Below are 57,671 nucleotides of genomic sequence, written 5' to 3'. Positions count from 1 at the left end.
ACGAAAGTTTAGAAAAGAGGACGTTCGAGCATTTGGTACTCAATTTGAAGAGTATTTAAATAAAACTTCTCATAAGTCTGTGAGTTCAATGAAAACTAATAAAGGGTTCCACTGATAAAAAAGCAATATGAGTTCTTTTCGCCCCATAAAGAAGCACTGCCCTAATAAACGGACAGTGCTTCTTTTGATATTCTCGAAATCGCTTAACAAAGTGCCTAAAAAACTCGCTACCAAATCACCATTTTGATAATGATCGTTGACTCACATTCCCAGGAACACTTACTCCAATCTTAGAGCACCTTAACAGTGTATACCATTCTCAATTTACCGTTACCGCCGTAAATCTCAACTCTTGCGGTTGTTGCAGTGGTGGTTGTTACCACGCCAGAAGCGGAGACTGTCACATTTCCACTTGCCACTTTATAAGTATCCCCCGGGTAATTTGACAGCGCATAGGAATAATTTCGTGGTAACGTAGCAGTTCTGTAGTATACTCCGTTAACTTCTACAGTAGGCGTAATTATCGGTGAAGGACCTACTGCTGCGGACGCACTAGGGACGATGATACTACCAATGAGCCCTAAAGACATGACCGTCGATAATAATATTTTCTTAGTATTCATAAAAAATTCCTCCTGATGTATGATGTGAGCTCCTAAAATATACCATGTAAAATTGTTGATTTCGCTTCATTCGACAAATGTTGTCAAAATTCTACAACTAAATAATACAAAAGCCCTAATAGTTACAAAAAATTAAAATATATGAATTAAAGAATACACTATTTAGCTTGAATCAATAAGACGTATAACCCTGCGCTCATGATAACATAAGGATACAACAGATGTTGTTTAAACGACTCTCAAGTCATCCAATGGAAACATCAACCAGTGAAATTAAAAAACGGACGTCGGACTGATTAGCCCCAAGTCCGTTTTTTCGTGCATGTATTTGCTGCTTCTTGAGTTCAGTTGACAAGGTGATGAATGAGTCTCTCACCGCTGTGTTGATTCGTTCCTTCCATGCGCATGAGCTGCTTTAAGGCGTGCAATTCCGTACATTTGCTAATTGCCTCAGCGACCAACTTGGCGATCTGACGCGCTCCTTCATCAGAAAAATGAGTATTATCTGTTACGCCAGCGGGGTAATTCGGATGTGCTTTTCCAGGCAAATGCATAAATAGCAGCTTGGACCTTTCTTCTCCCATGGCCCGATAAAGCTGCTGAGAAGCTTTAAAAATATCGAGCAGCGGTGTTCGGGTTTCCTCCGCTACTCGTCTCATCGCTGCGGGATAAGCTCCCACAGCAAGCGGATCAGGTTCTCCGTCTGCGGTAAAGCGGCGGCGGCTTACAGAGGTCAATAGCACTGGAATTCCACCACGCTCCCGAGCAGACTCGATACATTGAATTAGGTTTTGACGGTAGTCCCCGTCAGGATCGGTATAGCGGGTGGGATCTTCTTTCTTCTCATCGTTGTGTCCAAATTGAATAAACAGATAATCGCCGGCTCGAAAATCCTTTTCAATATGAGTCAATCGACCTTCCGCTATAAAAGATTTAGTGCTTCGTCCATTAACCGCACGATTGTTCACTTGAACAGACGGGTCAAAATAACTCTGCAAGTGTTCGCCCCAGCCTGTCATCGGTTTTTCGGTAGCTCCTTTTTGGGCAGCCGTGGAATCACCAGCGATAAACAGCCTGGATGTGATCCGCTGTCCTTCCGTAACATAGCTATGTTTTTGGAGCCACTTTTCCGCAAGAGCGAGCCATTGCTGGCACTCGCGGTTATCCTCAGCCAGCCCCAAGCCGTGTCGCCCTTCCTCAAATACATGCAGCTCAAATGAAATGCCTTCTCTGGATAATGCAGAAGCCAGCAACAAGCTGTTTTCGACCGGAACAGTGGCGTCATTGGCTGTTGTCCAAATAAAAGTTGGAGGGGTCTGTGAAGTCACTTGTCGATCGGATGAAAAGGCGTGAAGCTGGTCCTGTGTCGGCTGTTCACCTAAAAAATGAGTGCGGCTTCCGATATGTGTATAAGCATCATGAAACGTAATCACAGGGTATCCCAATAGCAGAAGATCGGGTTTTTCTGCTCCTTTGGTGGCGACGATGGAGGCCAAGTGCCCGCCTGCTGAAAATCCAATCAGTCCGACTTGCTCCGGAATTACTTGCCAGTCTTTGGGTGTTTGGCGAATCCACTTTAAGGCAAATTCTACATCCTCCAACAAGGAATCGACCTCAAAATCCCCTACTTGATAATGTAGCACCCCTGCATGAATGCCTAGATCATTCAACCACCGGGCGATTGGTTCTCCTTCATGTTGTGCCAGGTGCTCGTAGCCACCGCCGGGCAGTACCAATATAAAAGGGCGAGCTTCGTGGGCCGCTGCTGGATAGAGGGAGAGAAAGGAAGTGTCTACTGGAAATTCTTCTTTTACAATCTGTTCTTTATAACTAATAACGTGTAACATAAGTGACCTCCAAATTCCTTTTTTTGAATTCTGCAAGCTAATCCAGATGAACATAAAACGGGATGGGACGGATGTAATGGTATTTAACATTTCTGCTTAAAGAGTGGGCTCAAGTTCAGGTTTGTTTTTTAAATAAATGCACACGTGAAAAAAAGATTTAAACCTTGTTATGAAAGCGCTATAATTTTGGTATGATGCAAAGAACCAAAGGGGGAGCGCAATGAAAAAAGGCAGGATGTTCTACACCATTTTTATTACGATTCTGGTTTTGGGAATAGGGTTGGTGGCCAGCTTCGGCAGCTACATCTATTTTACAACAATTAGCTCAGTCATGGAAAGGGTTTCCAACAGTAAACAAAGCTACATGACACAGATCAAAAACAGTCTGGAGCAGAAAATCCAAACTATTGAATATGCTTTTAATACGTATAGTACGACCAGTTCATTTGATGAAGTCGTAAAACATCCCATTACAGAAAAAGATTTTGTAGCGTATCGGAATGTGAATTCGCAACTCAATTATATTGCTACGATGGGATTAGAAGGAACGGAATACTCACTGATTAGCCTGGATCAGAATTGGAAAATATCCAATGGAAGCTTGTCCTATTTGACGAAAACAGAACGGGAGAAGCTATTTAAAACCTATATCGACCATCAGGATAAGGGGCTATTCTGGATTAAAACAGACAAGGGAATCCGCTTTGTAAATACTTTGCCTGTATTCTCCAAAAAGAAGCAAGCCATTGCGCTGTCGGATATTTCGTTGAAAACGTTAAATCGTACAATTCAAGCAGAGGATCACACGGCCGTTTTTATTCTGAATAAACAAGGCGATTTAATGTACGAAACAGAGCCTGTCGACCAATTATTGACCACCCGGCAGCTTCAGCACATTTCAGAGGCTACGGCTACACCCGACAATTCAGGCATGTTGACACTGGAAAAAACGAAGCATCAGCCTGCTCAGCAGGTCATTTATGCCAAGTCTGCTTATAACAACTGGACGTATTTAACGATATTAGATAAAAAGGAGATTTCGAATGCATTCCAAACGACCAAATTCGGGATCATCACGATGGTACTTGTACTTACGTTCTTGATTGTGGTGGTGGCGTATATCATAGCCGTCTATTTTACAAAGCCATTCCAGCAAATTAAACGCAGCCTGCCTAAAAATCCTAATTTTTCGTTCAAAAATGAGCCTTCCAAAAATGAAATTGACTGGATTATTGATTCCATTGACAGCATTGTAACGGAAAAGGAAAGCCTGGAAAGCCTCATTCAGTCCGAAATGCCACAGCTTGAAACCCAATTGATCCTTAACCTGTTTCGCAGGCGTATTTCAACAGAGGAATTGGCACGAAAAATGCCACGTTTGGGCTATCCGCAACTGGAGAACCAAATGTATATTACCCTGTTGATTCAACTGGATAATCTGGGAGATCGGGAGCCCTCGGATAAGGACGTTTTACTGCTGGCTATTAACAAAATCGTAGAAGAAACCATTCCAGAGCAGCAGCGAATGCTTCCCATCATTTTGAACGATGACATCCAGGCGACCATTTTAATGTTTACAGGAAAGAATGAACAGGAAATAAACAAGCAAGTGCTGGATGATGCCACCCTTTTGATTCGAACCGTAAAAGAGTATTTGAATGTGTCCATCAGTATCGGCATTAGTAAATCGTATGACAATTTGATAGAAAGCAAGGAAGCCTGTGAGATGAGTAAGCAAGCCTTGCACCACCGTTTAAATTTAGGCAAAGAATCCATTATATTTTATGAAGACATTTCCACAGTCATTTCAGGCCCGGTGCTGCTTCATTATCCGACGGAAATGGAATCGCAGCTGTTTGACGCCATTAGAATAGGAGATGAAGAGCAAGTACGACTTACCGTACATTCCTTATTGACTGAAATAATGACAAAGAACAATCATTCCATGAACTTTGAGGTGCTGTTGGTGCGGTTTGTGAATAACCTCATTCAATTGGAGCAGCTGCTAGGGATTGAAGTGCTGCTGACGCAGAACAATCATGCGTTGTACCATCGTCTGCTGGACATTCGTAATCCAGAAGAGATCGAGCGTATGCTGGTGGAGCAAGTCATTTCCCCTATGGTAAAAAGTATGAAGGAGAAGACGAACCAGCAATTCCGCTGTCTCTCCGAGAAAATTGCCGCCATTATCCGGGCTGAATATGACCAGGAATTGTCACTGGAGCTTATTGGGGACCGTCTTCATTACAATCCCAATTATTTAAGCAGTATTTTCAAAAAAGAATACGGTACGACGTTCAGCGAATATCTGATGGGCTACCGGCTGCAAATGGGCAAAAAGTGGCTCATTGAGACGGATATGACGATTAAAGAAATCGCCGAGCGATTGCAATATCATAATCCGCAGAACTTTATCCGCTCGTTTCGGAAGAAGGAGCAGGTCACGCCCGGAGCATACCGTAAGATGAAGCAAGCGAATTAAAATGAACTTCACTAGCAATCGAGGGGCAGTTTATCCTTTTACCGCCCCTAGTAATGCTCCTTTGACAAAGTGTTTTTGCACAAATGGATACACGATTAGCATAGGAACGGTTGCCACCACAATGACCGCCATCTTAATCGTCTGCGCAGGTGGGATGACATCCACAGAAGTTCCTTCTGCCTGCATACCACTGGAAACGATTACAATTTGGCGAAGCAAGACCTGAATAGGCCATTTGGCGGAATCATTAATATAGAGAATGGCATGCATATACGTATTCCAGTAGGCTACCGCGTAGAAAAGTGAAATGGTTGCAATAGAGGGCATCGCTAACGGCAGCATAATTTTAAAGAAGATGCCAAAATCGTTGCACCCGTCCATCTTGGCCGATTCCTCTAGATCATCCGGCAACGCCTGAAAAAAGTTACGCATAATAATCAGGTTAAACGCATTAATGGCCACGGGAAGAATAAGGGACCAATACGAATTGATAAGCCCAATGCTTTTTACAACCAGGAAAGTTGGAATCATACCCCCGCTAAACAACATGGAAAACACTACAATGAAGTTAATCGTATTTCGGCCAAGCAGATATCTTCGGGATAATCCGTACGCCATAAAAGCAGTAAAGATCATACTCACCACGGTACCGACGACAGTCACTCCGATCGAAACCCCTAGTCCTCTGAAAATCGTTGGGGTCGACAGGATATACCGATATGCATCCAGGGAAAAAGTGACAGGGAACAAAATGAATTTTTTAGCTACCACTTCTTGGGTTGAAGCAAAAGAGCTGGCAATGATATTCAGAAAAGGCAAGAGACAAGTGAGGGCAATGAGAATTAATAAAGTACTGTTTACGATGGTAAAAATACGACTGCCCAGCGATTCTTTTTTTAGTGATTTTTGTGCCAAGTGATTGACCTCCTCGTAATCGTTTACATGTAAACTGTACCAAGAGGGTGGAATTCCGTATATAATCAAATCTTGAGGTGTTCTCCTAAGCATGGAAAAAAGAGGGTAATCATTAGGTTGTGTAGTAATCATTAGGTAAGGTGAAAAGCCGGAAAATAGGCGGTATATAAGGTTTTGTAAACGCTATCATTTGATGATTATATGCGTAATGCCAAAAATAACGTACTCTTGAAAACGTATACATAAACGTTTGAAGGAGGTCGAGCTAATGAAAGTTTCAAGTGTCCCGTCACCGAACATGAAACCGAATATGAATATGAAAATGAAAAAGAACAACAGAACGACGGAAAATCTTTTACGTATGCAAAAACATAAGTTGCTGTACCTAATGGTTTTACCCGGGCTAGTGTACTTCATTATTTTTAAATATTTCCCTATGGGCGGCTTGGTCATTGCGTTTCAGGATTATCAAGCCTTTCTGGGAATCACGGGCAGCCCGTGGGTAGGAATGAAGCATTTCATTCGTTTATTTACCGAGCCCACGTTTTTCATGCTATTACGTAACACCCTGGTTTTGTTTGCGCTCAACATTGTGATTTTCTTTCCATTACCGATCATTTTGGCATTGATGCTGAATGAGGTCAGGAAGCGTGTGTTTAAAAATATCATCCAAACGATTATCTACATCCCGCACTTTATGTCATGGGTCATCATTGTTTCGATTTCTTATGTATTTTTAACCGTAGACGGCGGGGTGCTAAATGAAATGATTGCTGCGCTAGGCGGTGAGAAGATCAGCTTCTTAACTTCCCCGGAATGGTTGCGTACCGTTTATATGGGGCAAGTGATCTGGAAGGAACTTGGCTGGTCTACCATCATTTATCTGTCGGCGATTACGGTCGTGGATACGCAACTGTATGAGGCAGCAGAAATGGACGGTGCCGGACGTCTCCGAAAAACATGGCATGTTACCTTGCCTGCAATTCGCCCAGTCATTATTACGTTGTTAATTTTGAAAATTGGTAGCACGCTGGATTTGGGCTTTGAGCATATGTATCTGCTATTGAACTCACTAAACCGCGAGGTTGCTGAAATCTTTGATACCTACATTTATACAGCGGGCTTAAAGAATGGACAATTAAGCTTCAGTACGACGGTAGGACTTTTTAAAGGCGTGGTAGGATTAATCCTGATCATGGGCTCCAATCGACTGGCCAAGAAATTTGGTGAAGACGGCGTTTACTAATGACGACGGGAAGGATGCGGAATGGTACGGTTTGTAGAAAACATGAACAAATGGTGCATGCGCCTGCTCCGGCTGGTTTACCTTAATTTGCTGTGGACGGTTGCGACGATCCTGGGCTTGGGCTTTATAGGCGTGGGACCTGCAACTGTAGCTATGCTCAGCATTTTAAGGCAATGGATTCGAGGGAATGAGGAGGTCGCCATTTTCTCCACGTTTGTACGTTACTTTAGAGAAAGCTTTAAAGAAGCCGCGATCATTGGAGCAATTTACAGCCTCGTGGGCTACGTGCTCTACGTGGATATCGTCAATGTCTCGTCCTGGTATGTTCGCGTAGTGACGCTTATTGGAGCCTTTTTGTATCTCATCTCCTTGGCGTACATTTTCCCGTTACTGGCTCATTATGATTGGAAAGGGATCAAGTTGAAAATCAGAATGTCCGTGGTGATTGGGTTTTCGTATTTACAATATACACTTGTTCTTTTTGTTGCGATTGTCGCGCTTTTTACATTGATTCTAGGCTTGTACCCAGGAATTCTGACTTTTGCCGGAGCCAGTATCATCGGTTATCTCGTGATGTGGATGACGCATCAGGTGTTTAGCAAAATAGAGCGAGAGGTTCTGGTAAAAGAAGAAGATATGGCATGAATATACGATCAGAAAAGGAGCAAACACGATGAAAAAAGGAATCACGATGAAAAAGGGAGTATCGGGCCTTCTTGCCGTACTTATGGTCATGAGTGTTTTTTTAGCTGCTTGCAGTGACAAGGGGGCAGAGGATCAAGGCAGCCAAACCTATGATCCGAATTCAAAGCTGGAATTAACCTGGTTAAATGTATTGCATACAGCCTCTCCACCTACAGACACGATTAAGAACAAAATTGAAAAATACACCAATTCCAAGATTACGTTCAACTGGGTTCCTGATGCGTCCAAAGAAGAGAGAATCACTACAGCGCTGGCGTCCGGTGAATTGGCGGATATCGTGACTCTTACGATGATGACAAATTCTTCAGTTCGAAGTTCATTGAAATCAGGTCTATTCTGGGATGTAGGGAGCTATTTGGACGATTATGATAATTTAAAAAAGATACCTCCCGAAGTTAGAAATGCAGCTTCCATCGAGGGAGTTCTGTATGGAGTTCCATTCCAGAAAAATTTGGCACGAGCAGGCTTGGTTATCCGCAAGGATTGGCTGGATCGTTTAGGACTTAAAGTACCTACGACCCTGGATGAGCTATACGAAGTTGCGAGAGCATTTACAGAAGATGATCCGGACGGTAATGGCAAAAAGGATACGACAGGCTTTGGCGACAGATCTGATCTGCGCTATAGCAGCTTTAAAACCTTAAGCTCTTATTTTGGCACACCTAATGGCTGGAAAGTAGATGAGAATGGCAAGTTTACGCCGGAATTTGATACACCTCAATATTTGGAGACGATAAAGTATTCCAATAAATTATATAAGAACGGGTATATATCGAAGGATTTCGCCGTAACCGCTAAAACCGATCAGCAGCAGCAATTTGCTCAAGGGAAAACCGGAATTTATACGGGAATGGTGGATATCACAAACTTGAGAAATCTGTCACAAGGATTGCAAAAGGGACTTGAATTGGTGCCTGTAAACAAAATCTCCAATGGAGACGGTAAATATCACATTTGGTCCGAGGGCAGCGGAGTTGGCGGTTTGCTGGCATTTCCTAAATCCGAGGTGAAGACGGAAGCTCAATTGAAGAGATTACTTCAATTCGTCAATGATTTGATTGATGAAGAAGTATTTATGGACATGACAGGTGGTATCAAGGGAACTCATTATGACATTGATAATGAAGGAGCTTTCAGAATTATTAACACCGATTTGTGGCAAGCAGATGTACAGCCGTTTGCAAGCTCCAGACCGAGTGAAGTAACTTACACGTTAAAAGATGCCAACCCTGAAAAGGAACTAGCCAATCAATTAATCAAGGAAAATAACAAATTTGCCGTTTTGGACCCAACCGTTCCTCTGGATTCTGTAACTGCCAATGAAAAAGGAACTGAACTCGAAAAAATTATTACCGATGCTACGTTCAAATTTATTATGGGTGAGACCGATGAAGCCGGATTCAAAGCAGCCGTAGAGAACTGGAAAAATTCTGGTGGATCACAGATCATCTCTGAGTATGAGGAAGCGTACAAGAAATCGAAAAAATAAGGATATAGATATAGGTTGAACATCAGTGTACATGAAGTGCCACTACGCAGGCGGATGGTGCTTACCATCGCTGACGCTTGTTCAGCACCATTCCGCCTACTCCGTTTTCCAGTGTATTTTTAAGTTCAGCCTATAAATCATTTTCGTATTCACAAAAAATGAAGACAGGAGAGAACGAGATGAAAGTGTATAACATTGTAGATTATGGAGCAATTGAGGATGGTAAGACATTAGCAACGGGAGCGATTGCGGTTGCGATTGAAGCGGCCAGCAATGCCGGGGGAGGAACGGTATTTGTTCCCTCGGGTACGTATCTGACAGGGGCTATCTTTTTTAAAAGTAACATTGAACTGCATGTAAGCCCCGGTGCAGTTCTTTCCTTCAGTACGGATTTGGTTGATTATCCTGTAGTAGAATCCAGATGGGAAGGCGTTCAGCGAGAAGTACATGCGTCGTGCATTTACGGGCAGAACCTCGAAAATATTTCAATTACAGGCAGCGGTACTCTGGATGGAAATGGTCAGCCGTGGTGGGAAAAGCATCGGAATCATCCGGAGCAGTTGCAGTACCCCAGACCGAAATTAATCAGCTTTGATCGTTGTCAGCGGGTCACCATTAAAGATGTCATGTTGAAAAATTCCCCAAGTTGGACTGTAAATCCCATCGCTTGCTACAACGTCACGATTGACAATGTGTCCATTCTTAACCCGGCGGATTCCCCCAATACGGATGGCATTAATCCCGAATCCTGTTCCAATGTTCGTATTAGCAACTGCAATATTGATGTGGGCGATGATTGTATTGCGATCAAAGCGGGAACCGAGGATACACAGGAACGGATTCCCTGCGAAAATATTACGATTACCAGCTGCACGATGGTGCATGGACATGGCGGTGTTGTACTGGGAAGCGAGATGAGTGGAGATATTCGTAATGTCACGATCAGCAATTGTGTGTTCAAGCAAACGGATCGGGGCATCCGCCTGAAATCAAGACGGGGACGCGGCGGAATCGTTGAGGATATTCGCGTTAGCAATATTGTGATGGAAGATGTGATTTGTCCATTTATTCTGAATCTCTATTATTTCTGCGGACCTCGGGGCAAAGACAAATATGTCTGGGACAAAAATCCCTATCCAATTACCGATGAAACGCCTTGCTTTAGACGGATTCATTTTTCCGATATCACGGCACGACAGGTTCATGCGGCTGCTGGATTCTTATACGGACTTGCAGAACAATATATTGCTGAAATTACATTTTCCAATATTGATATTTCCATGGCGAAAAATGCAATTCCCGGCCGTCCTGCCATGATGACAGGGATCGAGGATATGAACAACCGTGGTTTTTATTTAGGCAATGTGAGAGATATCCGCTTTCAACAGGTGACCATTGAGAATCATGAAGGTCCTGCTTTTTATATTGAAAACGGGGAAGGCGTTGAAGTCAACCGTTGTCATTCGAAGAATACAAACCAGCCTGAAAAGCTGATTGAACAAGTGACGATACAACCTTCTGAACAAAATGTTTTTAATTGAGGATTTTGTAAAAATCCTGATTTAGGAGGGGCATGGAAGGAGGGAAAACGTGGATAAGCTGCAAGCATTATTGGGAGATCTTCCGGCAGATCGACCCGTTACAGCCACTCTGCTAAAGCAAGAGGAGCAAGAGGGATACCAATTGGAATCTCTCCTGCTGGACATCAACGGAATCGAGCCTGTGCCAGCTTATATAGCCATACCATTACATGGAAACGGTCCGTTTCCATTGGTCATTTTCAACCATTCACATGGAGGCAATTATACCAATGGACGCAAGGAGTTTATCCATAGCAGCTCTTACTTGCAGCAGCCCTCGTTTGCCAAGATCCTGACAGACATGGGCTATTGCGCTTGTTGTATTGACATGTGGGGCTTTAATGAACGCGGGGGTAAAACCGAAAGTGAACTGGTAAAGGAAATGCTCTGGCAGGGCCAAGTGCTGTGGGGTATGATGCTGTACGATAACCGTCGTCTGGTGGATTATATGTGTGAGCGTGAGGACATTGATGCTTCTCGCATTGCAACGATGGGCATGTCAATGGGGGGCCTGATGGCGTGGTGGCTGGCAGCGTTAGATGAGCGGATACAGGTCACGATTGATATTTGCGGACAGGTAGATGCCCATACGCTGATCGCCAAAAGGGGTCTGGATCACCATGGCTTCTATTCCTATGTCCCCGGCTTGTTAAAGCATTTTACTACGCTGGATATTCAAAAGCGGATTGTTCCTCGTCCACGAATGAGCATAACAGGTCAAAATGATCGAATGTGTCCTATTGAAGGAGTCGAGCATCTGGCTAAGGGGCTACTGGAAGCTTACCAGGAAGCAGGTCACCCTGAGCATTGGCAACCTGTGATTGCAGGTGGTGGGCATATGGAGACTTTGGAAATGCGAACGGCGTGGCAATCATTTTTAGCCGAACACTTGTAAATCCAATGAAAGGATTGGGGCAACCATGCTGGTAGGGAAAGAATCCTTTTGTGATTTCCATACGATTCAAGAGGCGATTGCTGCATTGGAGCAGTCGCCTTCCAATGAAATGGAAATGCTGTATATTTTATCGGGTACCTACGAGGAAGAGGTGCGGATCTACCGTTCGTATCTTCATATCATAGGCATCGGACATGTAGACATTCGAATGCATCGGTATGCCAGGGAGTTGGATGAGGCAGGCGAGGAAATAGGAACCTTTGCGACTCCCACTTTATTTTTAGGCGGCAATCATTTGATCCTGGAAAATCTCATCATTTCCAACACGGCTGGACAGGGAGAAGCCATTGGGCAGGCTGTTGCGGTTTATGCTCATTGTGATGAAACGGTTTTTAGAAACTGTACCTTTCGCGGGCATCAGGATACGTTATTTACAGGCCCCCTGCCTCTGGCACCGAAAGAACGGCTGAAATTTGGCGGCATCCATTTGAAAGAGCATCATGCGCACTATCGCCAGCTCTATCAGCATTGCTATATCGAGGGCACAGTCGATTTTATTTTTGGCGGGGCGACAGCTTATTTTGAACATTGCGAAATTCGCAGTTTGCGCCATCATGAGAACCAAACGAGCTATGTCACAGCCGCCTCTACTCCCCAGGGACAAGCGTATGGCTATGTGTTCAACCAATGTTACTTAACCGCAGAGCCTGATATTACTCCGGTATTTTTGGGGCGGCCGTGGCGTGAGTATGCCAAGACCGTATTTGTGGATTGTAAAATGGGCGAACATATTGATCCACGGGGTTGGGACAATTGGGACGATGCTGCAAATGAGAAAACGGTTTGCTATAAGGAGTATGGTGTATCTGATGTTGCCTCGTTGCTTAGGCAGCGTGTTCCGTGGGCGGGTTGTTTTGAAGCAGGCGCAGAAGCGTGGAGCAAGGAGCAGGTTTTTGGTGGAGACACTTTTTGGAAGCAAGGAGGAGCAATTTCTCATGATGATCCAAAATCCCATATTAAAAGGCTTTAATCCCGATCCGTGTATTGTACGAGTCGAGGATACTTACTATATTGTCGTGTCATCGTTTGAGTGGTTGCCGGGAGTACGGGTGTATCAGTCCAAAGATTTGGCCCATTGGGAGCATTGTACGGATATTTTAACGGATCAGGTTGATTTAAAAGGGAATCCGAAAAATTGCAGCATTTGGGCGCCACAGCTGAGCTACGCGGATAACCTTTTTTATCTGCTCTATACGGATGTGAAAAGCACCAGACGTCCGTTCAAGGATGTTCATAATTTTGTGATGACGGCGCCTGCGATCCATGGACCGTGGTCAGACCCGGTTTATCTTAACAGCAGTGGATTCGATCCGTCTTTATTTCATGACGAGGACGGACGTAAATGGCTATTGAATGCATTGTGGGATTACCGCATGTTGGACAGCAATAAATCTTCAGGTATTGTCATGCAGGAATACGATAGCAGGCAGCAGCAACTTATTGGTGAGCCTGTGAAAATTTTTGATTGCACGCCTTTGAAAAAGACAGAAGCCCCCCATATCTACAAGCAAAACGGATATTATTACCTTATTACTGCGGAAGGTGGAACGGGTACGGGACATGCAGTTACTGTAGCACGCTCGAAGCAGCTATCCGGGCCGTATGAAGTGGACCCACATAATCCGATGCTTACGTCACGTGATCGTCCTGAATTCCCGTTACAATGTGCAGGACATGGCAGTCTTGTGCAGACGCCAGATGGCGATTGGTATATGGCTCATTTATGTACACGTCCGTTGGAAGGGAAATATGCCATTTTAGGGCGAGAAACGGCCTTGCAGCACGTGTACTGGAATGATGAAGGCTGGTTGCGATTAACGGCAGGGGGGCATACGCCGCAATTAGAAGTACCTGCACCTATCGGAACCACTTTCACGGCAGGGCAGAAGCACAGTTTTGTATTCGAAGACTTTTTCGAGGGACCCGTTTTAAATAAAACGTGGAACACATTGCGTATATTGGCGGATGACCGTTGGTGCTCACTGAGCCAGCGTCCGGGCTATCTCCGAATTCTGGCTGGAGAATCCATTCAAAGCCTCTTTCAGCATCACGTGCTCGCCATTCGGCAAACTGATCATCATTTTCGGGTGGAAACGGCACTGGAATATCAACCCGTAAGCTATTTGCAAATGGCTGGGCTCCTGCTGTATCTAAATGATGAAAATTATCTGTATGCCTATGTCAGTTATGAAGAGGGACAAGGGAAAGTGCTGCGCATGATGCGATGTGAAGCAGATACATTCACGTTAGTTCCCCATGCGATTACGCTTCAGGAGGATTTTCCTGTACATTTGGCTGTAGAAGTCCATGCAACCCAAGGACAGCTTTATTACCATCTCGGGAATGAATCCGCCTGGACTCCGCTTTTTGAAAAGCAAAATATCAGCTTTTTATCAGGTGGATTTACAGGAAATTTTGTAGGGATTGCTGCCCACGACATGCAACAATTTCAAGGGAGCTACGCCGATTTTAGCCACTTTCTGTATCATGGGCAAGACCATCTATCCACTTGAAATGACAATATAACGATTGTGTTGTCTATCCAACATTTTGTGCTTTTTGATGATTGCAGCAGGCGGGCTGCCGCTATAACATATAAGTGCAACACATGTTGTTTAAGCAACCGCAGTCATCCGATGGAATCGAAGGAGCGGGCTCCTTGCTTTCAAGCAAGGGGCTTTTGGATTTTTTTCATGATATGAGCTGAACGAAAGATATACATGAAAAACGGAGTAGCCGGAATAGTGCTCCACAAGCAGCAACAGCGATGGGAAGACCATCTGCCTGCGCAGTGGCGCGTTATGTACATTTTATAGTAAAATCATCGGAATAAGCGAAGAGGGGGAATAATCCATGAATCCCGTGTTACATCAATACATTGCAGGGCTTGAATTTTCAGGGGATCTTTTTTTGGACGTAGAGAAGCTCTTTAACAAACATAACGCTGAAGCTACGTGGGTGCATTGTACGAAGGTAGCCCATGAAGCCAAAGCACTGGCTCTACAATTTCATGCTGATCCGGTCATAGCTGAACGAGCGGGGTGGCTGCACGATATAGGTACTATTATCCCCAATGAAGATAAAGTAGCTGTAGCACAGGCATTACATATCCCCATTTTAGAAGAAGAATTAGCATTTCCGTATATCCTGCATCAAAAGCTGTCCAGAGAGATGGCTATTCAGATTTTTGGACGAGTGTAAACAATCATTTGTTGGATGAAGCGATTATGATTTATTTTAACCATGTATGGAGCAATAAAGAGAAAATGAAGGTTGTGCATCCCTGGTTATTAGAAGCCAGACAGTCTTTATTAAAAGAGCCCGAAGGAGCCGTCACCGATTTATTCGAGTAAGTTCAAGCGCCTTCCGGGTGCTTTTTTTCATGGCTTTTGAGCTTCATCTTTTCACGTTATAACCTCGCAAAACCTCTAAAAAAACAGAGGCCGCTTTCGTTTCGAATACCTCAGAAGGAGTCAGAAAAGAGAACTTCCGAACGATCGGGAAGCCGCTTATATCCAACACTTTTAAAGTGTCCAAGGTGAGTTCCTTTTGAATCGTCCATTGTGACAGCAAAGAAATGCCCAAGCCTGCTTCTACAGATTCTTTAATAATCTGAGTGCTGCCAAAATCCATAATATGAGCAGGGGCAAACTGAAATCGTGCAAACATCTTTTCCGCCGCTTCACGGGTTCCAGAGCCTTCTTCGCGCAGAATCCATATATCCTCTTGCAGCTCAGTTAAACTCACTTGAGATTTACCAGCCAAACGGTGATGATGTGGAACGACGATATACATTTCATCTTCTGCAAACGGTTCAATATACAAATGGTCATGTTGAAATTGTCCTTCAATAATCCCTACATCCAGTTGATTGCGGATCACCAATCTTTCAATTTCCTGAGTGTTGCCGATGCTAATGGAGGGCTGAATGAGTGGATATTGACTTCTCATTTGCGCAATCACATGAGGAAGTACGTACTCTCCGTACGTGTAGCTTGCGCCAATGGACAGATTGCCTTTTGCCGTATTCATTAGCTCGTCCACCAAATACTGCATTCGAGTTTGGAGACGGGTGATTTCCTGGGCATGGTGATATACAATTTCACCGGCTTTGGTTAAACGCACATATTTATTACTTCGCTCCAGAAGCCGGGCTCCTACGGTACGCTCCAGCGTTTGAATGTATTGACTTACGGCAGGCTGGGTCATGTGTAACTCTTCGGCAGCTCGTGTGAAGTTTTGTTTCTCCGCGACCATAACAAATACGATTAAAGATTGATCCAAAGCCAACTCCTCCATTTTTATCATACCTATTTACTTATGGATACCATTATAATGATTTATTTTTCTTATGACAAAATACATATTAAGCTTTGTGAAGATAGAATTGGAGGTATTCACCATGAGCAGTCACATAAAGCACATGAAATGTTCATTAGGTTCCGGTTTACCACAAAAGCGTTCCCCACACTCTAACCGAAATCGCTTTATCCAGCGTATCTTAGGCATTGGACTGACCATGATATTTGCATTCATAGGGTATGGTCTGAACGAAATACCTGGCTTTCATTATGTAGGCCCTTTGGCTTGCGCCATGTTTCTCGCTATCTTATACCGACAGTTGTGGGGATATCCCGAAGCTTTACGCTCAGGGGTTGAGTTTTCGGCTAAAAAATTGCTGCGAGGGGCTATCGTATTGTACGGGCTAAAGCTCAATATGGATGTTGTCATTCATCATGGTATGGGCTTGCTCCTGCGTGATGTGTGCACCGTCGTATTTTCCATCCTGTTTACGATGTGGCTGGCCAAGCGCTTTAAAGCAGATGCTTCGCTCTCGCTTCTTCTCGGTATCGGAACAGGTGTCTGCGGTGCGGCTGCGATTGCGGCAGTTTCTCCCCTGTTAAAATCCAAGGATGAGGATACGGCTATTGGAGTAGGGCTCATTGCTTTGGTCGGAACCGTATTTGCCATTTTGTTTACTGTGCTTCGACCTTGGCTTCCTTTGACGGATATGCAATATGGAATATGGTCAGGCATCAGTTTGCATGAAATTGCACATGTGGCTTTAGCTGCCGAGCCTGCCGGACAGGATGCTCTCGCGATTGGCTTGCTAGCCAAATTGGGCCGTGTCTTTTTGCTAATACCGCTTAGCTTTATGATCATGTACTGGATGAAGCGAACCGGGAAGATCCACTCGGATGCGAAAATGGAGTTCCCCTGGTTTCTCATTGGGTTTGTCATAACAAGTTTGATTGGCAGCTATATTTTCGGAAAATATATCGTAGTTCCAGTGGGCCTGATGAATGGACTTTCTCATATCACCACATTTATGCTAACGATGGCAATGGTAGGCATGGGGCTGAATGTGAGCTTTAAGGCCTTGCGGGAAAAAGCGGTGCTTCCTTTACTGGTGCTGTCCATCACCTCGGTCATTCTTGCTGGCTTAACATTTTTAACAGTGTGAATGAAGATACAAAAGAAGTCTCTGCTCGCTATGTAGCCGGCAGAGACTTTTTAGTGCTGCTAATGATAAGATTAAGATATGTGATGACTTATCCGTAACTTTTACATATAATTTGCGTCTATCAAAATGGCGGGTTCTGAGATACTAGGCTGCAAGATTTTCATAAGTGAAAATTTATAGAATGGTAGGGTACATAATGAAGAAAATTTGTTTTTTGGCTTTTTTATTTCTGTTTTTATGGGGATTTCCAGGGGAAACTTACGCTACGTCTTCAAGTTCACATATTGAGCTGAATGGTAAAGATTTAAGTGCTGGGAAGGGAATTCAGACCCAGGAAGTCAAAGGAAACATATTAGTTCCTCTTCGTCTCATTGTGGAGGAATTAGGTTATAGTGTGGATTGGAAGGCCAAGACGGGTACCGTAACTATACAGGATCGAGATCATCACCTCAGTCTTCAGGTAAATAAAACTATAGCCTCTGTCGATGGTCATCAAATGGGGTTGACGGTAGCTCCACTACTTACAGACGGAACAACTTATGTTCCGCTTCGTTTTGTATCTGAACAGACTGGGCTTAATGTGACATGGAACAGCAAGCTAAAAACGGTGTTTCTGACTTCCCCGCCTGACTCAAGCGGAAGTAGCGAGTCTTCCCATGGAAGCTCCGATTCTGGTACTCAGGCGGCTATAACTAATACTGTAACTGTTGCAGAAGAGAGTACACGTGCCACGATAGACCAAATCAGCTTCATGAATCATCAATTGGCAATTACGGTGAATGGAAAAGTAAGTCCTAAAGTCACTACGTTGACCCATGCAGACCGCATCGTTGTAGACATACCTAGTTCTAGGTTCTCCGATGAGTTCCAAGCATCTCTACCTTTGGACAATACGACACAAGGGGCTTTCCCTGTAACAGATGATCCGGATGTTTCACAAGTAAGATACTCTTTATTTAGCACAAGTCCCGCTGCGGTACGTATTGTGGTTGACCTGAATAGTAATCAACCTTTCCATGTGCTAAACGCGGGTGACGGCAAGATTGTCATAGCGCTGGATCGGAAATCAGATGAAACAGCGGGACTAACTTCTACTGCGCCTGTTACATCTACTATAGCCCCCGATACGATCGTACCTGAGCCTGTCATCTCTTCCGACGGACATGCTCAAGGAATCGATGTCTCCCACTATAATGGAACTATAGATTGGCAACAGGTTGCGGCCGCAGGCAAGACATTTGCTTTCATCAAGGCTACAGAGGGGACAACATATCAAGACAATCAATTTTTAGCCAATGTTCAGGGAGCGAGGGATGCCAGCATACTGGTCGGCGCTTATCACTTTTTGAACGCGACAACTACGGATGGTGCTCGTCAGGAAGCAGCTAATTTTGCCAGGGCTTTAGAATCAGCAGGAGGCAGGTTGGATCTGCCGCCAGTGTTGGATTATGAAAATAATCCCAAAGGTCTTACTCCTGCGCAAATTAGTGAAGTGGCTCATGCGTTTTTGGACGAAACGGAGAAGCTTACCGGACGTCTGCCGATCGTGTATACGGGAAATGTTTTTGCTTCCAAGTTTGATCCTACATTTTCTATGTATAAACTGTGGGTAGCCAGATACAGCACGACTCAAAAGCCGACTGCAGTTCCAGCCTGGAACAACTGGTGGGCCTGGCAGTACAGTAGCACAGGCAGTGTTCCGGGTATCCGTGGTAATGTGGATTTGAATGAATTCAATGGAACGATAGATGAACTCCGTTCTTCGCTGGCAGGAGATATTGAATAGCAGAAGCTTGTGACGATCGTAAATCCTCGCGAATCCGGTATAGGATCGGCGAGGATTTTTGGCGTCTAATCGTCTAGTTGGGCATAATCCATACGATTTCGCAGATCCGGACAAAGAATTTCTTTCCGTATACATCCAAAATGACATGATCAGGTTTACAGTCCACTACACATCCGTCAATTCTGCCGCGTGTGGTCTCCAGTACAACATATTTGCCAATGACCGATTTTAATGTTTCTACCACATACGGGTCTACAGGGCTTACCATGATATGATGCGGGGTATGGTGGTGATGGGGAAAAGGTTGATTCGTACTGTAATTGAGCGCTTGATTCGGATTCAATTGCTTCACTCCTTCAGGGTTAATTGTGATATCTTATGCTCCTGCCCAGAAAGGGTGTAGGCGGATGCCCAGTCGACGGAGAGAATCATTTCATTGCCGATAAGCCCGGTCCATAGGAAACCTCTATACATAAGCTATGATGTACCTTGAAATGAAGGAGGAACTTATCCATGGGTGAATGCGAAAGAGGTTGTGGCGGTCAAGTTGGAGGCTATGGAGGTTGGACATCGACAGGGGCTATCCTGGTACTGTTCATTCTGCTGGTCATCATCACCAAGTCGTTATGGATCTAAATTGAAATGAGTGTATTAAATCCCTCACCGGTGCATAACTGGTGGGGGATTTAAGCGTTTTAAGGGATTCATGTGACTTGCTTGTATAGTAAAACACCTCAAATAGCAGCTGCCAACTCCTGACGAATGAGTGTCAGGGGTTGCAGCTGTCATAAAAGGTGTCAATTGGTTTGGTAGACAGGGCTTGATGGGTGCAGTGGACTTAAATTAAAGCAATTGCCAACAGGGTGAACAGGCTCAAGGTTAAAATTTGATTACCATATCCATAGCCAGGATAAAAAGCAGACGTCTGAACACGCCCGTTTGATTCTCTTTTTAAGTACACGTTATTGCGATCCACCTTCACGATGGTTCCTTCGTGCTGTTGTCCGTCCACGGTCAAAACACGTACCCTTCTGTTCATACAGCCCAAGCAGTTGTAATAAGCGTCCATTCAATCACCCCCTCTTGTACATTCGCATTTTATGAGAGGAATGATGTAACGGTAACGGCTAATATACAGGGAGAAGGCATTCCCACCGATTTATGATCTTATCGGGTTAGGCCCATTCGTGATAAGGGTTAAAGGCGAAGCCGGGATATACGTCTGTAGGGGCATAGGTCCTTTCCGGGGTAGCCTGCTGGTGAGGGGGAGTATCGGCAAGTCTCACATGTATTCCCGGCTTTTTGGTCTGCTGGTGCTTGCAGTCATTGGGTGGACCGATGATCACAGTTTTTTTGATAGGAGCGAGTGCTTCCTGAATCTTATTCTCATTCAGGCAGTAGGTATGAGCCAGAATGTTGCCTGGCGTTAACCGCAAAATATCGGAGCCGAGAATGAATTCGGGGATGGGGGCATTAAAAATCGCTAACAAATGAGTATCATCCATTGTGGCGACCTCGTAGTGCCACCATCCCTGGGGAACATTAACCACTTGACCAGGCGTGATCGGAAAATGCCGTAACTCGCGTGTGAACGGGTTAATTAGTGACACGGTCACCGCCCCAGAGATGCAGTATACCAGCTCTGTGGCATTTTGGTGGTAGTGAGGCTCTATGACGTTGGCGGTGCTCAGGCGAATATCCAGTAGCGATGTATTTACTAATGTATTCAATTGCTGAACCGAAAGCTCATTGATGGAGTTTTGAGCATCCTTTTGAAACAAAACATTGTCTTTTAAATCATAAGTAAATTGAGCGGAGGGAGAGGTGTAATCCATATATGAATCCACGCGTCGTTCCTGCCTTTCTGCTATTCAAAAATTTGATGATCGTACGCTACCCTATGCATCCGCCCAATGTTGTGTGCAAGGGATGGTTTTCCAACTTACAGGAAATCCATTACAATATAAGGATGGTATTGGATTGTTGAGTATAGGGAACCAGAATCCAAGTACAGGAGGAAAAAGCAGATGCAGAAATTTATACATAGTAGAGAAACGTAATTCGAATAAGAAGACGACAGATTCCTTTCCCAGTGGAGCTAAAGAAGAAAAATAGCGAAAAAAGTCACGTTTTCAAGTGGTATCTAAACATGATCAATTGCTCCTAGTGCACGTCAGTCCGTTACGGCTGGCGTTTATTTGTATGCGCAGTCATAGGACCAGAGCCGGATGATACGTAAATGCGGCTTGTGGTATACTGCAACGGACGTGTGAGAGCATCTTTGTCCGATTCCGTAGTAGCAACGCGTCATTTCCGCAGCTAGGCATAAGCTATAGCAGAAGAAACATCATCGGATAAACGCCCCTGAGTTGTACAGGCCGGAATGGTTGTACCGGACAAAACAAGAAAGAGGAGGTTGTCTGGAATATGAAAAAATTATCTATGTTGGTCCTGTCCTGCGCATGTATGCTGGGCGCTGTGTTGTCGGTTACGCCAGGACAAGTACAAGCGCAATCGTCAGCGTTGACGAAAGGGGCTCAGAGTGAGCAGGTGCTGAAGCTTCAACAGCAGCTTCATTCGCTCGGCTATTTCAAAGCCGGTTTTACCGGATATTACGGCTCTCTGACCAGTAAAGCGGTTGCCCGTTTCCAACGGGACTATGGCCTTACACCCGACGGTGTAGCCGGAGCAGCAACGCAAGCCAAGCTGGATTCCTTCGGAAAGGTGCGTTTAACAGCTTTGGAGCAATTAGCCCGGATTATTTATGCCGAGGCACGCGGGGAATCTTTTCAAGGGCAGGTAGCCGTGGGCGCGGTCGTATTAAACCGTGTGCAGTCCAATGAATTTCCGAGCTCAATTCCAGACGTTATTTTGCAGCCAGGCCAGTTCACCGCTGTACAGGATGGTCAATACCGCCTGAAACCGAACAAGACCGCGTATCGTGCGGCAAGACAGGCTCTTAATGGTGTTGATCCGACGAACGGGTCCCTGTTTTATTACAATCCGGCCATTGCCACAGCCAAGTGGAGCAAGAGTCGCCCGGCTGTCATTTCTCTTGGCCGCCACACGTTTACAAATTAATTCAACGTAAGAACACGTCACTCGTCAGCCGCCAGTTGCTCCCTGTAGTCAGGAGCAGTGGCGGCTTTTTTTCATATTCACAAATTTGTAATATATTAGTGTCGATTTATCTATTTTAATATTAAAATTTCTACATATTTTTCCGATAATCTTAATAGACAAAAAATATGAATTCAAAGGAGTCTTACTGAAATGAGTCAAAATCCTTACAGCATCGAAGTGGATCAAACCATTAAAACGGTACATATGGCGGTGAACGGTGTGTTTAGCCCGACTGAGTATGATAACTTTGTCAAAGAGTATGCATCCAAGACATCCTCCATTCAGTCATCCAGCTTTACGCTCAAAGTAGACTGCACCCAAATGGCACTGCTGGGACCGGAAGAAGTAGAAAAACTGAAAGGTTCTTTTGTACGGTATAAAGAAACCGGGTTTGCCAAAGTGATTTTTGTTATCAGCCTTCAACAAACGATTATTAAAATGCAACTCGGTCGTGTAGCACGTGAAGCGGGATTAAATAACGTAGATGTCGTCGTACAATAATGCTCTGAAGCGGTGATAAACAGCGAGATGAATGTGTAAGGGGGAACCTGCTGATGAGCCATATTAAAATTAAAGCATTGGGTGTGTATCATCCGCCTCATTCGGTGGATAACGAATATTATATTCGTCATTTTGATGAACAGGGCAAAGATATTCGGCGCTTCATGGAACATATGGGCAGGAAAAAGCGTTACATTATTGATAGCCCGCATGAGAACGGTTTGACGATGGGGATCGCGGCTGCCAAGAAAGCGCTGGATCAAGCTCAAATGACAGGCTGTGATGTGGACATGATCGTGTTTTCCACCCAAGTCCCAGAGTCACTGTTCCCTATGAATGCCCTATTTATTCATCAAGCGATTGAGGCCAGACATGACGTGGTTGTCATGGATTCTAACGCGAATTGTGCAGGCATGACGGTGGCAGTCGATCAAGCTAGCCGCTCTATGCTGTCTAATCCTGATGTGAGGACAGCACTTATCATTGGTTCGGATTATAATTCACTCGTTTCTGGCCCTGAGGATGAAATTACTTATGCGAATTATGGGGATGCCGCTTGTGCGGTTATTTTGGAGCGTACAGAAGAGGATACAGGTTTTATGGATTCTATGTATTTTACGGACCCGGTCAACATAGATAAAATTTTGTACCCGGCTCAGGGATTAGCGGCAACACTCCAAGCAGATGCTCCGGGAAAATATATTCAGTGGCTTCCGTTTGACGCTAATATGGCCTTGCCCCCTACATTTGAGCTGCTTGAACGCATTTTGAAGAAGAACGGACTGGCGCCTCAGGATGTACGGGCTTATTGCCTGTCTCAGTTTTCGCTGGCAAATGTATTGAAGATTCAGGAGCACTTGAAGCTGGAGGACGCCCAAATGATCTATGTGGGTGATCGTTATGGCTACACGGGTACCAGCAGCCCGTTCATTGCCTTGTATGAAGGGATTGAATCCGGTCGCATCCGGCGCGGTGATTATGTGCTGTTCTGGACAATTGGAGCCGGATATCAGTTGGTTGCTTTGCTTTATAAATATTAAGAAATATGAAAAAGACCTTGCGGCCGCAAGGTCTTTTTGTGCATTATACCCATTCAAATGTAATGAGAGATTATTTTTCGCAGGCAATTCCGTCATGATCACGGTCGAGTGCTGAGCGGTAGCCGGGATCACCTTTGTAGAGAGGTGCTTTACCTGCCTTTTTAACAGCTGTACAGTTTTTGTAATAGACGGAACTTTGCGTAGCTGATTTGTGGGATTTTTTTGATTTTTTGGCCTCTACGGTGGGGGCGAATTGAAAAGAAACGCTGAATACTAGAGCCGATGCCAGTGCGATGGAGACGATTTTGGATTGTTTGTTCATCCTTACTCTTCCTTTCTGTTCATGACTATAGTCCCGGTCCTTTATACAAATATGTAGGGATTAGACTGGTTATAGTCTATCAGAACCAGGAATATTTTTCTATAAAAAAGGATGAGTAGATAGTTTATGGATATTTGTTTGTGTTTTGTCCGATTGTTTTGTAAAGTTTATACATTGAATTCCTGAGGGGGCTTATATTGCGGACGTTTAATAGCATAATAGCTAGAGCGAAAATGGGACAACATAAAACAGGAGATGGAGTGTCATGACAATCGGAAATTTATTTTATGGGGATCGGATTAAACTATCCGCTGTCAGGGAAGAAGATGCCGAAACGATGTTCAAATGGGGAGAGGATGCGGAGTATCTGCGAAATGTGGATACGGACCTGGCACTTCCTTATACGCTGAAGCAAATGGAATCGGAAGGTTCACCCAGTTCGAACGAAGTCTATTTCCGGTTGAGAACGTTAGAAGATGATGTCCTGATCGGATTTGTTGCCATTCACGGGATTGAGTGGAATAATCGGATCGGCCAGTTGGCGATTGGCATAGGCAATACGGACTACCGTGGGAAGGGATACGGTGCGGAAGCGGTGAGCCTCATTCTTCGTTATGCCTTTTACGAATTAAATTTGAATCGGGTAGGTCTGGATGTTATTGAGTATAATAAACAGGCCATTCGAACCTACGAAAAGGCGGGTTTCCAGTTTGAGGGCAGGGTTCGTTCGGCTGTTCTTCGTGATGGCAACAGTTACGACCGTATTATGATGGGGATGCTGTATTCCGAATGGAATGAAAGCATTAAAGTTTGAGAGATACACAATTTGTTCATAAAATATTCCATAAACAGTCTTTTAACAGATTCAAAAGAGGTTTATAGTTAAGTTGTCACGTACTGAAATACATCGTGTTTTCGGTATGAGTCAAAGCTGAGGAGGAATTTACATGACAAACGTCGTAAGGTCCGTTACTTCACCCAAGAAATTTATTTCTGGCCAGAATCTGCTCTCGTCGTTAAATGACTACATTAAGGATTATGGCGATAAAGCCTTTATTATTTGTGATGAGTTTATACTCGAAAAGGCGCAAAAGGAGGCTGGCGCTTCTATTGAAGCGGCTGGCAATCAGGCCATTTTCGAGAAATTCCAATATGAATGTACTAAAGAAGAAATTGAGCGTAACCGGGAATTGGTGCGTAAGCATAGCGCTAACATCATTATAGGGATCGGCGGCGGTAAAACGCTGGATACCGCTAAGGCAACGGCTTATTATGAAAAGCTGCCTGTCGTTATTTTCCCGACGATTGCTTCTACGGATGCCCCTTGTACTGCCCTCGCGGTTATCTACAAGAAAGACGGCTCCTTTGATGAATATTTGTTCCTACCAACCAATCCCGACGTTGTACTGGCGGATACGGGCATTTTGGCAGCGGCGCCTGCACGTTTCTTTGCAGCCGGGATCGGCGATGCGCTGGCTACTTATTTTGAAGCGCGGGCTTGTTATCAGTCCAACGGGGACAACCTGGTACTGAACAAGCCTTCCACCACAGGGCTGGGACTGGCCCGTCTCTGTTATGATACGTTGCTGGAAAATGCCGTGAAGGCCAAGCTTGCGGTGGATCGTAAAGTATATACTCGCGCGGTGGAGGATACCATTGAAGCGACAATTTATCTGAGTGGTGTTGGTGCGGAATCAGGTGGGTTGGCAGCAGCGCATGCGATTCATAATGGCATGACGGCCGTACCTTCACTGCATAAAGCACAGCATGGCGAGAAGGTCACATTCGGCTTGCTAACTCAGCTTGTACTGGAAAATGCGCCGAAAGAAGAACTGGATACTGTCATCAAACTGGTTAAGGACGTAGGTCTTCCTTTGACGCTTCGTGATTTGGGTGTTGAGGAATTTGTCGAGGCTGAATGGCGTCAAGTGGCGGAAGCTGCCTGTGCATCGAATGATACGATGGTCAATATGCCGTTTCCGGTCAGTCCTGCTGACGTGTACAACGCCATCATTGCGGCGAATGCGATTGCAGAATCCTATCAGGGATAGTTTTTTTCTTAAGTACGAAAATACTTTTACCAAACGGGTCTGTCCTATTACGGGCAGGCCCATTTGGCTTTAGCGCGGACTTATATCATATCTTATTCTGACCGATATACATGTAACAGATGTAATTAGGAATGGTTACAGCAGGAGGAGATTTGATGTTGGTACATGGTAAAACACGAAGAGGCAGCTTGTACATCCATATGTCCAGCGGTTTTCACAAAATTGGTGATTATCGGGAAGAATACTCAGTAGCACCGGGAGATCGACTGATGTCGAGACTGACCAAGCGGATCTATACCATTGTATCTGTGCATCTCGGTGAAGAGGCGTATGCCGATATTGATCTGGAAGAAGTGATTAGAAATAGTTAAAGCGCTTGGCTTGGTTAGACTCAAAAAAGCTTCAATTTCACTCATAGAGCGAAGTTGAAGCTTTTTTTTTGCTATTTCAGCGCAGGGCCTCGTTCAGAAGGTCCCGTGTGATAATATTATTTTGATTCATAAATGTTCTGATCGTTGATTGCGAATTGGTTGTGGATAGTTCCTTTCCCCATGTCATGGCATAAGCCCAGGTGGGTTGATTTTTTAGCACATTGGCGCTCGGCAGAATATTACTTTCTCCAATTCCAATCGGCTTGCCTTGTGCAAGCTTGAGCAGTCCGGTGTAATAAGAGGCTTTGTAATCATTGTTGTAAATGTCAGCTGCGAGAATATCCACTCTGTTTATGCCTGGAAAAGTCCCATTGTACGGTGTGCTGTATGCGTTCGGTGCATTCGGACTCCATACCCATAACAGATTATCTAGATGATGAACATTAACGAATCGGTCATACATCACATTCCAGAGCTGGACGTAATTTTGTTTGTTTCCCCACCAGAACCAGTTGCCGTTCATTTCATGATAGGGTCTCCACAGAACAGGTACATCTGCGTCCCGCAACGTTTTGAGGGAAAGTGCGACCTCATCAATATCTGCAATCAGTTGTCGATATTGCGGGGTACCCGGCGTGATGTAGTGATTAAATTCAGCCTGACTAAGCTTGGTTTGCACGTTTTTCCACGTTTTGGGTTTACCTGGTAACGCTTGATGAAAGGTAACAGCTACAATTCCGCCGGACTGGCTCCACTGAATAGCACTGTCCACAACACGCTGACGCTGCTCTTGTAAGGCTGCATGGGACTGATTGGCTAGTCCTCCAAACTCATAGCCATGGAGTCCTGCATATTGTCCGCTGATTTGTTGTAACTTGTTGTTTTGTTCATCCGGTGCCTCCAAATAATCATGCTGCCCGGAGATTAGCGTACCCTCTGGCACATTGGAAAGGTAGGTAAGTAGTTGCCTGGCTTTGGCAGAGGCCCGGGAATTAACAGGCGGAGCGGCATCAGCTATAATGAACGATTGCTGAGAGACACTGAATAGTAAAACAAGTAGTAGCAGTAGCACCCTTTGTAACCAAAAGCGTATTGAGTGAGATTTCATGGCGCTCCTCCTTTGATGACATCATGATGAAATTACATTTTTTCTTTGCGTTTTCTCAGTTGGTTACATGCGCTAATGAGGATTATTAGCAAACAGAAGTAGACCAATCGGTTCAGTTCCTGTGAATACATCCAGTCTTTTACCAGAAGGAAGCCGAAAATCAACGCAAGCAAGCCCATGGTAAGAACCATTTTGGTGTGTGCTGGACGACTGCTGCGTTTGGAAATCCAGTGTATGATGCCTAGAACGATGGCTGCCTGGATTAAAAACATGCCCATTAACATTAAAGTAGCTAGAAAGATTGGGGACATCGGTATCCTCCTCCTAAATTACAATCAGATTATGCAGGTTGTAACCGGGATGCGGATTCATGGATGTGAATTCAATACAGATGGATAAGTAGTTGTACTCTCGTTACGATCATGATTAAGTTGACTAAATTATACCATAACTACCGTCCTGCAATAAAAGGTGTCAAAATACCTACTCTACTTTGATTCACCATCATACGCTATATTCAGTGAAATATTGACACATAGTTGTACACTTCATAAATATGCAGGTGCAGTGGGAAATATACAGTAAGCATGAGTATAAAATCAATGCGAAATCAGCGGAAAAGTTTGGTATCATTAAGGTGGTATTGATAAGGAGGTCATTTACATGAATGAAGATAATCGACCGTTTTCTAGCCCTGTAGATGCTGAAGGAGCCAAAGCGAATTTTGATGCGAACCAGCGGAAGCTTCACTCTGAGGGAGCCTCTGGTTTATGGCGTCAGGTCAGCAATCTGCTTATTCTGGTTGGCGTGATTGCGTTGATTATTATTTTAGGTCGAGCGCTCTAAGGATGGGCACCTAAGAAATAAAGCCGATAAGATTATCAGAATAGGGATGTGAGATGTTGTTAAAGGCAGCATTACTTTTTATTTTGGCTGGCATAGCTGAAATTGGGGGAGGGTATCTGATCTGGCAGTGGCTGCGTGAAGGGAAGACATGGTATGTCGGACTTTGCGGCGGGTTGATTTTGGCTGTCTACGGAGTCATTGCAACTTTTCAGGTTTTCTCCTCTTTTGGGCGTGTGTATGCAGCATACGGAGGTGTCTTTATTGTCCTTTCCATTGCATGGGGATGGTGGATTGATAAAAAGACACCTGATTTGTACGATATCGTGGGTGGATTGATTTGTTTGGTCGGAATAGCAGTAATACTTTTTCCCCGGACTGGATGATAGGACAAAAAGCCCTTTTTTATTTTTTTGGAAAACATGACTATTGATCTACATAAATGAGCTTCATATTCCGAAATAGAACTTAAGGAGGGGGTTCTATGAACTGGAATCAAATGAAGCTTAGATTGAAATTTGGCCATGCTGTACCGAAGAGTGAAGGGAATTTCTCAGTGGGCATCGTGTGGGGAATCCTGATTAGTATTGTGCTTTGGGTTTCGATTATTGGCTGGTTTATGCTTATTTTCAAGTGATCACTAGAAATCACTGTTTATAAGGTGGCTTGGTTCAATGTTGTTGTTTGAGTAACCCATGCCTTATGACCCATGCTTTAATCTGTAAAATCGTTACGCAACTTGTTCAGGCCACGGCCCACAGCTTCTTCAATTATATCTGTAGCAGCAGGAGTATCGGCATCGAGGTCAGGGATACGATTAAAACCTGGCTCGCGCTGATCTAGCGACTGTTCATGTACGACCTGATCGATAGTACCATCCTTGTCTTCCCTAATATGTTCTTTCATAATACATCACACGCCCCTTTATGAGTGGAAGCATTTTATATAAACGTTACGCTCAAGGCGGCTAAAGCGGCTATAATAATAAAGCCGGGGAGGAAATAGCTCCCGCCCGGCACTTTCCAAACAACTAGCGATGCTCAATCAGATCAATCGCTCCCAGAACAACATGAGCCAGTCCGAAACCGAGAATGCCTGTAGCCGCAAGCTTGTACTTACTGCTCAGCAACACAGCGCCTGAAGCCGATACTACCGTTCCAAGAACAGCTGGAATCATACCTTCACGCATTCGTAACACCCCTTCTGGTAGTTTGGAAAGACGTTTATTAGTGTAATTCAAAAGCGCCCAAGTTATGCAGAAAAGAAATTTTATTATTTTAGAAAAAAATACTTTACAACTTGATGAAATTGTCGTATTATATGTTGGTGCCCATTAAAACGATATTTACATAGCGAGAACCATTTTGTACATAAGCTGGATGTTTCTCCGTTACTTGCAAGATAAGTAAGCATGAAAATAGCGTTCCTAAATTTATGCCGGGGTGGCGGAATTGGCAGACGCACAGGACTTAAAATCCTGCGGTAGGTGACTACCGTACCGGTTCGATCCCGGTCCTCGGCATCCTTGCGTTTTACCACGATCACATCAACGTTAAATGAACGAAAATAACGAGAGGTCCTGTGTACCTGCGGAGTATTCCGTTTAGGTACACAGGACCAACGAAGCGCCTCACCGTTACTATCCGGAGGGGCGTTTTTTGTTTTGTCAAGATTACGGAGTATTAATCCGAACGCGGGCAACGGGACCAATAGGCGACAATTATTTAATAACCATCTGGTTACTGTAAAGAAACAAAAGACAGAGGGTCAGCAGTTCGGTCGATGTTGATGTGCTGACTGTGATATTAGCTGTACCTAACGAAAAACGTTTGTTGATCTTCGCAACTAAACGTCCCATGCTCGTGACGATGGATACTGGCACACGTCCATTGGAGGCGCAAAAAACCGAATACGGGCAACAAAGAAAGTAACCATGCCCCTCCTTCTTTTGATTAGCACGGATCCCCCCAATAATTGCTAACTGAAGGGCCTGACAACACTTATACAGTAGTCAGGCTCCACTCATTATCTTAGATACTTTTAAACGATTCATTGAGCTTAAAAAAGCTTGGAAGCCGTGACAAACGATTATTTGAGCTGCGTAGGTTCATTTGCTCTCGCAACATCTACTTTGCTTAGAAACAGATAACAAATTGTAAAGGAGAGCGCGACAGCAATGATCATTCCGGAGATGGCATAGATAAAGTAAGGCCCAAAGTAAGCGGGAATGCTAAATATACTGGATAACACATACCCATACAATCGGACACCGAAAAAGCTGATAAAAGCCGAAGCAACTGAACTTGCGATGATGGCGGCTAGAAAAGCTTTTTTGTACTTAGCCAGTACACCGAATAAAGCAGGTTCAGTAATTCCCAAAAGACCGGAGACGGCGGCTGAAACAATGATAGATTTTTCTTTAGGTGTGTTTACCTTGTAATACACTGCAAATGTTGTGCCTACGATTGAAAAGTTAGCCATACACATCATAGGCATTAACATATCGTAACCTTGTGTTGCGAAATTCTGCAAAGCAATCGGAGTCATTGCATGATGCATGCCAGTAAAGACAGCCAAAGGTCGAATCGCACCAACAACAACGCCAGCAAGGATGGGAGAGATACTGAATAAGCCTTGAACAAGCCAAGCCAAGCCATTGCCTAGGTGAATGCCAATGGGACCGATAACGGATAATGCCAGGAAGCCCGAAATAAACAAGGTTAACGTTGGCGTAACTACGGTTTTTAACACTTCTGGCATAAACCTGTTAACGATTTTATGAATATGGCTCATCGCCCATACGGCAAAGATAATCGGGATGACTGTACCGGTGTAGTTAAATACTGGGATAGGTATAAAGCCTAAAAACTGAAACGAGGAAAGTTCCCCGGCCTTGGCCGCATCCACCATCGTTGGAAACATAATGGTAGCAGCGATTGCTATCGCTAAATATTCGTTGGTTTTGAAAATTTTAGCCGCCGAGGCTGCCAAGAAAAACGGTAAAAACGTAAATACTCCGCTCGCCATCATGTTAATGATCTGAATGGTTTCGCTTTGATCCGAGATGATATGGAGGGCGGTCAATCCTGCGATAAGTCCCTTGATCAATCCTGCCCCGGCAATAGCTGGAACGATAGGCCCAAACACGCCGGATACAATATTCATGAAGAGTGTAACAAACCCCTTCTTTTTTTCAGCGCTTGCCTCATCTTCCTTTTGAACATCCGTTAGCTTTAATTCACTGGCCAAAATATTATAATATTCCGCGACTTTAGGACCAAGAATGATTTGGAATTGGTCATTATTAAACTGCGCGCCTAAAACCGGGTCCAATTCCTTAATTTTCTCTATGTCCACTTTGTTTTTATCTTTTAGATCAAACCTGAGTCTGGTCATGCAATGCCAAGCGTTTTGAATATTGCTTTCTCCTCCGACCCCATAAATCATGTCCTGTACCGCTTTCATTTTGTTCATTAAAAATTCTCCTGTCCTTGGAATATAAAGTATTGGTTCCGTTTACATTCTGAATGGTATCACAAAGGTCTGTCGAATAAAAGCAGTCCAAAATAAGCTTCGTTTCATGAAAAACCTTTATATATAAGGATTTATTGAACTTTTTCTGACAAATTGGTCTGGTTTTTTTTAATAATTAGACAATTTACCCAGCCAAATTGATTCTGCATTTCAAACATGATTCAATAAACCTAGAAATTCTTAGAAAAGAGGAGAAATATGAACCCTTCCATCATCACTAATGTGGAATGTTTTGTGCTTAAACCTGATCGACATAATCTGGTGGTTGTCAAAGTAACTACAGAGAATCAAATTACGGGGTATGGCTGCGCCACTTTTCAGCAGCGCCCGAAAGCCGTTCAGCTCATCGTCGAGGAGTACCTCAAACCTATATTGGTTGGAAGAGATGCCAATAATATAGAGGACTTATGGCATATGATGATGGTCAACTCTTATTGGCGTAATGGCCCCGTACTGAATAACGCTATTTCTGGAGTAGATATGGCTTTGTGGGACATTAAGGGTAAAATTGCTGGCATGCCCTTGTACCAGCTGTTTGGAGGCAAATCGAGGGATGCGATACCTGCATATACTCATGCGGTTGCGGACAACATCGAGGATTTGTACCGAGAGATTGATGGTATTCTTGAGCAAGGATATAAACATATCCGGTGCCAACTTGGCTTCTATGGGGGGAATCCTTCGAACTTGCACGCTCCGGATTACCCTACCAAGGGGTCCTATTATGACCAAGACGAGTATATGCAAACCACCACCAAGATGTTTGCTCTATTAAGGTCAAAATATAATGACCAGTTTCATATCCTGCATGACGTGCATGAACGACTTTTCCCCAATCAAGCCGTACAGTTTGCAAAAGACCTCGAATGCTATAAACCGTACTTTGTTGAGGACATTTTACCGCCGGATCAAAATGAATGGTTAAGTCAGATACGTTCCCAAACTTCAACTGCAATAGCCACCGGGGAACTGTTCAATAATCCTTTAGAGTGGAGAAGCCTTATTGTCAACAGGCAGATTGATTTTATTCGCTGCCATGTATCTCAAATTGGAGGGATCACGCCTGCTCTTAAGCTCGGGGCCTTATGTGAGGCATTCGGAGTTAGAATTGCTTGGCATACACCGTCAGACATTACTCCTATTGGGATCGCCGTTAACACTCATCTTAATATTCACCTACACAGTGCCGCGATCCAAGAGAATATTCCGATTAAGGAGAACACACGCAGCATCTTTACGCCCATCATAGACGCTAAAGACGGATACATTTACCCTCTTGAACTTCCGGGCATCGGCGTGGAATTCAATGAAGAACAGGCGAAAAATTATCCGGTGGAATACAGGATGCACGAATGGACGCAGGCGAGATTGCCAGATGGAACACTTATGACCCCTTAAAACAAAAATACTCCAGCATATAGGAACCCTTATGCTGGAGAAGCTGCCTGTTTAGGTGAATGCTTTTATAAATTTCTTCTTTTGTGATGCTCGTTATTGAAGGCTGTCAAATACGTACATTTATAGTCAATGGCTACGATTTCGCTTATCTCAAAGATAATCCCATTATTAAGTATGCCGCGGCTTGATATTTTCATCGCTGGGCTCGTTGAAGATGAGGCGTTTTCCACAAAGGCTATGGGAGAAGGGTTTGCAATCCTCCCGGACACGGGTAAGGTTATTGCTCCGTTTGACGGCATAATCGCTCATATTATGGAGAAAAGTAAACACGCTATTTTGATTCAGCACCAAACGGGCACGCAACTATTGATTCATGTGGGTATGAATACGGTTTCTCTTAAAGGCGAAGGCTTCAAAACGTATGTCAAGAACGGGGATCGGGTCAAAAAAGGACAGTTGCTGCTGGAATTCGACATAGACAGGATTCGTCAGGCCGGATACTCTACCGTGACGCCTATCATTGTTCCGAATGGTCAGGACAATGTCAAGCGAGTTGAAGTGAACAGTACCCTCTGTAAGCCTTTGGAGGATACGGTTTTACGGGTCTACTACTAAATCAGTTATACATGCCAAACCTGTATATATAACGTTAGAAGCTGTAGCGAGATAATTTACCTTAAAAATCCCTTGTTTACTGCTTCTCTTGATCCGCTTGTTTTGAGATGGAGTGTCATTTTAATAGGATAAGCAATACTCTAACTAATCTTCATGTCCCGTTGGATCACAGGCTATGATGGAAAATGTAATCATAGTCTGATCCTTTTGTATGAGTGAGCAATATTAGTAATATCAAGACTATCTAAGTATGTTACCGACCTATAAAATAAAAGTAAGAAGAGTCTTCATCGTTGAATAGGAGATGACAATACATGAAAGCCTGTGAACCTCTGATCATTTCATCTGAAAGCGGATACAATCTTCAAGCTGTCGGAAGTGTGCCGGTTGCCCACGCTTGGAGAATGATTGCGCGAGATCATAAGCAAGTGTTTGGCAGAGAGCCGCTACAAACAGAAAAAGAGGCCGCAATCATTATTCGTTATGCGCAGGAAGAGGATGATTGCCCACAGTGGCCAGAGGGCTATTGTCTGCGTTTTGTTGTTGGTGAGAAGGGAACGGTACTACATATCATAGGCCGTGATGAGCTGGGGATCATTTATGGGTTGCTTCATTACAGTCGCTTCGTTTTGGGTGTGGAGCCATTCTGGTTCTGGGCGGAACTCTCTCCGACCAGACGGGATGCTATAGTTCTGCCGAGCCAGGATTATGATAGTGCACCGTCCAAGGTTCGCTATCGGTCGGGGCTGGTTCGTCAATGATGAGGTCTGCTTGATTGGCTGGAAGGATGATTATCCGCCGACGGAACAGGTGTGGGAGCCCGTTTTTGAAGCATTACTACGCTGCGGTGGCAACATGGTAATTCCGGGGACGGATTTACCGCGTACAGGTATCCATCATAAGCTTGCAGCAGAAATGGGATTATGGATTACTCACCATCATGCCGAGCCGCTAGGTGCGGAGATGTTTTTGTGTGTTTTTCCGGGTAAACAGGCCAGCTACAAAGAGCATCCCGAACTGTTTGAACAGCTATGGCAGGAAGCGATTGAACGGCAAAAGGGAGAGAAAATTGTATGGGTATTGTCTTTTCGTGGGCAGGGAGACAAGCCTTTTTGGGAAAATGATCCTTCATTTGATACGCCGGAGAAACGTGGGCAATTAATATCTTATGTGGTTCGCAAGCAGTACAGTATGATTTGCAAATTTGTGGAGCAGCCCGTTTGCAGTATGGCGATGTATGGCGAGATTGCCGAGTTATACAAGCAAGGTCACATTGAAGTCCCCGAAGGAGTAATTAAAATATGGGCGGACAATGGTTACGGTAAAATGGTATCCCGGCGCCATGGGAATCTCAACCATCGTGTACCCGCATTGCCCGAGGTGGAGGATGAAGGCAAGAACGGTGTATATTATCATGTGACCTTCCACGACTTGCAGGCGTCGAACCATCTTACGCAATTCCCCTCCTCAGCCAAGCTGATTGTGGAGGAATTAACGGCAGCATTTGCCGCAGGAGCAGACGAGTATCTTTTGGTCAATTCAGGTAATATTTTGCCACATTTATATACTCTGGATTTGGCAGCGGATTTATGGACGTATGGTAACGTGGATGCGGAACAGCAGCTTTCTGACTTTATCGAGCGGTTGTACAGTCGTCAGCATCAAGAGATTTTCCAATTATACCGGGATTATTCCCATTGTACTATTGTTTATGGCCCGCATAAGGATGATCGGGCGGGGGAGGAATTCTATCACCATCCGGCACGGCAAATGATGGGCTTTTGGCTGCAAGGTAAAGAAGGCAGTGATGGACGGCTGTGCTGGGCTGCTGGAGAAGGACCTTTTCCTGAGCAGGTACGCTGGTTCAAGGAAAAAGCCGAGTCGGCAATCCCCGGCTGGGTTGAACTGCGAGAGCGGTGTCTGCGAATTATGAAACAATTGCCTAAAGACGAATGTCGCAGGCTTTATAATCAGCTTCTTGTGCAGATTGAATTGCATCTGAGCGGCTCCCGTGGGCTGGCTAACATCTGCATCGCTTACGGGTTATTTCTTGAAGAAGATTATCCACGAGCATTTATACAAGCTTCGCATGCAGTTTGGAGCTACCAGATGGGTAAAGAAGCGCTTTTGCTCGCAGGAACTGGAAGATGGGAGCATTTCTACCGGGCGGATTGGTTGACCAATCTCGATAACACTATTTCTCATGCGGACACGGTGCGGAGATTTCTTCGAATTCAGGGGGATAGTCCCGATATGTTCCTGTGGTACAAACAATATGTAATGCCCGAAACAGAGAAACATATCTACCTGGAAAATACGCATCGCAAGCCGTTACCCGATGATGAATTGGCACGCTGCTTGGAGAAGGTGCTATATTAGAGGACTCGGTCCCAGTAAATGAACCTTCCGATCCATCAAGATGGATTGGAAGGTTCTTTGCAACTTTCAAGCTACCATCACCTGCAGACCTCTAAACAATTCTTTCCTTCCATCCATACCGTTTCTTGAGTTTCAGGTCTACTCATATCTTCTTGCAGAAAACCCGTGTTCCTTGGCAACCCACGAAATGACGAAGGCAAGAAGCATAAGGATAAGCAACGTCCACGGAAAAGAGTGAACCCCAAGCGTCTCTAAAAGAATTCCGCCAAGCAAGCCGCCCCCGCCAATGGCCAGATTCCAAGCGGTTACAAGCATAGACTGAGCTACATCTGCACTCTCGCCTGCCGCTTCGGCCAATGCGGTCTGTAACAAGGTAGCGGCACCGCCGAAGGTCAGTCCCCACAGGGCAACACTTAAATACACAATGGCAGGTTGGTGACTCCCAATTCCTAGTGCAACAGCAGTTACAGCAAAGCCAAGGGTACTCATGAGTACCAATAGACGCAACCAGCGGTCGATCAATGCACCGACCAATCCAATTCCGGCAACCGAAGTTATCCCGAAAATAAGCAGCACCACATCCGTTCGGGAGGCCAGTCCAGCCTGACTCAAATAAGGAGCGATATAGGTGTACAGAATATTATGCGCAAGTACCCAAACCAAAACGACAAGTAAAATGGGACGAACACCGGCAATCGTGAAAACCTTACTCAGAGGGAGTCGCTGATGGGAATCCTGTCCGGAAAAATCCGGAAGTTTCCAGAGTACCCAGACGACTAAGACTACCGCAAGAAAGGACATGGTACCAAAAACCGTTCTCCAGCCAACAAGCGCACCGAGGAACGTTCCTAACGGAACGCCGAGGGCAAGAGCCAGCGGGGTTCCTGACATGGCGACAGCCATGGCGCGTCCTTTTAGTGCATCCGGCACCATTCGCCGGGCATAGCCAGCAAGCATCCCCCATAACACACCAGCGGCTACGCCTGCAAGGAAACGGGCAGCCAGCGTCAAGATATAGTAAGAAGACAGTGCCGTAATGGTGTTAAATATGAGAAAGCCAATGATACAGAGCAATAATAAAGGCCGTCGTCGCCAGCCCCGTGTTGCGGCAGTCAACGGGATTGCGGCAGCGAGCGAACCTAGAGCATACAACGTGACCAATTGGCCAGCCAAAGCTTCCGATATTCCCAGTCCTTTGCTGATTTGTGGCAATAGACCAGCGGGAAGCGTTTCGGTGAGAATACAAATAAATCCGGTCATAGCAAGCGCCAGTAACCCGCCCCATGGAAGTCCTTTAGATGAAGCTGTATCTCTGGTAGTGCGTTCGGTAAAATTCAGATTTGAATTCATATTCCAATCCCCTTCTAATCAAGCATTACATCTGCTCATAAGGAGCAGGAGTTGTTTTTTATCATAAGGTATGTTTTGATATAACTGAAATACTATTATTTCATAGAGGGAATAACCGTATGGTTATAATGGGTGTATGTCTGTGAATATGAATCATCTTGAAGTGTTTATGAAGGTTGCGGAGAAAATGAATATTACGGAGGCTGCCAAAGCACTGTTTATTTCCCAGCCTGCGGTTAGCAAGGCTTTGATCCAATTTGAAAATACTTTGCAGGTAAAATTGTTTATTCGCGACAAGCAGAATGGACTCGTACTGACCGAAGTGGGAAAAGAAATGCTGAGTCTGGCAAGGCAAATGAAGGAGATCGAACATAAAATGGTTCAGCTTGCGTGTCAGGAGAATAAGCTTTTACGTGGTAAAGTAAAAATAGGCTCCTTCCCGGCAGCCTCTACGAACTTGCTTCCGGAAGCGATCTGCTTATTCCGCTCCCAATACCCCGATGTCACTATTGAACTGATGGAAGGAAACTCGAATCAAATTAAACAATGGGTGGAGGATCGCACTGTTGAAATTGGAATAGTAGCTTCTCCATTCGATCATTATGACGTCCATATTCTTGAACACGATTCCATGGTTGCCATCATACCGGAGAATCATCCATTGCAAGCAGAACACGAGGTTTCTCTGGAACAGAACAGGAACGACCTTATCTTCTGTAAAGGAGGACATGAATCTGCTGTATTAAACACCTTGCATGAGCAGCAAATTCCTTTCCAGGAGAGTCTCACGGTCCAAACGGCCGAAACGTTAGTCCATATGGTCCAAAAAAAGCTGGGCATCGGCATTATATCGAAGTTTACGCTTTCCTCGGTGTCCCATTCACTAATCGTTAAAGAGATTATTCCCCGGATTACGCGGGATATCGGAATTATCGCGCATTCCTTTGATGAAGCGACCCCGGCAGCCCGTGAATTTGTAAAAGTGTTGAGTCAGTTATATCGTTCGAGTGAGTAATTTAATAAAAGGGCCTTTGCAAAAGCAAGGGCCCTTTTGTATGGTTTGTTTTGGGGAGATATGAGGAATGAAGTATAGAGATTATTTATAAAACGGGAGATTCATGCTGTTGTTGCACTACAGACTGAACAGCCCGCTGCCAGCCAGTATAATATTTCTCTCTGGTAGCGTCATCCATCTTTGGTTCATATGCTTCATACATTTTAAGATTGGAAGCGATTTGATCTGGATCGGACCAAAAGCCTGTGCCGAGCCCACCGAGATAGACTGAACCCATGGCCGACAGCTCGGCACATGTGGATCGGCTCACAAGGTTGCCCAGAATATCGGCCTGAAATTGCATCAGCCAAGTGTTGGAGGAAGCCCCGCCGTCCGTGCGCAGGCCGACCAACTCAATCCCGGACTGTTCCTGAATAAACTCTATAGCGTCCCGTACTTGGTAAGCGATGCTCTCCAGCGCAGCCCGGACAATGTGTCCTTTGCCAGTTCCACGGTTCATACCGATAATTGCCGCCCGGGCGTAGGGATTCCAATAGGGAGCGCCCATTCCGACAAAGGCAGGCACAAGATAGACGCCATCGTTTGCAGGAACGCTTTCGACTAAGCGCTGCATTTCCTCAAAGGTAGAGAACAGTCCTAAGTTGTCCTGCGTCCATTTGATGCTGTCACCTGTTGTCCGGATGATGGCTTCAAGTGCATACGTAACAGTTCCGCCGGCCCCCCAGGCGACAGCGGTTACAAGTCCGTCACCGCCATCCACCGGATGATTCCCTACGTTCATTAATACAGAGGTGCCCGTGCCAAAGGTTGCTTTGGCTGTTCCCGGCTTGAAACACAGATGCCCATACAATGCCCCTTGTGAATCCCCGATGACGCCCGAAATCGGTATTTTCTCGTTGAAAAGGTCGCAATCTGCCGTATATCCGAAAATAGCGTCGGATGGTTTAACCTCGGGCAGCAGGGAAGAAGGAACGGAGAACAACTGGGCAAGCTCTTCATCCCATTCCAGCGTGTGGATATTGAACAGCGATGTACGGCTAGCATTTGTATAGTCGGTTGCATGGTTTTTGCCGCCGGTAAGCTTCCAGACTAGCCAACTGTCCATGTTCCCTGCAAGTAGCCTCCCTTCAGCCAGCAGGTTGGCAGCTCCTTCCGCATGTTCAATGATCCATTTGAACTTGGCAGCGGAGAAATAAGGGTCAAGCATAAGCCCTGTTTTGGCGTGGATGGTGCTTTCGTGGCCAGCTTGCTTCAGCTCGGCGCACAGGTCCGCCGTACGCTGGCATTGCCAGACAACAGCATTATATATTGGCTGACCAGTCGTCTTATCCCACACCAGTGCCGTTTCGCGTTGATTGGTGATTGTCAGCGCAGCTAGCGCGGACGGGTGGACGCAGGCTTGATCCAATACGCTGCGGGCCGTTATTTTGACATTTTCATAAATTTCGAGCGGATCATGCTCTACCCAGCCGGGATGGGGGTAATATTGCTTATGCTCCATCCCGCTGCGGGCGATTACTGTACCCTGATGGTCTACAAGGAGTGCTTTGGTGCCTGAAGTACTCTGGTCGATGGCCAATATATATTGTTGATTGTGCTCCATATGCTTCGCCCTCTACTTATTAATCAATTCGAATGCAATTTGTTTGATATTGTCACCCGTAATGCCGTAGTGGTGGAAAACTTCCGCCGATTTACCGGCAATCGCCGGCTCATCCGGGATGCCGAGCACTCTCATAGGAACCGGGTGATTCTGCACAACAACTTCTGCCACGGCTGCGCCGAGACCGCCGTAAATGCTATGTTCCTCAACGGTAATGATGCGTCCAGTTTCACGTGCAGCGGTAATGATCGCCTCTTCATCCAGCGGCTTGATTGTATGCATGTTGATTACCCGGGCGGATATGCCTTCGTCGTTGAGTGCCTTGGCGGCATCGAGTGCGATTCGCACGGTTTCACCGACACCAATAATTGTAACGTCGTTGCCTTCTCTCACAGTTATAGCTTTGCCTATTTCGAATGGGTAATCATCGGTTTCGTAAACGTCCTCAACGGGATTACGCCCGATTCGCACGTATACGCCGCCGTCATATTTTACAAGCGCTTCGGTCAGTTTCTTCGTTTCGTGACGATCAGCAGGCAGGACAATCGCCAGTCCCGGAATTGCCCGGGCTACTGCGATATCTTGCACGGAGTGGTGTGACATACCAAGCGCCCCGTAGCTGACGCCTCCGCTAATGCCGATGAGCTTCACATTTGTCCGCGAATAAGCAACGTCAACTTTGACTTGTTCAATACTGCGCATACTGAGGAAGCAGGCTGGTGAAGTCACAAACGGTTTTTTGCCGCTGTGGGCCAGGCCTGCAGACATGCCTACGATATTCTGTTCGGCAATGCCGACCTCGACGAACTGCTCCGGGAACGTATTGGCAAAGGGAGCCATTGCAGCAGAACCGCGCGAATCGCTGGCCAGTACCATGATATCACGGTCGTCTTTGGCCAACTCCAGCAGTGTGTCACAGATTACTTGGCGATTAGGAATTTTATTCATGCTTAATGCACCTGCCCTTTCTGCGTCAATTCTTCGATCGTTGCCTTTAGCTCTGTGAGAGCCAGCTCCAACTCTTTATCATTAGGCACATGGTGATGCCATGCCGGGACATTTTCGGCGAACGATACGCCTTTGCCCTTGGTGGTATTGGCCATAATTAACGTTGGCTTTCCCGCTACTTCAGGGGTGGACCTGAATGCCTTGAGCAATTCTTCCATATTGTTGCCGTTGATAGAGACGACGTTCCAGCCGAAGGCAGTCCACTTCTCTTCCAGCGGCTCCAGTTCCATGACTTCTTCGGTAGCACCGCTGATCTGGAGTCGGTTGCGGTCGATAATGCCGATCAGGTTATCCAGCTTATAATGAGAGCCTGCCATAGCGGCTTCCCAGTTGGAGCCTTCGGCCTGTTCGCCGTCTCCCATTAGACAAAATACACGGTAAGTACGGTCATCCCGCTTGGCAGCTAGTGCCATGCCTACGGAAATGGGCAGACCGTGACCGAGGGCCCCGGTGTTCATTTCAATCCCTGGAACCTTGTTGTTCGGGTGGCCAATGAGTCGGGTACCGAACTGGCTATAGGTCTCCAGCTCTTCTTTTGGGAAAAAGCCCCGGTCGGCCAGAATACACCATAGAGATTCTACGGAATGCCCTTTGCTGGCGATAAAGCGATCACGGTCATCCCATTTTGGATTAGCAGGGTCAACGTTCATGATTTCATAATATAAAGCCGTTAAAATGTCTGTATTGCTCAGCGATCCCCCCGTATGTCCCGTTTTGGCGCGGTGAATGATGGTTAGCAGGTCCATGCGGATTTGTGCGGCTTTGACTTTCAGTTCCTGGATTTCCATAATGTCCTCCTCAAGATAGATATTATAGGGATGGTCTTTGTCGCTTTAGACGTCTCAAACGTGAATGTTCGGGCGCTTATTACGGGCGAGATCGGATCCTCTAAGCCAGCTTTGAATTTCCTGTTCCGTGGGATCGACCGGATCAGGCGTCAGGCCGGGTATATAATTGCAGGCCTCATAAATGGCCGGGATCACATTGGCGTGGATACCTACGGAATGATGGACGTAAGGCCCTTTTACGAGTTTTTCCTCCCACAGCGGCCAATCGTTTACTTCCACCCATACGTAGGAGCCGCGGGTATAAGGACCTTCAATACCCCGGGCACGCCCGAGGAACATGGAGTACTCACCGTGGTCGCCGTCAAATCGGGCAATGGTCATACCGCCACCGCGGATTTCGCCTTCATGCGTTCCGGGAGAATGGTCGTCGAAGAGAAAATGCTTGCGTAACTTCGGTTTGTTCTCTACAGAGAGCGAGACCGGGAAATTGCCACAGTGGAAGAGAAGTTCGCCGTTATCATTCTCAGGATGTCGAACAGTAATATCTGCGAAGAAGGTTGGCATTGTGTTCATGGAGGCAGCCTGCACCATAATGGAAGTAATGGCTCCATGGATATCTGTTTCACAAGTAACCGGAATTTGTTCGTCAGTCAGGATTGCGTTGGCCAGACACGGCATAATGGATATGGCATCCTGCAAAGAGGACCAGCACTGGATTGCGATAGCGCTGCTTCCCGTCTCACGGGCGAAGGATTTCATGGCGACCTTTAAAGCAGCTATCCGTCTTACGTCATCTTCGGTCACTTCACTGTAATCGAGTTTTTCTTTAATGTAATCCATCGTTTCCAGAAGCTCGGAGCTATTGCTGGAGGCGATTTTTTTGGTTCTAAGCTGAATGTCGACAATGGTAATGGGATGAATCTCAATGCCGAAGCGTTCCAGCAGTTCGCCTTCATTGCACATCATCGTCCAGAACGAAGCAGGGCGGGGGCCAATCTGGAGAATGCGTAAGCTCTTGAATTGGCGCACGACGTTGGCGGCAGCCACAAAGTTGGTAAAGCCTCTTTCGAAAACCGGATCATTCACCCAACTGTTCGTTACATAGGTGAAGGGAACGTTGAATCTTCGCAGCACTTTACCTGTGGCAAAAATACCGCATTGGGTGTCGCGAAGGCGCATGCCGTCCGCAAGCGGCGCTTCATCCCGCGGTCCCCACAGCAGGACAGGCTTGCCGAGCGCCTTGCCTACACGAGCTACAGTATCTTCTGTACCAAAGTTGCAATGTGGGAAAAAAACAGCGTCTACTTCTTCCTCTTTGAATCGCTTTGCAATTAAATCCGCGTTTATATGGTCGTCATACAGCAAGCCTTCCTCATTAAGGCCCTCCAGGTCTACAATGTCGATATCCATGCCAAAGCTCTCAATTTTCTTGCGAATTTCCACTTTGTACTTAAAGGCATCGTCGGCGCTGAACGTAAATCGGCGCGTCGGAGCATAACCCAACTTTAATTTCTTCATGATCATGTCTCCTCTGTACTTGAATAAACAACATTTGCTGAACAAAATAGAATAAATAAACTAAACAAAATGAAATTAGTTTAGTTGTAAAAACTAAATTCAATGAATATTTCTATGTCGAGGTCATAGTAACATCGAATTAAAACGGTGTCAATGAATTATTCAGTGATATTTAGTTATAATAACTAAACAAATAACTAAACAAATATAAATAAATTCAGCTAATTATTGCATCGCATCTCAATTCGGTGTAAACTTCACTTATTCTCTTCACTGCTGTTGTTCATCTTATTTAGAATGGAGAATTAGGGCATGAAAATGGAAGACATCGCTAAGCTGGCCAACGTATCCAAATCAGCTGTTTCACTGGCCTTCAGCGGCAAGCCGGGTATTGGCCCGGATACGCGTGAACGTATTCTCCAGGTAGCCCACGAGGCAGGATACAGTCCCAAAAGCAAGACGATAACGGCTTCAAGAAGTGATAAGTCCTTGCTTTTTCTCGTGTGTACAAATTCGGGCATTGTCCTTGAGGAATACTATCAGCAGCCATTTTTTAAAGAATTAATCCAGTTTATTGAGGAACGTTGCCGACAAAAAGGGTATTCGTTGATCTTCTCGACGGTCGACGTAGAATTTTTCCAGAGGGATATCCAGATGGTTGCAGAGGAGAAACGCAGTGCAGGCACCATTGTTCTGGGAACCAATTTGACCCGTGAGCAGATCAGTGATATTCATGCCAAGCTGCCGAATCTGATTGTGCTGGATACCTGCTTTGATACGCTTCCCGTGCAATTTATCCAGATTAATAATGTTATGGGTGCTTATCAGGCAGGAGCTTATTTATGCGATATGGGTCATACCTCAATCGGTTATATTGCTTCAAATGTACGAATTCATAATTTTGAGGAACGTAAACGCGGATTTTTGGCGGCACTCATGGAACGGGGGCTGAAGATTCCGGAGGCACAAATGCTGGCTGTAGCGCCAACCATTCTTACTTCGCAGGAGGATCTGAATCGGCAGTTAACCGTTTATCTGGAGAGCGGGAAAACTTTGCCGACGGCCTGGTTCTGCGAATGCGACTATATTGCTATCAGCGCCATGAAGACCATGAGCGAGCTTGGCATCCGGGTGCCGCAGGATACTTCAATTATCGGCTTTGACAACATTACGGAATCGGTCATTGTTACGCCGGAGCTAACGACCATTCATGTAGAAAAAGAAAGAATGGCCGTTCTGGCTGTCGATCTCCTGACCGATACTATTGAGCAGGGAACGCAGGTTACAGCAAAAATCACAGTGGATACGAAATTTGTAGAGCGCAATTCCTGTGCTGCTCCTGCCACTTTCGTACCTAAAGGCGAGCTAACCGAGCAGGCCTGAGTAGAGGATAGATTTGGACAAAAGAACGGGGGGTCACCTTGAATGAATACGCGAATGGTTTCGATTCTACAGCATTTGCTGGCTGCGGACACTCCTGTCAAGAGCGAGCATCTGGCAAAATTGATCCAGGTTACTTCACGTACCGTACGTAGCGATATCAGAGAACTGGATGAATTTCTGGCCAAGCATGGAGCATCGATTCAGCCTGTTCGTTCAAGGGGGTATGAACTGAAAATCACGGACGACCGCAGCTTTCGTACGCTCCTACAGCAGTTGTTCCTGTATAACGAACCGGATGATCCCAATTCTCCTGAATACCGACAGCGTTATTTAATCTCGCGCCTCCTACTTACAGAAAATTATTTGAAGCTGGAAGAGTTGGCGGATGAGTTATACATTAGCAAATCCACCGTACAAAATGATTTCAAAGAGGTTAAGCATATGCTACAGGCTTACGGAATCGGCATTGATAAGCGCCCGAATTACGGTGTCAAGCTGAGGGGCGACGAGGTTCGCTTACGTTTCTGCATGTCTGAATTCATCGTCAACCGTTCTGAAGAAGAAAGGACTGGGGGCGTGGAGGCCGCATCGAGAATGGTTACCCCTTGGGAAATGACACTCATTCGCGGTATTATTCTGGAGCAAATCCAGAACCACGGGGTCACTTTGTCGGATGTTGCCTTCAACAACCTGTCCATTCATATCGCTATAGCTTGCAAGCGTATTCGCGATGGGAACCGGGTCGCGATGCTTTCCAATGAAAGGGAAGATTTTCGGGCTACCGAGGAATTTCGAGCCGCTGAACATATCGTTAGCCACATTGAAAAGCAAATGGATTTGACCTTTCCGGAGGATGAGGTTGCTTATATCGCCATGCATCTGGCCGGGAACAAGTGGTTTGAGGGAGTTACGGAGCAACAGACAGAAGAGGAGGGGCCTCAGAAGCTCTTGGATCGGGGAATTTATGAGCTTGGCAGAGAAATGCTGGCTGAAATTGACAGGGACTTTAACCTGAATATCAGCCGGGATCAAGAACTGTTAATGGGCATATGTCTTCATCTGAAATCGGCGCTAAACCGCGTAAAATATGGGATGAATATCCGTAATCCGATGCTGGATCATGTGAAGAATAATTATCCTTTGGCTTTTCAGGCGGGGGTCATAGGTGCCAAGTTAATCGAGAGTAAACTGAATTTGGCTATACCAGAGACAGAAATGGGTTATTTGGCGATTCATATCGGGGCCGCCATGGAAAGGCAGCAGATGAACAACAGACCTAAACGCTGCCTTGTCGTATGCACTTCGGGTGTTGGAAGTGCCCGCTTGCTGTATTACAAGCTACGTAGCAAGTTCGGTGAAAGGCTTGAGGTTGCTGGCACGACCGAGTATTACAAGTTGCAGCAGGTTCCTTTGCATGGCATTGATTTTGTGGTAAGCACAGTTCCAATTCCGCAGACATTATCCATTCCGGTCGTGGTAGTTCAGACTCTGCTTGGCGGCGGTGACATCGATAAGATTGAAGAGCTGCTGACGGATGAAGGCGAATTTACTTTCCGCCACATTATGGAAGAGCTTGTATTTCTGAGACAGAACTTCACTACAAAAGAAGAGATTATTACTTTTTTGGGAGAAAGAATGCATGCTTCCGGATTGATCCGCTCTTCCGAGGGATTCATCGGATTGGTGCTGGAAAGGGAAAATGCTGCTCCTACGGCTTACGGAAATCTGGTAGCCATTCCTCATCCCATTATTCCACAAAGCAACCGGACGGTATGGGCGGTCTGTACACTGAAATCTCCTATAGATTGGTCCGGTAAGCCCGTGCAGTTCGTCTGCCTGCTCAGTATTAACAAAAACGGCGACGAGCCTCCGGCGAAAATGTATAAGCATCTGATGGGACTGGTCGACGACTCCGATATTATCCAGCAAATGCTGGAATGCAAAACCTACGGGGATTTTGCTCAAATTATTGTCAAACATAAACTGTATTAAAATAAAGCTCTGCACGACATCTGCTTGGATTTTGAACAAGCATCGTGCGGAGTTTTGCTATTTTTTCCATTGTAAGCATTTCCGCTTCTAGTGGAAAAGAGTTGCGTTTAGAAGTCGGCAAGAATCGTATACACTGAATCTGTAAGCTAAAGAGATGAAATGCATGGGGTGAATTCAATGGATGAGTATCAGGAAATCATAATGGGACTTATAACAAATTCGGGTATTGCGAAGAGTAAAGCTATGGAAGCTATCAGCTTTGCCGAGAAGGGTAATGCGGAGCAGGCAGCAGAATGTCTTGAAGAATGCAAGAACGAGCTGGTTCAAGCGCATAAATCGCAGACGCGACTGATCCAGCAGGAAGCGGGTGGGACAGCTCATGAAGTGACACTGCTAATGGTGCATGCACAAGACCATCTCATGTCTGCCATTACGACCAAGGATCTGGCGAGACATATCGTGGAACTTTACAGCAGATTGAACCGTTACGAAGCATCAGTATCCATCACACCATTATCGGGGAGGAATAACCAATGAAACAAATTACGCTCGTATGTGCAGCAGGAATGTCTACAAGTATGCTGGTACAGAAAATGCAGAAGGCTGCACAGGCTCAAAATGTTGAGGTTGAAATCAGAGCTACTTCCGAAAGCTCTTTTAAAGAGTATGCGGACAAAACGGACGTACTGCTGATAGGACCGCAGGTCGGCTACTTGGAAGATGATTTTAAAACCAAATACGAGCCTAAAGGCATCAAGGTAAGCGTAATCGACAGAATGGATTATGGCATGATGAATGGTGAAAAGGTACTTGCCGAAGCCTTAAATCTATAATCGTCTGTACAAATAGATCAACACTTTTTCATTGAAGGTGGTCAAAATGAAATATCATAAATTGAAAGCGTTTGACTCCAATTTTCTATGGGGTGGATCGACCTCGGCCTATCAGTTTGAAGGAGCATGGAACGAGGACGGAAAAGGGCCGTCTGTTATTGACGCCCGTCCGCCCCGGGAAGGGATCACTGATTATAAGGTGGCAAGCGATCATTACCATCACTATAAGGAAGACATTTCCTTACTGGCGGAAATGGGCTTCAAGGCTTATCGCTTCTCGGTGGCCTGGACCCGCATTTATCCGCAGGGAACAGGGGAATTGAATCCGAAAGGCATACAGTTTTACAACCATTTAATTGATGAGTTATTAAAATACGGGATCGAACCGATCGTGACCATGTATCATTTTGATCTTCCGGCAGCTTTGGAAAAAGAAGGCGGATGGTCGAACCGTAGTACAATCAACGCATTTGAAACGTATGCGAAGACATTGTTCGAACACTTTGGGGACCGGGTGAAATATTGGTTAACTATTAACGAACAAAACATGATGATTTTGCACGGTTCCGCTTTGGGAACGTTGGACCCGAACCTGAAGAATCCAAAAAAGGAATTGTATCAGCAAAATCATCATATGCTTCTGGCTCAAGCCAGGGCGATGATTCTGTGCAAAGAAATGTTACCTGAAGCTAAAGTGGCACCGGCCCCTAACATCTCGTGCGTATATCCAGCTTCTTCGCGTCCGGAAGATGTGCTGGCGGCTGATAACTTCAACACAATCCGCAATTGGTTATACCTTGATATGGCGGTGTTTGGCCGTTACAATACGCTGGTCTGGAGCTACTTCGAGGAAAAAGGCTATACGCCTGAGATTCAAGAAGGTGATATGAGTATTCTGTCCGCCGCGAAGCCAGACTTTATCGCTTTTAATTATTACAGCTCTGCAACGGTCAAAGCCAGTACCCAGAATTCGGCAGAAAAAGGCGGGATGGGGGATCAGCAAATCTCAGTGGGGGAAGTGGGTGTTTTTTCCGGGAGTGGGAATGAGTACCTGGAGCGAACGGAGTTCGGCTGGGGAATTGATCCGGCAGGCTTGCGTGTTACTCTTAGGAAGATCTATGACCGCTACCAGCTACCGCTGATCATTACCGAGAATGGACTGGGGGCTTTTGATTCCTTGGAAGAGGGCGATGTCGTAAGAGATGATTACCGCATCGATTACTTGCGCAAGCATATCGAGCAATGCCAGCTGGCTATTACGGACGGGGTGGAGCTGTTTGGTTATTGTCCTTGGTCCGCAATTGATCTGGTCAGCACCCACCAGGGAGTAAGCAAACGTTACGGATTCGTCTATGTTGACCGGGATGAGTTCAACCTGAGACAATTGCGGCGGATTCGCAAGAACAGCTTCCATTGGTACAAAAATGTGATTTCCTCAGATGGAAGCGTTCTCTAGATTATAGTACAACAGATGAAACTCTAAAGCAGGAGTTGAAGGAATATGGCTAACGAAAAAAAACTATCGCATAAATTGCAAAGATACGCTGGGAAAATTCAGCAAAATCGCTATATGAGCGCTATATCAAATGGACTGATGTCCACCCTTCCTTTTTTGATTATTGGAGCATTTTCGACGCTTTTCTCCGCACTTGCCTGGGAGCCTTACCAGAACCTCATCGCACCCATCAAGGGTATTATCGGATTAGGATCGACGATGACAACTGGCATCATCGCCCTCTATGCAGTCTTCTTCATCGCCTACAGACTGGCGCAAGCTTTTGACAAGGACCCGCTGGTTCCCGCAGCAACGGCACTGCTCTCGTTTCTTATTTTGACGCCGATTCAAACATTCGATAAAGTTCGGGCGCTTCCACTTCAGTGGCTCGGTGCGCAGGGTTTGTTTGTCGCCATGTTGGTTGGCTTGCTCGCTTCCCGATTGTATATCTGGATTGTCGATCGCAACTGGACCATTAAAATGCCCGAAGGAGTACCGCCTACCGTTGTCAAAACATTCTCAGGATTAATTCCGGCGATACTCGTAGCTATGGTATTCGTTATTGTTTCCGGTCTGTTCATGCATACGTCATTCGGTACGGTCCATGAGTTTATTTATACCTATCTGCAAGTGCCACTGGAAGGACTGGGTGGATCACTGGGGGCTATGATTGTCGCCCTCATCATTATGCAGGTGCTCTGGATGTTCGGAATCCACGGCGCAATCGTAACGCTTGCCATCGTCAAACCGATCTGGATGAGCCTGGATCTTGCCAATCTCGACGCTTTCCAGGCGGGAGCTCCGCTTCCAAACATTATCGGGCTGGCTTTCTGGTATATTTTTTCAAACTATGCGCCGATGCTGGGCTTCGCTCTCCTGCTGGTCTTCTTGGCCAAGAGTAAGCAATTACGCACAATTGGCAAGCTCGGTCTTCCGGGGACTTTCTTCTCGATTCACGAGCCACTCATTTTCGGAATTCCAGTTGTTTTGAATCCGCTCCTGGCTATTCCGTTTATCATTGCTCCTATCGTCTGCGCCGTCCTCGGTTATTTTGCGACAACTGCGGGCTTGCTGCCTGCACCCATCGGAATTTACCCGGCATTTGGCACTCCGATTTTTGCTCTCGGCTTTATTGAGGGGAGCTGGAGACTTGCAGCTGCACAGCTTTTGCTCATTCCCGTTTGTATGTTGATTTACTATCCATTCTTTAGAACGCTTGATAAACAAGCGTTGAACAGGGAACGCGAAGCACAGGAGAAGTCAGAGCAGGAGGGAACGGCTGGAGCCCAAGCTAGTATCGTCACTTCATAAATGAGCAATAAAAGGGAAAGCGGCGAACTGTTCGCCGTTTTCTGTCATTACAGCAATAAGGGGGATGCCGTATGATAAAGCTTGGCATAGCGGAGAACAAACGTTACTTTGTCAATGAAGGAGTTCCATTTTTTTATCTGGCGGATACCGTCTGGAGCGCATTTACCAACATCTCACTGGAGGAATGGGCTGATTATCTTGACTACAGAAGTAGCCAGGGGTTTAATGTTCTGCAAATCAATTTGCTGCGTCAGTGGGATGCCAGCGGCAGTGATTTGGATTACGAACCGTTCGAACGGATTGAGGACGGGAGCTACGATTTTTATTCGCTGAATCCAGACTATTTTGACAGGGCGGAGACAATGGTCGAGATGGCGGTGAGCAAGGGATTTGTACCCGCGCTTGTTTTGCTTTGGTGCAATTATATCCCGGATACATGGGCGGCCAAGCTTCGTGATGAGAAAAAAATGCCTCTGGAGGCGGTAGAACCGTATGTGCGTTACGCGGCAGACCGATTCTCAAAGTATCACCCTATCTATATCGTGAGCGGGGATACCGACTTCCCGTCAGAGCGAGCAAACGAGTATTACCGCACCACTCTTCACGTTGTGAAGACACATAGTCCGGAGTGTTTGACTACTCTTCACATTCAGGGGAGACTAGCGGATCTGCCGGATGAGTTCATTAACGATCCTAATTTGGACTTTTACATGTACCAATCAGGTCACAATTCGCAGTTTCAGTCCAAGGCCTACACCTTGGCGTTGGACTTCTACAACAAGCGGGTAACACGGCCTGTGCTAAACTCGGAACCTTGCTACGAGATGATGGGATACAGCCGGAGAGAATACGGTCGTTTCGGCCGTGCCGACGTGCGTAAAGCTGCATGGCAAAGTCTTTTGTCCGGTGCGGGAGCCGGTGTAACCTACGGAGCACATGGAATATGGAGCTGGCACAAAAAAAGGAAGCGCTTTGGAGTTACCGGGGAAGGTTTTGATAGCCCCTATGAATGGCAGGCTGCCCTTAAATTTGAGGGAGCGTGGGATTATGGATTCGCGAAGTGGCTGTTCCAGATGTACGGACTGGTAGATTTGCAGCCTTGGAACATAGTACTTAAGAACACGGAAGAGATTCGAGTTGCCTCAACCAGAGGCTTCGAAAAAATTGCTATTTATGTGCCGGTGAACACGGTCCTGAAGCTAGACGCCGATCTCAGAGAATATGACTTTACGATTATCGACCTGGAATACCGCCGATTTGCAGCAGCTTCGGTAGCGTTTCAGGACAATGTAACGGTTATTGATATGCATAATTTTGAGGGGGATGTCATCGTGATTGGCGTGAAAGATAAGAATTGAGCGTTCCGCAATCTTCATCCGAATCTCTGTTAGATCGCTTGCAACCTTTCCATCCTGAACTACGTCAAAGAGGTTGTTAATGGCCAGGCGGCCTAATTCAACTACAAGGTGGAACTTACATGAATATGAGAAAAAGCGCATTCGCAGCCATGACCACAGTATTGCTTCTTTCCTTCTCTTTTGGAGATCAAATGTTTGCGGCGGGCAATCAGTTCAAGGATTTGGACAGCATAAGCGGCAAAGACAAAATCATTTCCCTTCAAAATCAGGGTTTGCTCAAAGGGGTCTCTGATACGCAGTTTCTCCCCGCCTCTAGAGTGACTGCTGCCCAAGGCATTCAGTTGATCTCCGGCGGATTTCAGCTCAGTTTGGCTGCTATTGATTTTAATAAGGCGCCACAGGCCAGCGGACTGTTCTCCCATGTTAAGGATACCGCATGGTATGCCGAAGCCTTTATCAACGCGCATTATAATGGCGTGGAGATTCCCAAAGATATCGATCCTTCAAAAACTCTGACCAAGGAAGAGTTCACCCATATGCTGATTCAGGGCATGGAAAAAGCAGGCAGCCTGCCGATGATCAAAATTGCACCTGCAACGATTGCCGATGATAGCAAGTTGGAGTCTTCCTATCAAGGCAGCATTCAGCGTTCGCTTGTATATAAGGTCAATAACTTGGATGCCAGCGGAAAGTTTAATCCAAAAAGCGAGATTACACGTGCGGAAGCAGCCATTATGTTGTATAACGCGCTAGAGTATCTGAATGCTCATAAGGCTTAATCCAATGTTCTGAGCCAACCCCTTGATTGTTACGAGGTACCGTGCGGATTTGGGCTTACAGTTACTTGACACGATTATCGTTAATGCTATAATAAGGAAATCGAATTTAGATCCAACGGTAGCTGATTATCGTATGGTTTCTATCCTGGTCCTTCGGCATGTAACACAGGTAACGAATAAATAAGCTGGCTCCGGATGAGGGAGACCAGCTTATTTTTTTGTAAATAAAACGCCTAAACATTTCGGGACCCATATATCGAGAGGAGACGGGAGTTATGTTTGGTAATGATTGGGATGAAGTTTTACGGGAAGAGGTAGAAAAGCCTTATTTCAATGAATTGAGGTATACATTAGCACGTGAATACAAAATACATAAAGTCTACCCTCCAAAGGAAGATTTGTTTTCCGCACTTAAATTAACACCATATCATCTTACCAAAGCGGTTATATTGGGGCAGGACCCCTATCATGGAGAGGGACAAGCCCACGGCTTGAGCTTTTCCGTAAGACCAGGTGTGCGTACACCGCCGTCTCTGCAAAATATATATAAAGAGTTACGTGCTGATATCGGTACTCCCATTCCCAATCAGGGCTACCTTGTTCCTTGGGCAGAGCAGGGAGTGCTGCTGCTGAACAATGTGCTGACCGTGCGTGAAGGACAACCGCAATCTCATCAGGGAATAGGCTGGGAACGTTTCACGGATGCCGTTATTGAGGCGATTAATGAACGTGAGCAGCCGGTAGTGTTTATTTTGTGGGGAAGCCATGCCCAGAAAAAAGCAAGCTTCGTGAATACGAGCAAGCATTTGGTTTTGAAATCTGTCCATCCGAGTCCTTTGGCGGCTCATAGGGGCTTTTTCGGCAGCAAGCCTTTTTCGCAAACCAATGCATTTTTGCTGGAGCATGGAATGGAACCGATTCGGTGGGAGATTCCTAACCGCTAGCACTGGAGGTGAGGACATGCGTCAATGGAAGGGACGTCAGGTCATTTTATATTATGGCAACAACGGTCATACCCAAAAGGTGCGCGGCACGATTGAAAAATGGGATGACACGCACAAGTGCGTTATTTTAGGCCCGAAGATGTTGTCTATTCCTTTTGAAAATATTACGTATATTACGATGCTCCCTCCTGGGCGTGAGCGCAGAAGCCGTCATCCGGCGAAGCTAAATTCTATCGGTTATGTGATGAGCGTTCCAGTGCAGTTTGATAATGCCATTCTTTTTCAATCGGCGGTGACCGTTTGGAAAGAAGACCAGTTGATTGCCTACAACACAAAATTGACCAGTCACACGGATTACGATGTCGTTCTGGATGATGGACAAACCTTGTCCAAGGAGGGTCATCTGTTCGTGGTCAGGTCGCTACGCGGAGAACTTTAACTGTTATAATTCACCTTTTTTTCTTCCTAAGGGTTCAAATCAAGTAGCTGTTTACCGATAAAGTAATAGGATTGTTAATTATATCCTAATTTATAGAGCTGAAACTAAGGGAGAGAAACGAATGAAACGTATGAGCAAACGGAGTACCTTCTTACTTGCTGTGCTGATGTTTTTATTTGCAGCATTGCCAGCGGGTTTGATCCAGGCGGAGGGGAACACGACCTCCACGGTAGAGTGGGATAGTCAAAATCCGACTACAGTCAATCTGGGTGGAAACCCCGCTCAATTAAAAGTGTGGTCATTGACTGAAAAGGGCAAAGAAGATGTTACACAAAAGGCAGAATGGATCTCTGGGGATTCAAGCATTTTAAAGGTAGATAAGGGACTCATTACTCCTGTGTCAAAAGGGCAGATTAAGATTGTTGCCACATATGGACAGCAAACGGTAAGTACAACGATTACAGTAAAATCGCCTTACAGCAAGCTGCAAATAGATCCATCCGGTCCCATCAATCTGGTGGTGAGCGGAGATTCGAAGCAATTGACTGTCCAAGGTACGCTTACGGCGGGCGGTACAGAAAAAGTATCTGGTGTGGAATGGACATCCACGAATCCGTCCGTGGCTACAGTGGAAGATGGTCTGGTTCGTCCTCTTGCCAAGGGCATGACTTACATTAAAGCAAGCAAAGATGAACTCAAAGCACAAACGATCGTGTATGTACGTTCTTCTTCTCAGGCATTAGTATTGAATGCATCCGGGTCCAAATCGGTCTTTCTGGGTAGCTCCCCAATTCAGGTTAATGCAACCGATGTGAACCTGACTGGTGGTAAAACTGATGTGACCAACACGGCAGAATGGACTTCCTCCAATCCGCTGGTTGCCACAGTCGAGCAAGGAAAAATCACACCGATGGATGCAGGGAATTCGACGATTACAGCGTCCTATCACGGTTTGAGCAAGACTCTGAAGATTAATGTACTTCCGACGGTTGAAAAACTGGTTTCAAGCAAAGCCAGTCTGACTCTCGAAACAGGAGGCAAAACTTCTCTTCCGAGTATATCTGCTTATTTGGTCAATGGAGCAAAAAAAGCAGTTCAATCCGATGTAAAATGGAGCTTAAGCAGTGAAAGTGCAGTTAAAATAACAAATGGTAAGCTAGTTGCAGTGAACCCAGGTAGTGCAACATTGACAGCAACGGTAGGTGCGCTCAAACTGGATATTCCAGTGACTGTGCAATACAAAGTGCTCAAGCTGACGGCTTCTGAGAAAAAATATGTATTGGTTGCAGGCCAAGAAGCAAGTATTCCGACAGTAAAAGCACACATGGCTGGTGGCGGAATCCTGGATGTTACCAATCAGGTAAGTTGGGTAGGTACAACAGCCGCAGTTACAGTAGGAAATGGTAAAGTAAAAGCGGTAAGTGGCGGTAACTCAGGAATCAAGGCGATGTATATGAATAAATACGTGAAAGTGCCTGTCATTGTGGAAGGAGCCATTTCTACATTGACACCAAGCTTTTCGAATGCTGAAATGAATTTGAAAGGAAGTAAGTCCATCAAAGTCACCGGCATATATACAGATGGTAAAAAAGCAACGCTGAGCAGTAAAGTGAAATGGACAACCTCGAATGCTTCCGTAGTGGTCGTGAAAGGCTCTTCCATTAAAGCCGTTGGAATTGGAACAGCAACTATTACGGGCACTTATCAAGATAAGTCGTTTAACGTTGAGATCAAGGTCACACCTAAGTTGCTCAAACTGGTATTGAGCAATAAAAACCTGAAGCTGCCTAAAGGCTCCTCTCAAGTGCTTAGTGTGAATGCAATTTATGATTCAGGCGCAACTACTAATGTGACAAGCTCAGCGGTATGGACATCCTCCAAACCGTCGATTGTACAGGTTACTGGTGGTCAGGTGAAGGCGATTGATACCGGAAGTTCCAGTATCAAAGTAGTCTATGGTGGTAAGACTGTAGCGACATCTGCCAGAGTGTTAAAATAGTCTACGCATATTGCCACATCCACTTATGCAAAAATAACCCCCGGTCTATAACCGAGGGTTATTTTTCAACTTATTCTACGCCGTCCTGATAATGGTTCTTCCAGTGCTTGTCGCCTTTGTGAGAGAAATCTTCAACCGTCTTTTCCAGCGTGGTCACCAGTTGAGCTTTAATCTCGGAAATGGTATCTCGAAACAGTCTTTCTTCTGTGCCATTAATTTTTTCACCATACAAAGCCTGAGCGGCTATAAATTGACGATGTTGCTCAACAAAACTGTCAATTGAATGCAGCGCATGCTCCACGTATTGTGAAATGCTGTGATGCTCGCTAGGCAGTTGCAATTTTAACTCCTGTACTCTGTTTAATAATGCCATGATGATCACCTCGTGCGTTTTATTATGTCAATAATTATACATCATTTTCGGAAAACTTTCATTAAATTTTGATTAAAATGTGACTTTTATTATGTCATGATTGCATTTTCACTGGTGATCAGGCATAATTTTCGGAATTAATTTCATTTTTTCTTTGTGTCGTGATTTTAAAATTTAATATATATGATACGAAGATGATGTAAAAGCATGCTGCGACAGCTGTCTTTCTGACATGTTATAATGGGGGAAAAGCCCAGTCGGAAAGGTTGTCAGTATGGTATGAAGCTTTTTAAAGGTTTATTTTGGGGGATTCTGATCAGTCTTCTCCTGTGGTGTGCCTTGTTTGGGCTTGTCCGCTGGATGTCTCATTAAGTCGCTTCCTGTATCTTATACAATAACTCTTGCGACTGTATCCACGTCATTAACGGAAATCGTATATACGTGTTCGTCATCATAAAGCTTGAATTGCTGAGTTTCTTGGTCAGATAGGAGCTTAGGCCAGCCAATTACGGTACTTCCATTCAGTAAGCGGATTACAACGGCTTGCATTTGGCTCACGGCCAGTTTGATCTCATCGTTCATTCGTACAACCTCCTCTCTATACTATTTGTCGTCGAATATTCAACCTTTTTTTAGTCAGTAAGGGGTTACAAAAAATAAAATCCGGGGATTACCTTAGTTGAAGGCATCTACTGGAATAGCTTGAAGGGAAGAAGAAAATTGAAGAAAAAGTTGCTGAGTTTTATAGTCTTAGTGCTGCTAGCTGCGGGCGCGTACTGGTTTGAAGGTGGCAATCTTCTTACGAAAACGACAGGAGAGAACCCGCCTGCATCGGCTCAGGTTACGCTGCAATTTCCGTCAGGTCGTTATCCTGAAACGGCGCAGCATATCAAGGAAGCCATTCAGGCGGGGAAATCACCGGTATGCACAATTGACCGTGAAGGAGCCGAGCAAAATCGCAAGCATTCGCTTGCAGGTGTTCCCACTCGTAAAGGATACGATCGTGACGAATGGCCGATGGCTATGTGCGTGCGCCCATAAGGGCATAAACTGAATTTGCTGATAGCAAGGCAACAGGTTAGGTTGCGAAGCCTGTCATCGCCCAA

Annotated in this window: 55 protein-coding genes, 1 tRNA gene and 3 pseudogenes; 39 read left to right on the top strand and 20 right to left on the bottom strand. The window is 45.4% G+C overall.

The genetic code is table 11. The features are described from left to right. Positions 1 to 290: 290 nt before the first annotated feature. On the bottom strand, positions 291 to 623 hold the full coding sequence (locus E0698_RS13110) for a hypothetical protein (RefSeq protein WP_044648417.1): 333 nt from the start codon (positions 621 to 623) through the stop codon (positions 291 to 293). Between the two features lie 344 nt (positions 624 to 967). After that, entirely contained in the window at positions 968 to 2,470 is a 1,503-nt protein-coding gene (locus E0698_RS13105) for a GDSL-type esterase/lipase family protein (protein ID WP_192511853.1), read from the bottom strand. Positions 2,471 to 2,690: 220 nt separating this feature from the next. On the opposite strand from E0698_RS13105, the gene E0698_RS13100 reads away from it, so the two are divergent. After that, positions 2,691 to 4,952 (top strand): helix-turn-helix domain-containing protein, encoded by a 2,262-nt coding sequence (locus E0698_RS13100; protein ID WP_192511852.1) that lies wholly within the window; start codon positions 2,691 to 2,693, stop codon positions 4,950 to 4,952. 30 nt (positions 4,953 to 4,982) lie between these two features. Here E0698_RS13100 and E0698_RS13095 read toward each other — a convergent pair whose 3' ends face one another. Next, a complete protein-coding gene (locus E0698_RS13095; RefSeq protein WP_192511851.1) occupies positions 4,983 to 5,867 on the bottom strand; it encodes a carbohydrate ABC transporter permease in 885 nt (294 codons plus the stop codon). A gap of 268 nt (positions 5,868 to 6,135) precedes the next feature. Here E0698_RS13095 and E0698_RS13090 point away from each other — a divergent pair, with 268 nt between their 5' ends. The 9 genes from E0698_RS13090 (at position 6,136) to E0698_RS27325 (ending at position 15,195) form a co-directional block, all read left to right on the top strand. Continuing rightward, on the top strand, positions 6,136 to 7,113 hold the full coding sequence (locus E0698_RS13090) for an ABC transporter permease (protein ID WP_192511850.1): 978 nt from the start codon (positions 6,136 to 6,138) through the stop codon (positions 7,111 to 7,113). Positions 7,114 to 7,134: 21 nt separating this feature from the next. Continuing rightward, on the top strand, positions 7,135 to 7,758 hold the full coding sequence (locus E0698_RS13085) for a YesL family protein (RefSeq protein ID WP_025684614.1): 624 nt from the start codon (positions 7,135 to 7,137) through the stop codon (positions 7,756 to 7,758). A 28-nt stretch (positions 7,759 to 7,786) separates the two neighbouring features. After that, entirely contained in the window at positions 7,787 to 9,307 is a 1,521-nt protein-coding gene (locus E0698_RS13080) for an extracellular solute-binding protein (RefSeq protein ID WP_192511849.1), read from the top strand. Between the two features lie 179 nt (positions 9,308 to 9,486). Further along, complete coding sequence (locus E0698_RS13075; RefSeq protein ID WP_192511848.1) at positions 9,487 to 10,848, top strand: glycoside hydrolase family 28 protein; 1,362 nt, start codon at positions 9,487 to 9,489, stop codon at positions 10,846 to 10,848. Between the two features lie 49 nt (positions 10,849 to 10,897). Continuing rightward, on the top strand, positions 10,898 to 11,782 hold the full coding sequence (locus E0698_RS13070) for a prolyl oligopeptidase family serine peptidase (RefSeq protein ID WP_192511847.1): 885 nt from the start codon (positions 10,898 to 10,900) through the stop codon (positions 11,780 to 11,782). Between the two features lie 25 nt (positions 11,783 to 11,807). Beyond that, positions 11,808 to 12,812 carry a pectinesterase family protein gene (locus tag E0698_RS13065; protein ID WP_192511846.1) on the top strand — a complete coding sequence of 335 codons (1,005 nt, stop codon included), beginning with the start codon at positions 11,808 to 11,810 and terminating at the stop codon, positions 12,810 to 12,812. Continuing rightward, the gene (locus tag E0698_RS13060) at positions 12,778 to 14,355 is read left to right on the top strand and encodes a glycoside hydrolase family 43 protein (RefSeq protein ID WP_192511845.1); all 1,578 of its coding nucleotides are present in this window, start codon (positions 12,778 to 12,780) and stop codon (positions 14,353 to 14,355) included. Before E0698_RS13065 ends, E0698_RS13060 begins: the two co-directional genes overlap by 35 nt. Before the next feature lie 340 nt (positions 14,356 to 14,695). Then, positions 14,696 to 15,043, top strand: coding sequence for an HDIG domain-containing metalloprotein (locus tag E0698_RS13055; protein ID WP_149093348.1), 348 nt, complete (start codon positions 14,696 to 14,698; stop codon positions 15,041 to 15,043). 26 nt (positions 15,044 to 15,069) lie between these two features. Next, positions 15,070 to 15,195 carry a hypothetical protein gene (locus tag E0698_RS27325; RefSeq protein WP_257721130.1) on the top strand — a complete coding sequence of 42 codons (126 nt, stop codon included), beginning with the start codon at positions 15,070 to 15,072 and terminating at the stop codon, positions 15,193 to 15,195. A gap of 43 nt (positions 15,196 to 15,238) precedes the next feature. On the opposite strand, the gene E0698_RS13050 is transcribed toward E0698_RS27325, so the two are convergent. Beyond that, positions 15,239 to 16,126 (bottom strand): LysR family transcriptional regulator, encoded by an 888-nt coding sequence (locus E0698_RS13050; RefSeq protein WP_192511844.1) that lies wholly within the window; start codon positions 16,124 to 16,126, stop codon positions 15,239 to 15,241. A gap of 118 nt (positions 16,127 to 16,244) precedes the next feature. Here E0698_RS13050 and E0698_RS13045 point away from each other — a divergent pair, with 118 nt between their 5' ends. Both E0698_RS13045 and E0698_RS13040 read left to right on the top strand, forming a co-directional pair. After that, positions 16,245 to 17,306, top strand: a complete 1,062-nt coding sequence (locus tag E0698_RS13045; protein WP_192511843.1) for a YeiH family protein — start codon at positions 16,245 to 16,247, stop codon at positions 17,304 to 17,306. A gap of 196 nt (positions 17,307 to 17,502) precedes the next feature. Then, the gene (locus tag E0698_RS13040) at positions 17,503 to 19,092 is read left to right on the top strand and encodes a GH25 family lysozyme (protein ID WP_192511842.1); all 1,590 of its coding nucleotides are present in this window, start codon (positions 17,503 to 17,505) and stop codon (positions 19,090 to 19,092) included. Positions 19,093 to 19,165: 73 nt separating this feature from the next. Here the strand turns inward: E0698_RS13040 and E0698_RS13035 are convergent, their stop codons facing one another. Further along, positions 19,166 to 19,435: a YuzF family protein gene (locus E0698_RS13035; RefSeq protein WP_134913519.1), complete on the bottom strand. Its 270-nt coding sequence runs from the start codon at positions 19,433 to 19,435 to the stop codon at positions 19,166 to 19,168. A 170-nt stretch (positions 19,436 to 19,605) separates the two neighbouring features. On the opposite strand from E0698_RS13035, the gene E0698_RS27320 reads away from it, so the two are divergent. After that, a complete protein-coding gene (locus E0698_RS27320; RefSeq protein WP_014282395.1) occupies positions 19,606 to 19,728 on the top strand; it encodes a hypothetical protein in 123 nt (40 codons plus the stop codon). 202 nt (positions 19,729 to 19,930) lie between these two features. On the opposite strand, the gene E0698_RS13030 is transcribed toward E0698_RS27320, so the two are convergent. Further along, the gene (locus E0698_RS13030) at positions 19,931 to 20,161 is read right to left on the bottom strand and encodes a hypothetical protein (protein WP_134913520.1); all 231 of its coding nucleotides are present in this window, start codon (positions 20,159 to 20,161) and stop codon (positions 19,931 to 19,933) included. Between the two features lie 106 nt (positions 20,162 to 20,267). Then, positions 20,268 to 20,939, bottom strand: coding sequence for a cupin domain-containing protein (locus E0698_RS13025; protein WP_192511841.1), 672 nt, complete (start codon positions 20,937 to 20,939; stop codon positions 20,268 to 20,270). A gap of 580 nt (positions 20,940 to 21,519) precedes the next feature. On the opposite strand from E0698_RS13025, the gene E0698_RS13020 reads away from it, so the two are divergent. The 3 genes from E0698_RS13020 to E0698_RS13010 all read left to right on the top strand — a co-directional run bounded on the left by E0698_RS13020 (position 21,520) and on the right by E0698_RS13010 (position 23,756). Beyond that, entirely contained in the window at positions 21,520 to 22,173 is a 654-nt protein-coding gene (locus E0698_RS13020) for a cell wall hydrolase (RefSeq protein ID WP_025685330.1), read from the top strand. A gap of 192 nt (positions 22,174 to 22,365) precedes the next feature. Then, on the top strand, positions 22,366 to 22,716 hold the full coding sequence (locus E0698_RS13015; RefSeq protein WP_044648241.1) for a hypothetical protein: 351 nt from the start codon (positions 22,366 to 22,368) through the stop codon (positions 22,714 to 22,716). Between the two features lie 53 nt (positions 22,717 to 22,769). Continuing rightward, the gene (locus tag E0698_RS13010) at positions 22,770 to 23,756 is read left to right on the top strand and encodes a ketoacyl-ACP synthase III (RefSeq protein WP_192511840.1); all 987 of its coding nucleotides are present in this window, start codon (positions 22,770 to 22,772) and stop codon (positions 23,754 to 23,756) included. A gap of 70 nt (positions 23,757 to 23,826) precedes the next feature. Here E0698_RS13010 and E0698_RS13005 read toward each other — a convergent pair. After that, a pseudogene (locus tag E0698_RS13005) lies at positions 23,827 to 23,994 on the bottom strand (excalibur calcium-binding domain-containing protein); the annotation flags it as partial. A gap of 349 nt (positions 23,995 to 24,343) precedes the next feature. On the opposite strand from E0698_RS13005, the gene E0698_RS13000 reads away from it, so the two are divergent. The 3 genes from E0698_RS13000 (at position 24,344) to E0698_RS12990 (ending at position 26,500) form a co-directional block, all read left to right on the top strand. Continuing rightward, positions 24,344 to 24,892 (top strand): GNAT family N-acetyltransferase, encoded by a 549-nt coding sequence (locus E0698_RS13000; protein ID WP_192511839.1) that lies wholly within the window; start codon positions 24,344 to 24,346, stop codon positions 24,890 to 24,892. A 133-nt stretch (positions 24,893 to 25,025) separates the two neighbouring features. Continuing rightward, positions 25,026 to 26,129 (top strand): glycerol dehydrogenase, encoded by a 1,104-nt coding sequence (locus E0698_RS12995; protein ID WP_192511838.1) that lies wholly within the window; start codon positions 25,026 to 25,028, stop codon positions 26,127 to 26,129. A 155-nt stretch (positions 26,130 to 26,284) separates the two neighbouring features. After that, complete coding sequence (locus E0698_RS12990; protein WP_025685324.1) at positions 26,285 to 26,500, top strand: hypothetical protein; 216 nt, start codon at positions 26,285 to 26,287, stop codon at positions 26,498 to 26,500. A gap of 76 nt (positions 26,501 to 26,576) precedes the next feature. Here E0698_RS12990 and E0698_RS12985 read toward each other — a convergent pair whose 3' ends face one another. Next, positions 26,577 to 27,608, bottom strand: coding sequence for a glycosyl hydrolase (locus E0698_RS12985; protein WP_192511837.1), 1,032 nt, complete (start codon positions 27,606 to 27,608; stop codon positions 26,577 to 26,579). 32 nt (positions 27,609 to 27,640) lie between these two features. After that, entirely contained in the window at positions 27,641 to 27,919 is a 279-nt protein-coding gene (locus E0698_RS12980) for a hypothetical protein (RefSeq protein WP_134913528.1), read from the bottom strand. Positions 27,920 to 28,271: 352 nt separating this feature from the next. Between E0698_RS12980 and E0698_RS12975 the strand changes: the two genes are divergently transcribed. From E0698_RS12975 to E0698_RS12965, 3 genes are all read left to right on the top strand, one after another. Continuing rightward, positions 28,272 to 28,454, top strand: coding sequence for a hypothetical protein (locus tag E0698_RS12975; protein ID WP_149093355.1), 183 nt, complete (start codon positions 28,272 to 28,274; stop codon positions 28,452 to 28,454). Positions 28,455 to 28,510: 56 nt separating this feature from the next. Next, positions 28,511 to 28,837 (top strand): YnfA family protein, encoded by a 327-nt coding sequence (locus E0698_RS12970; protein ID WP_192511836.1) that lies wholly within the window; start codon positions 28,511 to 28,513, stop codon positions 28,835 to 28,837. A gap of 98 nt (positions 28,838 to 28,935) precedes the next feature. After that, a complete protein-coding gene (locus E0698_RS12965) occupies positions 28,936 to 29,088 on the top strand; it encodes a hypothetical protein (protein ID WP_162833923.1) in 153 nt (50 codons plus the stop codon). A 77-nt stretch (positions 29,089 to 29,165) separates the two neighbouring features. On the opposite strand, the gene E0698_RS12960 is transcribed toward E0698_RS12965, so the two are convergent. Both E0698_RS12960 and E0698_RS12955 read right to left on the bottom strand, forming a co-directional pair. Continuing rightward, positions 29,166 to 29,357 (bottom strand): hypothetical protein, encoded by a 192-nt coding sequence (locus E0698_RS12960; RefSeq protein ID WP_192511835.1) that lies wholly within the window; start codon positions 29,355 to 29,357, stop codon positions 29,166 to 29,168. Positions 29,358 to 29,481: 124 nt separating this feature from the next. Then, the gene (locus tag E0698_RS12955; protein ID WP_013311032.1) at positions 29,482 to 29,640 is read right to left on the bottom strand and encodes a hypothetical protein; all 159 of its coding nucleotides are present in this window, start codon (positions 29,638 to 29,640) and stop codon (positions 29,482 to 29,484) included. Between the two features lie 247 nt (positions 29,641 to 29,887). Here E0698_RS12955 and E0698_RS12950 point away from each other — a divergent pair. Beyond that, positions 29,888 to 29,973, top strand: a tRNA-Leu gene (locus E0698_RS12950). Positions 29,974 to 30,539: 566 nt separating this feature from the next. Here the strand turns inward: E0698_RS12950 and E0698_RS12945 are convergent. Beyond that, positions 30,540 to 31,925 carry a PTS transporter subunit EIIC gene (locus E0698_RS12945; RefSeq protein WP_192511834.1) on the bottom strand — a complete coding sequence of 462 codons (1,386 nt, stop codon included), beginning with the start codon at positions 31,923 to 31,925 and terminating at the stop codon, positions 30,540 to 30,542. A 258-nt stretch (positions 31,926 to 32,183) separates the two neighbouring features. Between E0698_RS12945 and E0698_RS12940 the strand changes: the two genes are divergently transcribed. From E0698_RS12940 to E0698_RS12930, 3 genes and pseudogenes are all read left to right on the top strand, one after another. Then, a complete protein-coding gene (locus tag E0698_RS12940; protein ID WP_192511833.1) occupies positions 32,184 to 33,383 on the top strand; it encodes an enolase C-terminal domain-like protein in 1,200 nt (399 codons plus the stop codon). 129 nt (positions 33,384 to 33,512) lie between these two features. Further along, entirely contained in the window at positions 33,513 to 33,998 is a 486-nt protein-coding gene (locus tag E0698_RS12935; RefSeq protein WP_192511832.1) for a glucose PTS transporter subunit IIA, read from the top strand. 314 nt (positions 33,999 to 34,312) lie between these two features. Continuing rightward, positions 34,313 to 36,377 (top strand): annotated as a pseudogene (locus E0698_RS12930) (glycosyl hydrolase 115 family protein). 138 nt (positions 36,378 to 36,515) lie between these two features. Here the strand turns inward: E0698_RS12930 and E0698_RS12925 are convergent. After that, positions 36,516 to 37,727 carry an MFS transporter gene (locus tag E0698_RS12925; RefSeq protein ID WP_192511831.1) on the bottom strand — a complete coding sequence of 404 codons (1,212 nt, stop codon included), beginning with the start codon at positions 37,725 to 37,727 and terminating at the stop codon, positions 36,516 to 36,518. 136 nt (positions 37,728 to 37,863) lie between these two features. On the opposite strand from E0698_RS12925, the gene E0698_RS12920 reads away from it, so the two are divergent. Further along, entirely contained in the window at positions 37,864 to 38,742 is an 879-nt protein-coding gene (locus E0698_RS12920; RefSeq protein ID WP_192511830.1) for a LysR family transcriptional regulator, read from the top strand. Positions 38,743 to 38,827: 85 nt separating this feature from the next. Here E0698_RS12920 and glpK read toward each other — a convergent pair whose 3' ends face one another. The 4 genes from glpK to E0698_RS12900 are packed head-to-tail and all read right to left on the bottom strand — an operon-like array spanning position 38,828 to position 43,659. Next, complete coding sequence (glpK, locus tag E0698_RS12915) at positions 38,828 to 40,345, bottom strand: glycerol kinase GlpK (RefSeq protein ID WP_192511829.1); 1,518 nt, start codon at positions 40,343 to 40,345, stop codon at positions 38,828 to 38,830. A 12-nt stretch (positions 40,346 to 40,357) separates the two neighbouring features. After that, positions 40,358 to 41,293 (bottom strand): transketolase family protein, encoded by a 936-nt coding sequence (locus E0698_RS12910; RefSeq protein ID WP_076264801.1) that lies wholly within the window; start codon positions 41,291 to 41,293, stop codon positions 40,358 to 40,360. Between the two features lie 2 nt (positions 41,294 to 41,295). After that, the gene (locus tag E0698_RS12905) at positions 41,296 to 42,141 is read right to left on the bottom strand and encodes a transketolase (RefSeq protein WP_192511828.1); all 846 of its coding nucleotides are present in this window, start codon (positions 42,139 to 42,141) and stop codon (positions 41,296 to 41,298) included. Between the two features lie 54 nt (positions 42,142 to 42,195). Further along, positions 42,196 to 43,659: an L-fucose/L-arabinose isomerase family protein gene (locus tag E0698_RS12900; RefSeq protein ID WP_192511827.1), complete on the bottom strand. Its 1,464-nt coding sequence runs from the start codon at positions 43,657 to 43,659 to the stop codon at positions 42,196 to 42,198. A 312-nt stretch (positions 43,660 to 43,971) separates the two neighbouring features. Here E0698_RS12900 and E0698_RS12895 point away from each other — a divergent pair, with 312 nt between their 5' ends. The 11 genes from E0698_RS12895 (at position 43,972) to E0698_RS12845 (ending at position 56,192) form a co-directional block, all read left to right on the top strand. Next, a complete protein-coding gene (locus E0698_RS12895) occupies positions 43,972 to 45,042 on the top strand; it encodes a LacI family DNA-binding transcriptional regulator (protein WP_044648221.1) in 1,071 nt (356 codons plus the stop codon). Between the two features lie 42 nt (positions 45,043 to 45,084). Next, positions 45,085 to 47,034 carry a BglG family transcription antiterminator gene (locus E0698_RS12890; protein ID WP_192511826.1) on the top strand — a complete coding sequence of 650 codons (1,950 nt, stop codon included), beginning with the start codon at positions 45,085 to 45,087 and terminating at the stop codon, positions 47,032 to 47,034. Positions 47,035 to 47,211: 177 nt separating this feature from the next. Then, positions 47,212 to 47,571, top strand: a complete 360-nt coding sequence (locus E0698_RS12885) for a PTS lactose/cellobiose transporter subunit IIA (protein ID WP_134913540.1) — start codon at positions 47,212 to 47,214, stop codon at positions 47,569 to 47,571. Further along, the gene (locus tag E0698_RS12880; protein ID WP_023989371.1) at positions 47,568 to 47,867 is read left to right on the top strand and encodes a PTS sugar transporter subunit IIB; all 300 of its coding nucleotides are present in this window, start codon (positions 47,568 to 47,570) and stop codon (positions 47,865 to 47,867) included. Before E0698_RS12885 ends, E0698_RS12880 begins: the two co-directional genes overlap by 4 nt. A gap of 46 nt (positions 47,868 to 47,913) precedes the next feature. After that, positions 47,914 to 49,323 carry a glycoside hydrolase family 1 protein gene (locus tag E0698_RS12875; RefSeq protein ID WP_192511825.1) on the top strand — a complete coding sequence of 470 codons (1,410 nt, stop codon included), beginning with the start codon at positions 47,914 to 47,916 and terminating at the stop codon, positions 49,321 to 49,323. 45 nt (positions 49,324 to 49,368) lie between these two features. Further along, a complete protein-coding gene (locus E0698_RS12870; RefSeq protein ID WP_134913542.1) occupies positions 49,369 to 50,673 on the top strand; it encodes a PTS sugar transporter subunit IIC in 1,305 nt (434 codons plus the stop codon). Between the two features lie 71 nt (positions 50,674 to 50,744). Continuing rightward, a complete protein-coding gene (locus E0698_RS12865) occupies positions 50,745 to 52,031 on the top strand; it encodes an apiosidase-like domain-containing protein (protein ID WP_192511824.1) in 1,287 nt (428 codons plus the stop codon). Positions 52,032 to 52,150: 119 nt separating this feature from the next. After that, positions 52,151 to 52,810, top strand: a complete 660-nt coding sequence (locus E0698_RS12860; protein ID WP_192511823.1) for an S-layer homology domain-containing protein — start codon at positions 52,151 to 52,153, stop codon at positions 52,808 to 52,810. A 275-nt stretch (positions 52,811 to 53,085) separates the two neighbouring features. Beyond that, positions 53,086 to 53,754 (top strand): uracil-DNA glycosylase, encoded by a 669-nt coding sequence (locus tag E0698_RS12855; RefSeq protein WP_192511822.1) that lies wholly within the window; start codon positions 53,086 to 53,088, stop codon positions 53,752 to 53,754. Positions 53,755 to 53,770: 16 nt separating this feature from the next. Beyond that, positions 53,771 to 54,193: a hypothetical protein gene (locus E0698_RS12850; RefSeq protein ID WP_134913545.1), complete on the top strand. Its 423-nt coding sequence runs from the start codon at positions 53,771 to 53,773 to the stop codon at positions 54,191 to 54,193. Between the two features lie 121 nt (positions 54,194 to 54,314). Beyond that, positions 54,315 to 56,192 (top strand): Ig-like domain-containing protein, encoded by a 1,878-nt coding sequence (locus tag E0698_RS12845; protein WP_192511821.1) that lies wholly within the window; start codon positions 54,315 to 54,317, stop codon positions 56,190 to 56,192. 70 nt (positions 56,193 to 56,262) lie between these two features. Here E0698_RS12845 and E0698_RS12840 read toward each other — a convergent pair whose 3' ends face one another. Further along, positions 56,263 to 56,565 carry a hypothetical protein gene (locus E0698_RS12840; protein WP_192511820.1) on the bottom strand — a complete coding sequence of 101 codons (303 nt, stop codon included), beginning with the start codon at positions 56,563 to 56,565 and terminating at the stop codon, positions 56,263 to 56,265. A 387-nt stretch (positions 56,566 to 56,952) separates the two neighbouring features. Beyond that, a complete protein-coding gene (locus E0698_RS12835; RefSeq protein ID WP_013310963.1) occupies positions 56,953 to 57,147 on the bottom strand; it encodes a hypothetical protein in 195 nt (64 codons plus the stop codon). A 138-nt stretch (positions 57,148 to 57,285) separates the two neighbouring features. Between E0698_RS12835 and E0698_RS12830 the strand changes: the two are divergent. Then, positions 57,286 to 57,594: pseudogene (locus E0698_RS12830) on the top strand (NucA/NucB deoxyribonuclease domain-containing protein); the annotation flags it as partial. Positions 57,595 to 57,671 lie beyond the last annotated feature (77 nt).

The organism is Paenibacillus sp. 23TSA30-6 (assembly GCF_014858585.1).
Lineage (GTDB): Bacteria > Bacillota > Bacilli > Paenibacillales > Paenibacillaceae > Paenibacillus.
This window is presented reverse-complemented; position numbering and strand designations above follow the sequence as displayed.

What these genes read in the sequence shown, in the direction of transcription:
- E0698_RS12990 (WP_025685324.1), top strand. Translation starts at nt 26,285, where the DNA reads ATGTTGGTACATGGTAAAACACGAAGAGGCAGCTTGTACATCCATATG.
- E0698_RS13080 (WP_192511849.1), top strand. Translation starts at nt 7,787, where the DNA reads ATGAAAAAAGGAATCACGATGAAAAAGGGAGTATCGGGCCTTCTTGCC.
- E0698_RS12875 (WP_192511825.1), top strand. Translation starts at nt 47,914, where the DNA reads ATGAAATATCATAAATTGAAAGCGTTTGACTCCAATTTTCTATGGGGT.
- E0698_RS13045 (WP_192511843.1), top strand. Translation starts at nt 16,245, where the DNA reads ATGAGCAGTCACATAAAGCACATGAAATGTTCATTAGGTTCCGGTTTA.
- E0698_RS12920 (WP_192511830.1), top strand. Translation starts at nt 37,864, where the DNA reads ATGTCTGTGAATATGAATCATCTTGAAGTGTTTATGAAGGTTGCGGAG.
- E0698_RS12945 (WP_192511834.1), bottom strand. Translation starts at nt 31,925, where the DNA reads ATGAACAAAATGAAAGCGGTACAGGACATGATTTATGGGGTCGGAGGA.
- E0698_RS12885 (WP_134913540.1), top strand. Translation starts at nt 47,212, where the DNA reads ATGGATGAGTATCAGGAAATCATAATGGGACTTATAACAAATTCGGGT.
- E0698_RS12940 (WP_192511833.1), top strand. Translation starts at nt 32,184, where the DNA reads ATGAACCCTTCCATCATCACTAATGTGGAATGTTTTGTGCTTAAACCT.
- E0698_RS12895 (WP_044648221.1), top strand. Translation starts at nt 43,972, where the DNA reads ATGAAAATGGAAGACATCGCTAAGCTGGCCAACGTATCCAAATCAGCT.
- E0698_RS12905 (WP_192511828.1), bottom strand. Translation starts at nt 42,141, where the DNA reads ATGGAAATCCAGGAACTGAAAGTCAAAGCCGCACAAATCCGCATGGAC.
- E0698_RS12855 (WP_192511822.1), top strand. Translation starts at nt 53,086, where the DNA reads ATGTTTGGTAATGATTGGGATGAAGTTTTACGGGAAGAGGTAGAAAAG.
- E0698_RS13015 (WP_044648241.1), top strand. Translation starts at nt 22,366, where the DNA reads ATGAGTCAAAATCCTTACAGCATCGAAGTGGATCAAACCATTAAAACG.
- E0698_RS13055 (WP_149093348.1), top strand. Translation starts at nt 14,696, where the DNA reads ATGAATCCCGTGTTACATCAATACATTGCAGGGCTTGAATTTTCAGGG.
- E0698_RS27325 (WP_257721130.1), top strand. Translation starts at nt 15,070, where the DNA reads ATGATTTATTTTAACCATGTATGGAGCAATAAAGAGAAAATGAAGGTT.
- E0698_RS13065 (WP_192511846.1), top strand. Translation starts at nt 11,808, where the DNA reads ATGCTGGTAGGGAAAGAATCCTTTTGTGATTTCCATACGATTCAAGAG.
- E0698_RS13060 (WP_192511845.1), top strand. Translation starts at nt 12,778, where the DNA reads ATGATGATCCAAAATCCCATATTAAAAGGCTTTAATCCCGATCCGTGT.
- E0698_RS12965 (WP_162833923.1), top strand. Translation starts at nt 28,936, where the DNA reads ATGAACTGGAATCAAATGAAGCTTAGATTGAAATTTGGCCATGCTGTA.
- E0698_RS13100 (WP_192511852.1), top strand. Translation starts at nt 2,691, where the DNA reads ATGAAAAAAGGCAGGATGTTCTACACCATTTTTATTACGATTCTGGTT.
- E0698_RS12890 (WP_192511826.1), top strand. Translation starts at nt 45,085, where the DNA reads ATGAATACGCGAATGGTTTCGATTCTACAGCATTTGCTGGCTGCGGAC.
- E0698_RS12850 (WP_134913545.1), top strand. Translation starts at nt 53,771, where the DNA reads ATGCGTCAATGGAAGGGACGTCAGGTCATTTTATATTATGGCAACAAC.
- E0698_RS12980 (WP_134913528.1), bottom strand. Translation starts at nt 27,919, where the DNA reads ATGTCCCCAATCTTTCTAGCTACTTTAATGTTAATGGGCATGTTTTTA.
- E0698_RS12935 (WP_192511832.1), top strand. Translation starts at nt 33,513, where the DNA reads ATGGCTACGATTTCGCTTATCTCAAAGATAATCCCATTATTAAGTATG.
- E0698_RS12860 (WP_192511823.1), top strand. Translation starts at nt 52,151, where the DNA reads ATGAATATGAGAAAAAGCGCATTCGCAGCCATGACCACAGTATTGCTT.
- E0698_RS12910 (WP_076264801.1), bottom strand. Translation starts at nt 41,293, where the DNA reads ATGAATAAAATTCCTAATCGCCAAGTAATCTGTGACACACTGCTGGAG.
- E0698_RS12870 (WP_134913542.1), top strand. Translation starts at nt 49,369, where the DNA reads ATGGCTAACGAAAAAAAACTATCGCATAAATTGCAAAGATACGCTGGG.
- E0698_RS13110 (WP_044648417.1), bottom strand. Translation starts at nt 623, where the DNA reads ATGAATACTAAGAAAATATTATTATCGACGGTCATGTCTTTAGGGCTC.
- E0698_RS12995 (WP_192511838.1), top strand. Translation starts at nt 25,026, where the DNA reads ATGACAAACGTCGTAAGGTCCGTTACTTCACCCAAGAAATTTATTTCT.
- E0698_RS12835 (WP_013310963.1), bottom strand. Translation starts at nt 57,147, where the DNA reads ATGAACGATGAGATCAAACTGGCCGTGAGCCAAATGCAAGCCGTTGTA.
- E0698_RS12880 (WP_023989371.1), top strand. Translation starts at nt 47,568, where the DNA reads ATGAAACAAATTACGCTCGTATGTGCAGCAGGAATGTCTACAAGTATG.
- E0698_RS12985 (WP_192511837.1), bottom strand. Translation starts at nt 27,608, where the DNA reads ATGAAATCTCACTCAATACGCTTTTGGTTACAAAGGGTGCTACTGCTA.
- E0698_RS12840 (WP_192511820.1), bottom strand. Translation starts at nt 56,565, where the DNA reads ATGGCATTATTAAACAGAGTACAGGAGTTAAAATTGCAACTGCCTAGC.
- E0698_RS12865 (WP_192511824.1), top strand. Translation starts at nt 50,745, where the DNA reads ATGATAAAGCTTGGCATAGCGGAGAACAAACGTTACTTTGTCAATGAA.
- E0698_RS12925 (WP_192511831.1), bottom strand. Translation starts at nt 37,727, where the DNA reads ATGAATTCAAATCTGAATTTTACCGAACGCACTACCAGAGATACAGCT.
- E0698_RS13075 (WP_192511848.1), top strand. Translation starts at nt 9,487, where the DNA reads ATGAAAGTGTATAACATTGTAGATTATGGAGCAATTGAGGATGGTAAG.
- E0698_RS13010 (WP_192511840.1), top strand. Translation starts at nt 22,770, where the DNA reads ATGAGCCATATTAAAATTAAAGCATTGGGTGTGTATCATCCGCCTCAT.
- E0698_RS12845 (WP_192511821.1), top strand. Translation starts at nt 54,315, where the DNA reads ATGAAACGTATGAGCAAACGGAGTACCTTCTTACTTGCTGTGCTGATG.
- E0698_RS12955 (WP_013311032.1), bottom strand. Translation starts at nt 29,640, where the DNA reads ATGCGTGAAGGTATGATTCCAGCTGTTCTTGGAACGGTAGTATCGGCT.
- E0698_RS13040 (WP_192511842.1), top strand. Translation starts at nt 17,503, where the DNA reads ATGAAGAAAATTTGTTTTTTGGCTTTTTTATTTCTGTTTTTATGGGGA.
- E0698_RS12960 (WP_192511835.1), bottom strand. Translation starts at nt 29,357, where the DNA reads ATGAAAGAACATATTAGGGAAGACAAGGATGGTACTATCGATCAGGTC.
- E0698_RS13105 (WP_192511853.1), bottom strand. Translation starts at nt 2,470, where the DNA reads ATGTTACACGTTATTAGTTATAAAGAACAGATTGTAAAAGAAGAATTT.
- E0698_RS13020 (WP_025685330.1), top strand. Translation starts at nt 21,520, where the DNA reads ATGAAAAAATTATCTATGTTGGTCCTGTCCTGCGCATGTATGCTGGGC.
- E0698_RS13000 (WP_192511839.1), top strand. Translation starts at nt 24,344, where the DNA reads ATGACAATCGGAAATTTATTTTATGGGGATCGGATTAAACTATCCGCT.
- E0698_RS13030 (WP_134913520.1), bottom strand. Translation starts at nt 20,161, where the DNA reads ATGGACGCTTATTACAACTGCTTGGGCTGTATGAACAGAAGGGTACGT.
- E0698_RS27320 (WP_014282395.1), top strand. Translation starts at nt 19,606, where the DNA reads ATGGGTGAATGCGAAAGAGGTTGTGGCGGTCAAGTTGGAGGCTATGGA.
- E0698_RS13090 (WP_192511850.1), top strand. Translation starts at nt 6,136, where the DNA reads ATGAAAGTTTCAAGTGTCCCGTCACCGAACATGAAACCGAATATGAAT.
- E0698_RS12975 (WP_149093355.1), top strand. Translation starts at nt 28,272, where the DNA reads ATGAATGAAGATAATCGACCGTTTTCTAGCCCTGTAGATGCTGAAGGA.
- E0698_RS12900 (WP_192511827.1), bottom strand. Translation starts at nt 43,659, where the DNA reads ATGAAGAAATTAAAGTTGGGTTATGCTCCGACGCGCCGATTTACGTTC.
- glpK (WP_192511829.1), bottom strand. Translation starts at nt 40,345, where the DNA reads ATGGAGCACAATCAACAATATATATTGGCCATCGACCAGAGTACTTCA.
- E0698_RS13085 (WP_025684614.1), top strand. Translation starts at nt 7,135, where the DNA reads ATGGTACGGTTTGTAGAAAACATGAACAAATGGTGCATGCGCCTGCTC.